General features: G+C 67.6%; 54 protein-coding genes (2 of these 54 only partly in view). 32 read left to right on the top strand and 22 right to left on the bottom strand.

The window, feature by feature from the left end:
- Positions 1–840, top strand: partial view of a 2-dehydropantoate 2-reductase gene (locus AC1RM6_RS01835; RefSeq protein ID WP_493097881.1) — the 3' portion only. It extends 42 nt beyond the left edge of the window; the window shows 840 of its 882 coding nt (coding positions 43–882); the start codon falls outside the window, past its left edge; it ends in the stop codon at positions 838–840.
- A gap of 61 nt (positions 841–901) precedes the next feature.
- Here AC1RM6_RS01835 and AC1RM6_RS01830 read toward each other — a convergent pair whose 3' ends face one another.
- Positions 902–1,648: a hypothetical protein gene (locus AC1RM6_RS01830; protein WP_493097880.1), complete on the bottom strand. Its 747-nt coding sequence runs from the start codon at positions 1,646–1,648 to the stop codon at positions 902–904.
- Between the two features lie 563 nt (positions 1,649–2,211).
- On the opposite strand from AC1RM6_RS01830, the gene AC1RM6_RS01825 reads away from it, so the two are divergent.
- The 4 genes from AC1RM6_RS01825 to AC1RM6_RS01810 all read left to right on the top strand — a co-directional run bounded on the left by AC1RM6_RS01825 (position 2,212) and on the right by AC1RM6_RS01810 (position 4,570).
- A complete protein-coding gene (locus tag AC1RM6_RS01825; RefSeq protein WP_493097879.1) occupies positions 2,212–3,321 on the top strand; it encodes an RNA ligase RtcB family protein in 1,110 nt (369 codons plus the stop codon).
- A complete protein-coding gene (gene prfH / locus AC1RM6_RS01820; RefSeq protein WP_493097878.1) occupies positions 3,318–3,935 on the top strand; it encodes a peptide chain release factor H in 618 nt (205 codons plus the stop codon). The genes AC1RM6_RS01825 and prfH overlap by 4 nt, the downstream gene beginning before the upstream one ends.
- A 106-nt stretch (positions 3,936–4,041) precedes the next feature.
- Entirely contained in the window at positions 4,042–4,287 is a 246-nt protein-coding gene (locus AC1RM6_RS01815; RefSeq protein ID WP_493097877.1) for a type II toxin-antitoxin system ParD family antitoxin, read from the top strand.
- Entirely contained in the window at positions 4,280–4,570 is a 291-nt protein-coding gene (locus AC1RM6_RS01810) for a type II toxin-antitoxin system RelE/ParE family toxin (protein WP_493097876.1), read from the top strand. Before AC1RM6_RS01815 ends, AC1RM6_RS01810 begins: the two co-directional genes overlap by 8 nt.
- A gap of 34 nt (positions 4,571–4,604) precedes the next feature.
- On the opposite strand, the gene glpK is transcribed toward AC1RM6_RS01810, so the two are convergent.
- Together glpK and glpD are read right to left on the bottom strand one after the other, a co-directional pair.
- Positions 4,605–6,089 (bottom strand): glycerol kinase GlpK, encoded by a 1,485-nt coding sequence (glpK, locus tag AC1RM6_RS01805; protein ID WP_493097875.1) that lies wholly within the window; start codon positions 6,087–6,089, stop codon positions 4,605–4,607.
- Positions 6,086–7,573 carry a glycerol-3-phosphate dehydrogenase gene (gene glpD, locus AC1RM6_RS01800; RefSeq protein ID WP_493097874.1) on the bottom strand — a complete coding sequence of 496 codons (1,488 nt, stop codon included), beginning with the start codon at positions 7,571–7,573 and terminating at the stop codon, positions 6,086–6,088. Before glpD ends, glpK begins: the two co-directional genes overlap by 4 nt.
- Before the next feature lie 104 nt (positions 7,574–7,677).
- Between glpD and AC1RM6_RS01795 the strand changes: the two genes are divergently transcribed.
- On the top strand, positions 7,678–9,090 hold the full coding sequence (locus AC1RM6_RS01795) for a pyridoxal phosphate-dependent decarboxylase family protein (protein WP_493097873.1): 1,413 nt from the start codon (positions 7,678–7,680) through the stop codon (positions 9,088–9,090).
- A gap of 89 nt (positions 9,091–9,179) precedes the next feature.
- Positions 9,180–9,923 (top strand): carboxymuconolactone decarboxylase family protein, encoded by a 744-nt coding sequence (locus AC1RM6_RS01790; protein WP_493097872.1) that lies wholly within the window; start codon positions 9,180–9,182, stop codon positions 9,921–9,923.
- 71 nt (positions 9,924–9,994) lie between these two features.
- On the opposite strand, the gene AC1RM6_RS01785 is transcribed toward AC1RM6_RS01790, so the two are convergent.
- The 8 genes from AC1RM6_RS01785 to AC1RM6_RS01750 form a co-directional block, all read right to left on the bottom strand.
- Positions 9,995–10,876: a DUF4253 domain-containing protein gene (locus tag AC1RM6_RS01785; RefSeq protein WP_493097871.1), complete on the bottom strand. Its 882-nt coding sequence runs from the start codon at positions 10,874–10,876 to the stop codon at positions 9,995–9,997.
- A 16-nt stretch (positions 10,877–10,892) separates the two neighbouring features.
- Positions 10,893–11,285: a DUF1801 domain-containing protein gene (locus AC1RM6_RS01780; RefSeq protein WP_493097870.1), complete on the bottom strand. Its 393-nt coding sequence runs from the start codon at positions 11,283–11,285 to the stop codon at positions 10,893–10,895.
- 22 nt (positions 11,286–11,307) lie between these two features.
- The gene (locus tag AC1RM6_RS01775) at positions 11,308–11,709 is read right to left on the bottom strand and encodes a DUF1801 domain-containing protein (protein WP_493097869.1); all 402 of its coding nucleotides are present in this window, start codon (positions 11,707–11,709) and stop codon (positions 11,308–11,310) included.
- Positions 11,706–11,927 (bottom strand): hypothetical protein, encoded by a 222-nt coding sequence (locus AC1RM6_RS01770; RefSeq protein ID WP_493097868.1) that lies wholly within the window; start codon positions 11,925–11,927, stop codon positions 11,706–11,708. Before AC1RM6_RS01770 ends, AC1RM6_RS01775 begins: the two co-directional genes overlap by 4 nt.
- Complete coding sequence (locus AC1RM6_RS01765; RefSeq protein WP_493097867.1) at positions 11,924–12,370, bottom strand: SRPBCC family protein; 447 nt, start codon at positions 12,368–12,370, stop codon at positions 11,924–11,926. Before AC1RM6_RS01765 ends, AC1RM6_RS01770 begins: the two co-directional genes overlap by 4 nt.
- The gene (locus tag AC1RM6_RS01760) at positions 12,367–12,690 is read right to left on the bottom strand and encodes an ArsR/SmtB family transcription factor (protein ID WP_493097866.1); all 324 of its coding nucleotides are present in this window, start codon (positions 12,688–12,690) and stop codon (positions 12,367–12,369) included. Before AC1RM6_RS01760 ends, AC1RM6_RS01765 begins: the two co-directional genes overlap by 4 nt.
- A 58-nt stretch (positions 12,691–12,748) precedes the next feature.
- Positions 12,749–14,413, bottom strand: a complete 1,665-nt coding sequence (locus tag AC1RM6_RS01755) for an ankyrin repeat domain-containing protein (protein ID WP_493097865.1) — start codon at positions 14,411–14,413, stop codon at positions 12,749–12,751.
- Positions 14,414–14,573: 160 nt separating this feature from the next.
- Positions 14,574–15,482, bottom strand: coding sequence for a LysR family transcriptional regulator (locus AC1RM6_RS01750; RefSeq protein WP_493097864.1), 909 nt, complete (start codon positions 15,480–15,482; stop codon positions 14,574–14,576).
- A gap of 96 nt (positions 15,483–15,578) precedes the next feature.
- Here AC1RM6_RS01750 and AC1RM6_RS01745 point away from each other — a divergent pair, with 96 nt between their 5' ends.
- The 3 genes from AC1RM6_RS01745 (at position 15,579) to AC1RM6_RS01735 (ending at position 19,307) form a co-directional block, all read left to right on the top strand.
- Positions 15,579–16,139, top strand: a complete 561-nt coding sequence (locus AC1RM6_RS01745) for a UGSC family (seleno)protein (RefSeq protein ID WP_493097863.1) — start codon at positions 15,579–15,581, stop codon at positions 16,137–16,139.
- On the top strand, positions 16,136–17,299 hold the full coding sequence (locus AC1RM6_RS01740) for a hypothetical protein (RefSeq protein ID WP_493097862.1): 1,164 nt from the start codon (positions 16,136–16,138) through the stop codon (positions 17,297–17,299). Before AC1RM6_RS01745 ends, AC1RM6_RS01740 begins: the two co-directional genes overlap by 4 nt.
- Positions 17,300–17,516: 217 nt before the next feature.
- Positions 17,517–19,307 (top strand): thiamine pyrophosphate-binding protein, encoded by a 1,791-nt coding sequence (locus AC1RM6_RS01735; protein ID WP_493097861.1) that lies wholly within the window; start codon positions 17,517–17,519, stop codon positions 19,305–19,307.
- Between the two features lie 127 nt (positions 19,308–19,434).
- Here the strand turns inward: AC1RM6_RS01735 and AC1RM6_RS01730 are convergent, their stop codons facing one another.
- Positions 19,435–20,238 (bottom strand): enoyl-CoA hydratase/isomerase family protein, encoded by an 804-nt coding sequence (locus AC1RM6_RS01730; protein ID WP_493097860.1) that lies wholly within the window; start codon positions 20,236–20,238, stop codon positions 19,435–19,437.
- A 378-nt stretch (positions 20,239–20,616) separates the two neighbouring features.
- On the opposite strand from AC1RM6_RS01730, the gene AC1RM6_RS01725 reads away from it, so the two are divergent.
- From AC1RM6_RS01725 to AC1RM6_RS01650, 16 genes are all read left to right on the top strand, one after another.
- Complete coding sequence (locus AC1RM6_RS01725) at positions 20,617–21,528, top strand: helix-turn-helix transcriptional regulator (protein WP_493097859.1); 912 nt, start codon at positions 20,617–20,619, stop codon at positions 21,526–21,528.
- Between the two features lie 77 nt (positions 21,529–21,605).
- Positions 21,606–22,604, top strand: a complete 999-nt coding sequence (locus AC1RM6_RS01720) for a thiamine pyrophosphate-dependent dehydrogenase E1 component subunit alpha (protein ID WP_493097858.1) — start codon at positions 21,606–21,608, stop codon at positions 22,602–22,604.
- The gene (locus tag AC1RM6_RS01715; protein WP_493097857.1) at positions 22,601–23,587 is read left to right on the top strand and encodes an alpha-ketoacid dehydrogenase subunit beta; all 987 of its coding nucleotides are present in this window, start codon (positions 22,601–22,603) and stop codon (positions 23,585–23,587) included. The genes AC1RM6_RS01720 and AC1RM6_RS01715 overlap by 4 nt, the downstream gene beginning before the upstream one ends.
- A gap of 163 nt (positions 23,588–23,750) precedes the next feature.
- Complete coding sequence (locus AC1RM6_RS01710) at positions 23,751–24,269, top strand: nuclear transport factor 2 family protein (RefSeq protein ID WP_493097856.1); 519 nt, start codon at positions 23,751–23,753, stop codon at positions 24,267–24,269.
- 166 nt (positions 24,270–24,435) lie between these two features.
- Positions 24,436–25,494: a nucleoside hydrolase gene (locus AC1RM6_RS01705; RefSeq protein ID WP_493097855.1), complete on the top strand. Its 1,059-nt coding sequence runs from the start codon at positions 24,436–24,438 to the stop codon at positions 25,492–25,494.
- A 259-nt stretch (positions 25,495–25,753) separates the two neighbouring features.
- Entirely contained in the window at positions 25,754–26,797 is a 1,044-nt protein-coding gene (locus AC1RM6_RS01700; protein ID WP_493097854.1) for an FAS1-like dehydratase domain-containing protein, read from the top strand.
- The gene (gene add, locus AC1RM6_RS01695) at positions 26,794–27,846 is read left to right on the top strand and encodes an adenosine deaminase (RefSeq protein ID WP_493097853.1); all 1,053 of its coding nucleotides are present in this window, start codon (positions 26,794–26,796) and stop codon (positions 27,844–27,846) included. Before AC1RM6_RS01700 ends, add begins: the two co-directional genes overlap by 4 nt.
- Positions 27,843–30,005 carry an acetate--CoA ligase family protein gene (locus tag AC1RM6_RS01690; protein WP_493097852.1) on the top strand — a complete coding sequence of 721 codons (2,163 nt, stop codon included), beginning with the start codon at positions 27,843–27,845 and terminating at the stop codon, positions 30,003–30,005. Before add ends, AC1RM6_RS01690 begins: the two co-directional genes overlap by 4 nt.
- Positions 30,002–30,835, top strand: a complete 834-nt coding sequence (locus tag AC1RM6_RS01685) for an enoyl-CoA hydratase/isomerase family protein (RefSeq protein ID WP_493097851.1) — start codon at positions 30,002–30,004, stop codon at positions 30,833–30,835. Before AC1RM6_RS01690 ends, AC1RM6_RS01685 begins: the two co-directional genes overlap by 4 nt.
- Positions 30,835–31,689, top strand: a complete 855-nt coding sequence (locus tag AC1RM6_RS01680; protein ID WP_493099504.1) for an ABC transporter permease — start codon at positions 30,835–30,837, stop codon at positions 31,687–31,689. Before AC1RM6_RS01685 ends, AC1RM6_RS01680 begins: the two co-directional genes overlap by 1 nt.
- 22 nt (positions 31,690–31,711) lie before the next feature.
- On the top strand, positions 31,712–32,845 hold the full coding sequence (locus AC1RM6_RS01675) for an ABC transporter substrate-binding protein (RefSeq protein ID WP_493097850.1): 1,134 nt from the start codon (positions 31,712–31,714) through the stop codon (positions 32,843–32,845).
- Entirely contained in the window at positions 32,842–33,639 is a 798-nt protein-coding gene (locus AC1RM6_RS01670; protein WP_493097849.1) for an ABC transporter ATP-binding protein, read from the top strand. The genes AC1RM6_RS01675 and AC1RM6_RS01670 overlap by 4 nt, the downstream gene beginning before the upstream one ends.
- Before the next feature lie 131 nt (positions 33,640–33,770).
- On the top strand, positions 33,771–36,812 hold the full coding sequence (locus AC1RM6_RS01665) for a TonB-dependent receptor plug domain-containing protein (protein ID WP_493097848.1): 3,042 nt from the start codon (positions 33,771–33,773) through the stop codon (positions 36,810–36,812).
- 89 nt (positions 36,813–36,901) lie between these two features.
- Positions 36,902–37,816, top strand: a complete 915-nt coding sequence (locus tag AC1RM6_RS01660; protein WP_493097847.1) for a LysR family transcriptional regulator — start codon at positions 36,902–36,904, stop codon at positions 37,814–37,816.
- 154 nt (positions 37,817–37,970) lie between these two features.
- Entirely contained in the window at positions 37,971–38,969 is a 999-nt protein-coding gene (locus tag AC1RM6_RS01655) for an NADPH:quinone oxidoreductase family protein (RefSeq protein WP_493099502.1), read from the top strand.
- On the top strand, positions 38,966–39,781 hold the full coding sequence (locus AC1RM6_RS01650; protein ID WP_493097846.1) for an acyl-CoA thioesterase: 816 nt from the start codon (positions 38,966–38,968) through the stop codon (positions 39,779–39,781). The genes AC1RM6_RS01655 and AC1RM6_RS01650 overlap by 4 nt, the downstream gene beginning before the upstream one ends.
- Here AC1RM6_RS01650 and AC1RM6_RS01645 read toward each other — a convergent pair.
- The 4 genes from AC1RM6_RS01645 to AC1RM6_RS01630 all read right to left on the bottom strand — a co-directional run bounded on the left by AC1RM6_RS01645 (position 39,762) and on the right by AC1RM6_RS01630 (position 46,145).
- Positions 39,762–40,919, bottom strand: a complete 1,158-nt coding sequence (locus tag AC1RM6_RS01645) for a LacI family DNA-binding transcriptional regulator (protein ID WP_493099500.1) — start codon at positions 40,917–40,919, stop codon at positions 39,762–39,764. The genes AC1RM6_RS01650 and AC1RM6_RS01645 overlap by 20 nt on opposite strands.
- A 28-nt stretch (positions 40,920–40,947) precedes the next feature.
- Entirely contained in the window at positions 40,948–42,021 is a 1,074-nt protein-coding gene (locus AC1RM6_RS01640; protein WP_493097845.1) for a glycoside hydrolase family 43 protein, read from the bottom strand.
- Between the two features lie 204 nt (positions 42,022–42,225).
- Positions 42,226–45,138, bottom strand: coding sequence for a TonB-dependent receptor domain-containing protein (locus tag AC1RM6_RS01635; RefSeq protein ID WP_493097844.1), 2,913 nt, complete (start codon positions 45,136–45,138; stop codon positions 42,226–42,228).
- Between the two features lie 290 nt (positions 45,139–45,428).
- Positions 45,429–46,145, bottom strand: coding sequence for a FadR/GntR family transcriptional regulator (locus AC1RM6_RS01630; RefSeq protein ID WP_493097843.1), 717 nt, complete (start codon positions 46,143–46,145; stop codon positions 45,429–45,431).
- A gap of 134 nt (positions 46,146–46,279) precedes the next feature.
- Between AC1RM6_RS01630 and AC1RM6_RS01625 the strand changes: the two genes are divergently transcribed.
- From AC1RM6_RS01625 to AC1RM6_RS01615, 3 genes are read left to right on the top strand one after another with little or no spacing between them, the layout of a single operon-like run.
- Complete coding sequence (locus AC1RM6_RS01625; protein WP_493097842.1) at positions 46,280–47,212, top strand: dihydrodipicolinate synthase family protein; 933 nt, start codon at positions 46,280–46,282, stop codon at positions 47,210–47,212.
- 45 nt (positions 47,213–47,257) lie between these two features.
- Positions 47,258–48,448: a mandelate racemase/muconate lactonizing enzyme family protein gene (locus tag AC1RM6_RS01620; protein WP_493097841.1), complete on the top strand. Its 1,191-nt coding sequence runs from the start codon at positions 47,258–47,260 to the stop codon at positions 48,446–48,448.
- Positions 48,448–49,797: an MFS transporter gene (locus AC1RM6_RS01615; protein ID WP_493097840.1), complete on the top strand. Its 1,350-nt coding sequence runs from the start codon at positions 48,448–48,450 to the stop codon at positions 49,795–49,797. The genes AC1RM6_RS01620 and AC1RM6_RS01615 overlap by 1 nt, the downstream gene beginning before the upstream one ends.
- Before the next feature lie 34 nt (positions 49,798–49,831).
- Here the strand turns inward: AC1RM6_RS01615 and AC1RM6_RS01610 are convergent, their stop codons facing one another.
- The 6 genes from AC1RM6_RS01610 to AC1RM6_RS01585 all read right to left on the bottom strand — a co-directional run bounded on the left by AC1RM6_RS01610 (position 49,832) and on the right by AC1RM6_RS01585 (position 54,807).
- A complete protein-coding gene (locus AC1RM6_RS01610) occupies positions 49,832–50,440 on the bottom strand; it encodes a hypothetical protein (RefSeq protein WP_493097839.1) in 609 nt (202 codons plus the stop codon).
- Positions 50,441–50,675: 235 nt separating this feature from the next.
- On the bottom strand, positions 50,676–51,842 hold the full coding sequence (locus tag AC1RM6_RS01605) for an FAS1-like dehydratase domain-containing protein (RefSeq protein WP_493097838.1): 1,167 nt from the start codon (positions 51,840–51,842) through the stop codon (positions 50,676–50,678).
- Between the two features lie 66 nt (positions 51,843–51,908).
- Entirely contained in the window at positions 51,909–52,193 is a 285-nt protein-coding gene (locus tag AC1RM6_RS01600) for an antibiotic biosynthesis monooxygenase family protein (RefSeq protein ID WP_493097837.1), read from the bottom strand.
- Positions 52,194–52,206: 13 nt separating this feature from the next.
- A complete protein-coding gene (locus tag AC1RM6_RS01595; RefSeq protein ID WP_493097836.1) occupies positions 52,207–52,572 on the bottom strand; it encodes a Rieske (2Fe-2S) protein in 366 nt (121 codons plus the stop codon).
- Between the two features lie 279 nt (positions 52,573–52,851).
- Positions 52,852–54,012 (bottom strand): acetyl-CoA C-acetyltransferase, encoded by a 1,161-nt coding sequence (locus tag AC1RM6_RS01590; protein WP_493097835.1) that lies wholly within the window; start codon positions 54,010–54,012, stop codon positions 52,852–52,854.
- Between the two features lie 3 nt (positions 54,013–54,015).
- Positions 54,016–54,807, bottom strand: a complete 792-nt coding sequence (locus AC1RM6_RS01585; RefSeq protein ID WP_493097834.1) for an enoyl-CoA hydratase/isomerase family protein — start codon at positions 54,805–54,807, stop codon at positions 54,016–54,018.
- Between the two features lie 243 nt (positions 54,808–55,050).
- Between AC1RM6_RS01585 and AC1RM6_RS01580 the strand changes: the two genes are divergently transcribed.
- The 3 genes from AC1RM6_RS01580 to AC1RM6_RS01570 all read left to right on the top strand — a co-directional run.
- A complete protein-coding gene (locus tag AC1RM6_RS01580; RefSeq protein WP_493097833.1) occupies positions 55,051–55,251 on the top strand; it encodes a hypothetical protein in 201 nt (66 codons plus the stop codon).
- Between the two features lie 131 nt (positions 55,252–55,382).
- Entirely contained in the window at positions 55,383–55,790 is a 408-nt protein-coding gene (locus AC1RM6_RS01575; RefSeq protein WP_493097832.1) for a GFA family protein, read from the top strand.
- 109 nt (positions 55,791–55,899) lie between these two features.
- Positions 55,900–56,129, top strand: the 5' portion of a protein-coding gene (locus AC1RM6_RS01570) for a metalloregulator ArsR/SmtB family transcription factor (RefSeq protein WP_493097831.1). The gene runs 97 nt beyond the window's last position; 230 of the gene's 327 nt are visible here — the first part of the coding sequence; the start codon lies at positions 55,900–55,902; its stop codon lies beyond the right edge, outside the window.

The raw sequence follows: 56,129 nt of genomic DNA, 5'->3' as shown, positions 1-56,129 counted from the left end.
ACGGTGGCGGCGTGGCTGATGCTATCGGGCGGGCATGAGGTCGAACTGTGCGTGCGCACGCCGGTCGCCGACCTCCATATCGACACCCCGTCGGGGCCGATCGCCGCCCGGCCGCTGATCCGCACCGATCCGGCCTCGGCGACCCCGGTCGACTGGGTGCTGGTCGTCACCAAGACCTATGATGCCGACGGCGTCGTGCGCTGGCTCGAACCGCTGGTCGGCCCCGTCACCCGGGTCGCGATCCTCCAGAACGGGGTCGAGCATCGCACCCGCTTCGCCGGGTGGATGCCCGACGACCGGATCGTGCCGGTGATCGTCGACATCCCTGCCGAGCGGACCGCACCCGGCCGGGTGCTCCAGCGCCGGATGGGATCGATGCTGGTGCCCGATGACGATGCCGGGCGCGCCTTCGTCGCGCTGATGGCGGCAACCCCGATCGAGGTCGCCGCGACCGGTGATTTCACCACCGCCGCCTGGCGCAAGCTCGCGGTCAACTGCGCCGGCGCGGTCAATGCGCTGGCGCTGCGCCCGGCCGGGATCGCCCGGATGCCCGAGGTCGCCGAGGTCATGCGCGGGCTGGTCGCCGAATGCCTCGCGGTCGGCCGCGCCGCCGGCGCGACGCTGCCCGACGACCTGCCTGATCTCGTCGTCGACGGCGCCCGCGCCGGATCGCCCGACGGGATCAACTCGCTCCACGCCGATCGCCTCGCCGGCCGGCCGATGGAATGGGACGCGCGCAACGGGGTGATCGTCCGGGCGGGCCGCGTCCACGGCATCGCGACCCCGCTCAACCATATGGCCGCCGCATTGCTCGAAGCGGCGGAGGACGATCAAGCCTGAACGCCTTTCGACGGCCGCGATCTCACGGTGTCAGGGATTTCCGCCGATGCCGGGTCGCGCGCTATTCGAAGTCGATTTCGAGCGAGAAGCCATATTGATGCGCGGCGAAGCTGCGCCCCAGCACGACGCGGCTGCCATCGCAGGACAGCTTGCCCCATGGCGACGTCGGCCCGCTGGTCGATCCGTTCATCGCCCCGCCCGACGAAGCGATCTGCACGGCATAGCCGCCGAGGTCGAGCGGTTGGGACGCCTTGATGGCGACGGTATTCTCGGCCTGGATATAGTGTTCGAACAGGCGCCCCGGCCCCGATCCGCCATGATCCTGCCCGGCTATGACCACATAACCGACCTTGTCCGGCGTCGCCGATTTGATCTCGAGCTGTTTCGTCACCAGCATGGCCGGCAATCGCGTTTCAGCCGAATCCTCGACCAGTTCGGCGGGCTGCGCCAGCACCGGGCTTTCCCGCTTTCCGCTCCAATAGCCGCGCGGGTTCATCACGCCGAAACGGCGATAGCCTCCATTCCCGTCGGGATCGAACAGGCATATCAAGCCGTCGGGCATCGCGTCGTTCGGAAAGGCACAGGGCACGATGCCGTCCTTCGTCCGCCACATCGTGATCGTCGCGGTCACCGGGAGACGGGAATCCGATATCGGTGCGAGCGAGATCTCGTTTTTCAGCCGATAGACTTTCGCCGCGTAGACAAAGGTCTGGCTGGCGAGGATCGTGCCCTTGGTCAGCGGGGTCCCAGCCGGAGCGAGCCAGGTTTCGACCGGCATCTGGCGGTTGAACACGCGTTCCATCTTCATGCGGCCGAGACGGCAGTCGCTCGCGTCCCGCGCCTGGGCGGATGCGCCCAACACCACCGCCGATATGATCGCCAAACCCGTTCGAACCATTGCCCCTATGCCCCCCCAACGCGGCCTTCACGCTTCTCCCTAGCAAGGAAGATGTCGGTGTTGAAAGTCCACATGATGAGCCAGCTCCCTCCCATATAGCCAAGTTGGTGGCGGTCGATCTTGCGGCTCCGTTAGATGATGTCACGCGCACGGCTTTCGGGCGGGCGATCTCGATATAGAAATGATGTTGATAATATCGATGAGCTGAGCTAATCGCGCCCCTCGATTGGCTCCTGCAGGGAAAGGACTGAACATGCAACATGCTTCCGCACATCGCACCGAGGTTCTATCCTTCCATGTTCAGGACCATATCGCATGGGCCATTTCCGCAGGGGCGACGCTGCTCGCCTGATCTTTCCGCGTAGCCGCGCGGCTACGATATCGATTTCATCCATAGCTCATCCATCACAGCGATCGGATCGCGCCATCCGGACGTGGCATGGCGCTCGTCCATCTGCCGGAAGGAGCGCCGCATGACCGCTGGCGCCACCATCCGCATCATCGCCTCGCCCGAAAGCTGGATCGACCAGACCGCGATCGACCAGCTTCGCCACAGCGCGACGCTCGAAGGCATCGACCGGGTCGTCGGCATGCCCGATCTCCACGCCGGCCGCGGCATCGCGGTCGGCGCGGCCTTCTGGTCGCGCAGCCATATCCACCCGCATCTGGTGGGCAGCGACATCGGTTGCGGCATGGCGCTGTGGCAGAGCGAGACGCCGCTGCGCAAATTCCGCCCCGACGCCGCCGACCGCAAACTGCGCGGACTCGAAGAGCCATGGCCGGGCGACCATGCCGCGCGGCTGGCCGAGGCAGGACTGCCGGCTACGCTGACCGGCGATGCGCTCGGCAGCATCGGCGGCGGCAACCATTTCGCCGAGATCCTCGCGGTCGACGGCATATTGGACCAGGCGCGCTTCGACGCGCTCGGGCTCGATGCCGGCCGCATCCTGCTGATGGTGCACAGCGGCTCGCGCGGGCTCGGCCATGCCATCATCGAGGACCATCTCGCCCGCCATGGCGCCGGCGCACTGGCGGCGGGAACCGCCGAAGCCGGCGCCTATCTGCACCGACATGACGAGGCGATGGGCTGGGCGGCGCTCAACCGCGCGATCATCGCCGAGCGCTTCCGTGACCGGCTCGGCATGACCGGGCGGCGATTGCTCGACATCGGCCATAACAGCGTCACCCCGCACCAGGGCGGCTGGCTGCACCGCAAGGGCGCGGCGCCCGCCGACAAGGGGCCGGTGGTCATCCCCGGATCGCGCGGCGACCTGAGCTATGTCGTCATGCCGCGCTCCGACCATGCCGACGCGGCACTCCATTCGCTCGCCCATGGCGCCGGGCGGAAATGGAGCCGCAGCGAAGCGCGCGGCAAGCTCGAGCGGCGCTTCACCATCGCCGACCTCGAACGCACCGCGATCGGCAGCCGGGTGATCTGCGAGGATCGCGACCTGATCTACGAGGAGGCGCCGCAGGCCTATAAGGATATCCACCGGGTGATCGCCGATCTTGCCGAGGCCGGACTGATCGATCCGATCGCGACGCTGCGCCCGCTGATCAGCTACAAGACGAGGCGGGCATGACCGAGACGCTGCTCCATATCTCGGCCGGCCAGGGCCCGCGCGAATGCGCGTGGGTGGTCGATCAGCTCGCCCGCGCCTTCTGCCGCGAGGCGGCGGCGGCGGGCATCGCCTGCGAACCGGTCGATCCGCTCGCCGGCCCGGTCGAGTCCGCGCTGCTGCGCCTGTCGGGCGACGGCAGCGACGGCTTCGTCGCCGCGCGCACCGGCACCGTCCGCTGGATCGGCACCAGCCCGTTCCGGCCGCTGCACAAAAGGCGCAACTGGTTCGTCGGGGTCCGGCCACTGTCCGCGGTCCCCGACATCCCCGATCTGCGCGAACGGGACATCGACTATCAGACGATGCGCGCCTCGGGACCCGGCGGCCAGCATGTCAACAAGACCGACAGCGCGGTGCGTGCGATCCACTTGCCCACCGGACTGACCGCGCTGTCGCAGGACCAGCGCTCGCAATTCGCCAACAAGAGGATCGCCCGGCTCAAACTGCTCCTGCTGCTCGAACAGCGACGCGATCGCGCCGCGGCGGAGGGCGAACACAGCCTGTGGCAGCAGCATCAGGCGCTCGAACGCGGCAATGCGGTGCGGAGCTATGAGGGGGTGCGGTTCAGGCTGGTGTGAAGGTGATCGAACCGCAATGCGCTCCACCGCGATTACAGTGGACATGCGCCAATTTGCACCAATAACATGATTCACTGTTCATCAAGACCTATAGGAGCGTCGGCAGATGGGAACCGTCCGCAAGACCATTACCCTTACCGATCAACAGGATGCCTGGATCGCTGCGCAGATCGAGGCCGGCGCCTATACCAATGACAGCGAAGCGATCCGCGACCTGATCCGGCGTGCACAGGAGCGCAGCTTCGAAATCGAGACTATCCGCCAGGCGCTGATCGAAGGCGAGCGGAGCGGCGAACCCGAGCCCTTCGACTTCGCTGCTTTCAAGCAGCGCAAATTAGCCCAGCATGGCTGAATATCGGCTCAGTCCAACGGCCCAGCGCGATCTCGACGGCGTTTTCGACTATACCGCTGCCCGTTGGGGCCTGCCGCAAGCACTGCTCTATATCGATCTCATCCAGGCGGCCTGCGCCGATCTCGCCAAAGCTCCGCAAAAGGCACAGGACTGTGCCTATGTTCGTGCGGGCTACCGACGCCGTAGTGTCGAACATCATATTATCTATTTTCAAATGACCAGCTACGGTATCGCCGTCGTGCGCATCTTGCACCAACGCATGGATGCCGCCCGCCACCTGTGACGGTGCAGCGACACCGAGGCAGGAATAGCGCCGCTCAGCCCGGCACCCGCTCCGCATCGAGCACCTGCCGCACCGCGCACCGCCAGCCGCGCAACGCCGACGCGCGATCGGCCTGCGCCATCGCCGGTACGAAGCGGCGGACGTCGCGGTCGAGCGACCGCAGCGCCGCGAGATCGGGCCACAGCCCGACGGTGAGCCCGGCGAGATAGGCGGCGCCCAGCGCGGTCGCCTCATGATTGCCCGGCCGCTCGACCGGCTGGCCCATCATGTCGGCGAGGAACTGCGCGAACCAGTCGTTTGTCGCCATGCCGCCGTCGATGCGGATCGTCGAGGGCGCCGGTATCCGGTCTCCTGCCATCGCGTCGATCAGGTCGCAGGTCTGGAAGGCGACCGCCTCGAGCGCGGCGCGGGCGATGGTCGCGGCATCGGTGTCGAGGGTCATTCCCATGATCGAGGCGCGGACGTCGGTGCGCCAGTGCGGCGCGCCAAGCCCGACGAACGCGGGCACCAGATGGACGCCATGATCGGCGGGCACCGAGGCGGCGAGCGCGGCGGTCTCCTCGGCGCTGGCGATCAGCCCCATCCGGTCGCGCAGCCATTTGATCGCGGCCCCGGCGATGAAGATCGATCCCTCCATCGCATAAGCGCGCTCCGCCCCGATCCGGTAGCCGATCGTGGTCAGCAATCGCTTGTCGGACAGGATCGGGGTGTCGCCGATATGGGCGAGCAGGAAGCAGCCGGTGCCATAGGTCGACTTGATCTCGCCCGGCGCGAAGCAGCGCTGGCCGATCAGCGCCGCCTGCTGATCGCCTGCCATCCCGGCGATCGGCACCGCTCGGCCAGCGATGCTGCTGTCGGTGGTGCCGAAGACATGGGCATTGCCGTGGACCTCGGGCAGCAGCCCTTCGGGAATGCCGAACAGGTCGAGCAGGTCGGGGTCCCAGGCCTCCGCGACGATGTCGTAGAGCGAGGTGCGCGAGGCGTTGGTGACGTCGGTGGCATGGATCCGCCCGCCGGTCAGCCGCCACAGCAGGAAGCTGTCGACCGTCCCTGCCGCCAGTTCACCGCGTCCGGCCCGCGCCCGCGCGCCCGGGACATGGTCGAGCAGCCAGCCGAGCTTGGTCGCCGAGAAATAGGGATCGAGCAGCAGCCCGGTGCGCGCGCGGACCATCGGCTCGATGCCATCGGCGAGCAGTTGCGCACATCGATCGGCGGTACGCCGGTCCTGCCAGACGATCGCATTGTGGAGCGGCGCGCCGGTCGCGCGGTCCCAGAGCAGGATCGTCTCGCGCTGGTTGGTGATGCCGATCGCGGCGACATCGTCGCTCAGCACCTCGCGCAGCACATCGCGGGCGTCGCGCCAGATCGTCTCGGGATCCTGCTCGACCCAGCCGGGATGCGGGTAGAGCTGCGGCAGTTCGCGCGCGGCGACCGCCTCGACCGCGCCGTCGGCGCCGATCCGCATCGCCCGGGTCGAGGTCGTGCCCTGGTCGATCGCGACGATGCTGCGCCGGGTCATTGCCCCATCTCCTGCAAAAGTCTCTCCTGCAGCCAGGCATCGAGCGCCGCCGCCTGTTCGGCCGACAGCCGATAGCCGAGCTTGGTCCGCCGCCATAGGATATCGTCGGCGCAGATCGCCCATTCGTGCCGGACCAGATAATCGACCTCGCGCGCCGACAGACCGGCGCCGAAATCGCGGCCGAGATCGTTCGCCGACGCCGCATCGCCGAGCAGATCGGCGATGCGGGTGCCATAGGCCCGCGCCATCCGGGTCGCGGTCGCTTCGTCGAGGAAGGGCCAGCGCCGGCGGACCCCGGCGAGGAAGTCCGCGAAATCGGCGACGTCGCCGCCGGGCAATGGCCGTTTCCGTGTATCGCCGCCGCGGATGCCGAGCTTGGCGAGTGCGACCGCGGCGAGGTGGCGCGCGGTGGTGATCTTGCCCCCGAACACGCTGAGCAGCTTGGGCCCGTCGGCGTCGAGTTCGAGCCGATAGTCGCGGGTGATCGCGCTGGGCTTGTCGGCGCCGTCGTCGAACAGCGGCCGGATCCCGGCATAGTCGCCGACGATATCGGCGAGGGTCAGCGGCGCGCGCAGATAGAGGTTCACCGCATCGAGCAGATAGTCGGTCTCCTCGATCGAAATCCGGCTCTCCTCGGGCGCCGCCACCGCGACATCGGTGGTACCTATCAGGGTGAGGTCGTCGAGATACGGGATCGCGAAGACGATCCGCCCGTCGGGCTGCTGCAGCAGCCAGGCGTGATCGCCATCGAACGCCCGGCGGACGACGATATGGCTGCCGCGCACCAGCCGGACATGGCGACGCCCACCAAAACCGAGCGGGCCATGGAGCAGCTCGTCGACCCAGGGGCCGGCGGCGTTGACGAGCATCCGCGCCGTCACCTGCCGCTCGCCGGTGGGGGTCGCGAGCCGCGCCTGCCAGACCTCGCCCTCGCGCCGCGCCGAGACCAGCGCGGTCCGGGTGCGGATCTCGGCCCCCGCCGCTTCGGCGTCGCGCGCGTTGAGCACGACCAGCCGGGCATCGTCGACCCAGGCGTCCCAATAGGAAAAGCCGCGGCCATGCGCGGTGCGGAACCGGTCGTCGTCGATCCGCAGCCCGCGCGAGCGCGGCAGGCCACCGCCGATCGAGAAGAGATCGTAGAGCCACAGCCCGAGCCGGACGACCGGCCAGGGCCGCATCGACGGCCGGTGCGGCAGCCGGAATTCGAGAGGGCGGACGAGATGCGGCGCGGTCCGCAGCATGATCGCGCGCTCCCTCAGCGCTTCGCGCACCAGTTTGAACTCGTAATATTCGAGATAGCGCAACCCGCCATGGATCAGCTTGGTCGAGGCGGACGACGTCCCGCCGGCCAGGTCGCCACGCTCGACCAGCAGCACCGACCTGCCCGCCACCGCCGCCGCCCGCGCGATCGCGGTGCCGTTGATCCCGCCGCCGACGACGAGCAGGTCGAAATTGTCGCTCATTACGACCGAACGGCTGGCCATGGCATCGCGATCCCTTCCCCACGCGCATCCGCAGCATGTGACCGCAAGAAGCAGGATTTGCTTTCGGCGCGCAATGTTAGGATGTCGCATCAACGGAGATTCCCATGACCAGCACCCCACCCGCCGACGATCCTTTTGCCGCGATGGCGCTCGCCGCACGCGGGGCGATCGCCTATCGGCGGGTGATCGCCGCGGCCGAACGCACCCCGACCGCGGGCTATGCCGAGATGATCGCGGCGTTCGACGCGCCGACGCCCGAGACCGGCGGCGATGCGGTGGCGATCCTCGAGGAGCTGATCGAGCGGGCGACGCCGGGCATCCGCGCGAGCACCGCCCCACGCTTCTATGGCTGGGTGATCGGCAATTCGCATCCGACCGGGGTCGCCGCCGACTGGCTGACCGCGGCGTGGGGGCAGAATGCCGGCAATCTGCTCGCGGCGCCCGCGGCCGCCGCGGTCGAGGCGGTGGCGGCGGGCTGGCTGCTCGACCTGCTCGGGCTGCCGGCGACCGCCTCGGTCGGCTATGTCACCGGCGCCACCATCGCCAATTTCGTCTGCCTTGCCGCCGCGCGCAGCGAGGTGCTGCGCCGGGTCGGCTGGGACGTCGAGGCCGACGGGCTGTTCGGGGCACCGCCGATCACCGTGCTGATCGGCGCCGACGCCCACGCCACGGTGTTTTCGGGGCTCAAATATCTCGGGCTCGGCGCGTCGCGGGTGCGGACGATCGCCAGCGACGCCGCCGGCCGGATGCTGGCGGGCGAACTCGAGGCGGCGCTGCGCGGCACCACCGGCCCGGCGATCGTCGTCGCCCAGGCCGGCCAGATCGCCACCGGCGCCTGCGACCCGTTCGCCGACATCGCGCCGATGGCGCGCGCGGCGGGCGCCTGGCTCCATGTCGACGGCGCCTTCGGGCTGTGGGCGCAGGCGAGCCCGGCTTTTGCCCATCTGACCGCCGGGGTCGAACAGGCCGACAGCTGGGGCACCGACGGCCATAAATGGCTGCAGACCCCCTATGATTGCGGCTATGCGATCGTCCGCGATGCCGAGGCGCACCGCCGCGCGATGGCGATCAGCGCCAGCTATCTGCCGCAGGCCGCCGATGCCGAGCGCGAACCCTCGGCCTATGTCCCCGAATTGTCGCGCCGCGCGCGCGGCTTCGCGACCTGGGCGATGATCCGCCAGTTCGGCCGCGACGGCATCGCCCGCATGGTCGAGAGCAATTGCCGGGTCGCGAGCCATATCGCCGACCGGCTCGCAGCCGAACCCGATATCGAACTGGTCTGCCAGGTTGAGCTCAACCAGTTGCTGGTTCGCTTCGGCAGCGGTGACGACGGCGACCGGCTGACGCTGGCGACGGTCGCGCAGATCCAGGCCGACGGAATCGCCTTCATCGGATCGGCGGCGTGGCGCGGCCGCATAGTGATGCGGGTGTCGGTGTCGTCGGTCGCGACGACGATGGCCGACGCCGATCTTACCGTCGCGGCGATCTTGTCGGCATGGGGCCGGGTCAAGGCCTAGAAAGCGCTTCCGGTCGGGAGCCGGACACGCCAGTCTCGCTCCGGACGATGACCCGGCCGGCAGGTGCCGGGCGTCGCGGGGAGAGGCCTATGCTCGGACGGAAAGACGGGATCAACAGCGGCGGCGAGCAGCCGGCACGGCGCGAGGTCGATCGCATCGACGTCGCGCGGCGCCACGCGCAGGTGCTCGGCGACGGACCGCGGATCGCGCCGCTCGAGGTCGACAGCCTGTCGCCCGCGCTCCAGGCGATCATCGCAAGGATGATCGACGTCAACGCCGCGCTCGGCACCTATGACCGCGGCCGGCTGCCCGAGGTCGCGAACCCGCCCGGCAAGGTGCTGCCGCCCGACGACCCCGCCCGGCTCGCGACCCTGCCCGAGATCATCCGGACGATGCTGCGCCATGCCGACCTGTTCGCCGCCCAGACCGATCTCGGCATCCAGCTGATCGCCCGCGGCGCCCTGTCGGCGCGCGACCGCGAACTCGCGGTGCTGCGGGTCGGCTGGTTATGCCAGGCGCCCTATGAATGGGGCGAGCATGTCCATGTCGCGAAGAAGGTTGGCATCGACGCCGACGAGATCGAGCGGGTGACGCAGGGGTCGGCCGCGCCGGGCTGGTCCGACGCCGACCGCGCGCTCCTGCGCGCGGTCGAGGAACTGCTCGCCGACGCGATGATCTCGGATGCGACCTGGGCGACGCTCGCCGAGCGGCTCGACGCGCGCCAGCTGATCGAGCTGCCGATCCTGGTCGGCCAATATCAGGCGGTCGCCTATTATCAGAATGCGCTACGGCTAAGGCTGCATCAGGGGAATGCGGGGCTGCTGGCGCGCTGAGGGTCCGAACTTTCACCAGCGGTCATTTACAGGTGACGGATCGCCGCTTGCAGTGAGAAATCACAAACATCTCAATCCCACCAAAGATACCACCATTCGGAAGCCATCAACGTTGCGGCGAGGGCCGAAATCGATCCTACCCCTTGATCGACGATATCCGGGCAATATCCATATTGTTCCCGGGCAAGCTTCATCGCCACATCGCGGGTTCGCGGACGATTTGCAGCCCGCAAATTCATCGTATCGCCGTTCATTCCGACCAGATCGACGGCAAAAGCATCATGCCATGTCCGGAGAGCGGCGACATGATATTCCGGAGGCGGACACGCATTCCAGTCGCCCCATCGCAGATAAGCCGGAACCTCCCAGCCGAATTTGGCTGGAACGAGCACGATATGCACCCGGTCGTGAAACTTGCCTGAAACGATGTCGGTAGCGACGCTGGGCCCCGGTGGCCCCACATCGATCTTTGACGGCCAATGCCCCTCAGGGGCTCGCAGATCCTCTGGCTGATAGCCGCCGGACCATTTTCGGAGATCAGCCGGAAATTCGAGCTTGTCCGCCGCAGCGAGAATAGCTTCGGGCGAGCGCAATTCCAGCCCCGGTATGGAAACACCGGACACTTGGGGATCGGCCAGGGTGAACTGCTCCATAATTCGCTCGAGATCATTGTCACCGCCAACGATGACGGGCCACCCGCGCCCTGCCCCCTTGAGCCGCTCCCACTCGGCAAGCGCATCCACGCCGGGAACGACAATCCGTTCATAGGTAAAGGCGGCCGTCATTCGGGCGTGCATCGCCTCATATCTGGCGCGCTGCTCGGGTGTCAGGTGGCTGAGATCGGGCGGCATTTGTTGAGCCTGCGACGACCTTGAGGCGATGGTCAAGCCAGCGGCGGTGAGGCCGCCCAACACCCAGCGCCTCGTCGGTTTCATCACCGTGGCATCGCCCATGCAAATAGCCGCTCGATCACCCCTTCCCACCCGAAGCATTCAACGCCGCCGCCGCGCGCAGCAGCGCCTTCAGCGCCGCCTCGTCGATCGCGTCGCCCTCGGCGAAATCGATCGCCCGGCGGACATTGCCGTCGAGGCTCGAGTTGAACAGCCCGGTCGGGTCGTCGAGCGAAGCCCCCTTGGCGAAGGTCATCTTGACGACCTTCTTGTAGGTCTCGCCGGTGCAGATCATGCCGTCCTGGTACCAGGTCGGCACCCCGCGCCATTTCCACGCCTCGACCATATCGGGCAGCGCCTCCTTCACCAGTGCGCGCAGCCGGGCGAGCGTCTCGCCGCGCCAGTCGCCGAGCTCGGCGATCCGCTGATCGATCAGTTGCGCCGGGGTCCTGGTGGTTTCGGTCTCGGTCATAATCTCTTTCTATCATATCTCGTCATGCCATCCAGCCGGGGATCCGCGATGCCTGCCCGATCCAGTCGGCCAGTCGCGCCTCGTCGAACGGATCGTCTTCGTGGATATCGCAATAGCGCGTGTCCGGGTCCTTCGATCCGCCGGGCGGGACCGGCGCCAGCACCGCGCCGCGGAAGAAAGCCAGCCTGACATAGCGCGTGAAACAGCGCAGGCTCAGGAACCAGCCCTGCCCCTCGACGCCGTAGAGCGGCGAGTTCCACCTGACAGCCTTGCGCACGTCGGGAACGGTGCCGACGATCAGCACATCGAGCCGGCGCCCGACATCGCTTTTCCAGCCCGGCATCGCGGCGATATAGGCCTGGACCGGCGCGTCGCCGTCGGCCTTGGCGATCTGCGGGTTGCCGCCGGCGAGCAGGACGGTCATGCGCGCTCCCGTCCGCCGCGACGGCGCCTGCCGAAATACGGCAGCGCGAACAGATAGAGCCCGCTGGCCAGCAGCAGGATCAGCGGGAACAGCGCCAGAAAGCCCACCCAGGCGGCGGGCTTTTCGCGCGCCATCACCGCGATATTGGCGATCACCGCCAGGGTGAAGGCGATCGACAGCCAGCGATGGAGCTGGCGGATGCGCCGATGGCCTTTCATCGGAACTCTCCTCGGTCTTCTCCATCGATCCGCGCCGCCACCTCGTCGAGCCTGGCGAAGAATTTCGGCCAGCCCACCCGCGCGCCATGATAGGCCTGTAGCTGGTCGGGCTTGAAGCCGGTCTGCTCCATCCGCAGCCGGGTGCCCGCACCGGTCGGGGTCAGCGTCCAGGTGACGATGCTTTCGAGCCCGTTGGCGTTCCAAGTATAGGACAGGCTGCGGTGCGGCTCGATCTCGAGGACTTCGCAGGCGACCGCGCCCCAGTCGGCGCTCAGCGCGAAGCGGTGGCCGACGCTGGCGACGAAGTCGTTCTTCATCAGCCACTCGGCGATCAGATGCGGCTGGGTCAGCGCGCGCCACAGCTTTTCGGGCGGCGCGCCGATCTCGCGCTCGACGGTGACGGTGCGGGTCTGGCGCACGGTTTCGGGCGCGGCGTCGCTCATTGGTCCATCCTCTTCAGCAGATCCTCGAGATCGTCGAACCGGCCCTCCCAGAAGCCGGCCATCTGGGTCGTCCAGTCGAGCAGCGGCGCGAGCGCGCGCGGCCGCGCGCTATAATGGGTCTGGCGCCCCGCCTGGCGGTCGTGGACCAGCCCGGCCTGTTTGAGGATGCCGAGATGCTTCGACACCGCCGGCTGCGATATTCCCGCCTGCGCGGTCAGCGCGCCGACGGTCTGCTCGCCGCCGCGGCACAGCCGTTCGAAGATCGCGCGGCGGGTCGGATCGCCAAGCGTCTTGAACAACATATTCTGAGCGTCGGGCATCGGGACTCATAACTCGCTGGCTATCGATCAAATTCATAGCCAGCGAGTTATGCGTGAGTCAATGCGCCGCCGCTTCCATCGCATCGGCGGCTTCGTCGAGATCCGCCTCGCGCGCCATCTCGATCGGGGTTCGGCCCCGGGCGTTGCGGTGCATCGGATCGGCGCCGTGCGCCAACAGGATGCGCGCGACCGCGGCCGCCGCCTCGGGATCATCGGGCAGGACGAACAGCGGGGTCGGCGCCGTCTCGTCGGGCAATGCGCGATTGGCCCGCTCCGGTTCGGCCCGGAGCACGGCCTCGAGCCGGTCGAGCCGGCCCAGCCAGCCGAGGGTGCGCACGTCGCGGCTGACCGGCGCCAGCCGTTCGGTGACCTGTGGCTGGCCGAGCACCGCCGACCAGCTGAGCGGGGTACCGTTCCAGCGCCGCTCCTCGAGGTCGATATCGGCACCGGCGGCGATCAGCAGGTCGACCGCCGCGAGCGAACCCGATTGCGCCGCCCGATGGAGCGGGCTGATGCCGTCCTTGTCGAGCCCGCGCGGCGACGCGCCGAGCGACAGCAGCAGCGCGACCGCCGGGGCATTGCCGAACTCGGCGGCGGCGAGCAACGGACCGCGACGCTCCGCGAGCCCCGGATCCTCGGCGAGCAGCGCGCGCGCCGTCGCCGCGTCGCCGCGCAGGCACGCTGCCTGGAAAGCCTGCACGCCCGCAAGTCGCGCCGGCCGGGCGCCATGGCGTTCGAGCAGCGCCGCCATGTCGAGAAAGCCCGAAAGCTGGGCCAGCGCGTGCACCGACTGCCCCCTATAGGCCTGGAGCGTATCGGGATCGGCACCATGCGCCAGCGCCCATTCGGCGCGCGCCAGATGATTTTGGCCGGCGGCGCTGCCGAGCAGGAAGTCGAGCGTGTCGATCTCCAGATTTCCGCCGGGCCGCCCGGCCGCCTTGTCGGCCCATTTGCCGGCGACGCCGCGCGCCTCGCAATGGCGCCACAGACATTCGTACCACATCGTCTCCTGGCCGACGCAGGCGATGTTGTAGAGCGCCTGGAGATCGAACGGATCGGCGCCGGCCGCGACCAGCAGGTCGACCAGTTCGCGCGCCCGAGCATGGCTGGGCCGTCCCTGCTCGCCGAGCCAGATCGCCCCGGCCAGCACGCTGAACGGGTTGCCCCAGCCATCGTCGAAGCGGAAATCCGGATCGGCGCCGGCGTCGAGCAGCATCCGAGCGATGGCGACGGCGTTGACCGTATCGAGCCGGCCATAAGCGACATAGGCGAGCGCGGTCCAGCCGAGCGAGCCGCCGGTCGCCCGCGCGTCCGCGGGGTTGCGGGCGAGCCGCCGCGCGACCTCGGCGAGGTCGCCGCAGATCGCCGCGGTGAACAGGCTGTCGCGGGCGATGGCGGGGTGGCGGTCGAGAACCCGCCGGGCGAGGCGGGTATCGCCGTCCCAGCCATGGCGCAGCAACTGGTCGAGGCGATCGCCATGGCTTTTGCCGGTGCGAGCGAGATCGTCGATCGTCGCCTTGAGCGCGGTCCAGCCTTCGCAGCCATATTCGCGCGCGATCGCGTGCTGGACATGGCGCAGGATCGGTTCGGCGGGCGCTGCAGGCCAAGCCGCGATCAGACGGGCACGCGCTGCGCCATCGCCTGCGCGCAACGCCTTGAGCCAGCGCTTGGCGTCTTTCCTGAGGGTGACGAGATTCGTGCGGGGCGTAAGGGGTCGGCTCATCGGACACCATCCTTCCAATCGCCTGGCGTCCGCTTACGAAAGGCCGGAAGAAGGGTTCGTAAGTCATCTTTCAACTGGATGGGAGCGATCTCCCTTGCCGCGGACAGGCGGCGCTCCAGCAGCGCACTGAGCGGAATGTTGGACAGGAGGCGTGGGGCTGTCAACCGGGCTTCGCCAGGCCGCCCCCCTGCCCCAGTTCGCGGATATGGTGCCGGAACGCCTGGCGGAACGCGCGCGCCGCCGGCGACGGCGACCGCCGGGCGAGCGTGTACATGCCGATCCGCACCTCGAGCGGGGGGACGTCGGCGGGGCGCGGCAGTTCGCACAGCCGGCCCGCCGCCAGTTCGCCGGTGACCGCATAGGTCGACGAGAACCAGATCGCATCAGTCGCCGCCGTCACCGCCGCGAGCGAACCGAAATCCTCGATGATATGCGCGGCGCCGCGCACCCGGCTGCGGATCTCGGGCGGCAGCGGCAGCCCGACCCAGCTCGACCGCACCATCGGGAATGTCACCCCCGGGCAGTCGCCGGCCAGCAGCGGATGCCCGGCGCGGACGATCAGGCTCAGCGGAAAATGGCCGAGCGTCTCGATCCGCGCCTGGGTGGCGTCGGCGAGCAGCCCTTCCTGGCTGACGAAGAATTCGACGTCGCCCGCCAGCAGCAGCGCCCACAGGCCGTCGACGTCGCGCACCACCACGTCGTTGGTCATGTCGGGCGCGTCGCGCAGCCGGTCGGCGAGCACCAGCGGCAGCAGCGCCCGCGCCGGCATCGGCCCGATCCCGAAACGGATCCGTCCCGCCGCGCCGAGCGCGTTCAGCCGGGCATGATGTTCGAAATCATCGGCATCGGCGAGCAACGTGCCGGCGCGCTCGACGACCTGCTCGCCCTGCGGGGTCAGGCTCACCCCGGCGCGATCGCGGTCGAACAATCGCATGCCGAGCTGCGCCTCGAGCGCCTGGATCGATCGGCTGAGCGCCGATTGCGAGATTCCCAGTTCCTCGGCGGCGCGGGCGAAATTGAGCCGCCGGGCAAGCATGACGAGATGGCGAAGGTTGCGCAGTTGAAGCATGATGCATGAAACTCATCAAATCCGACCATGAAATACATTGGACGCATTCAGTTCCGCCTGCAATTCTCCGCGCAACACATGGAGCAGGAGGCTGACATGGCACTCATCAAGGTTCTCGACCCCACCGCCAAACGGATGGACGACAATGCCAGCCCCGGCCCCGATGCCGGGCTGCTCGCAGGCAAGCGGATCGGCTTCCGCCTCGACCAGATCTGGCGCTGCTGGGACTGGATCAGCGAGAATTGGGAGCAGAAATTCCGCGATGCCGGCGCCGAGGTCTCTTATTGGCGCTCGACCAACCGCTCGGGCGAGGAAGGCGAAGAGCAGGCGCGCTCGCTCGACGCCTGGCTCAAGACGATCGACATCGCCGTCGTCGGCCTCGCCAATTGCGGCTCGTGCACCGGCTGGACGATCCGCGATGCGATCGCGGCGGCCAATGCCGGGGTCGCCACCACCGCGATCGCGACCAAGAATTTCGAGGATTTCGCGCATGAGCTGGCGGCGCGCGGCGGCCGTTCGGGCTTGCGCGTCCATGTCCTGCCCTATCCGCTCAACGAACTTGCCCGCGACGAGGTCGATCCGGTCGCCGAAGCTTATTATGAAGGGCTGCTCGGCGTCATGGGCGCGAGCCTCACCGCGCAGGAGAAGGCGGCGTGACCATCCACAGGATCAAGCCTTCGGTCCGCTCCAACGCGGTGGTCAAGCCGCTGGTCAGCCGCGATTGCGGCCCGGCGGGCTGCGAGGTCGACTGGCTGACCAGCCGCCGGCTCGAAACCTCGGACGATCTCGAGGCGTTCATCGACTTCTCGCTCGAACAGGGCTGGGGCGACGGACTGCCGGTGATCCCGCCGACCGACGCCCGCGTCCGCACCTTCCTGTCGGAGAATGACCGCTATCCCGACGAACTGATCGCGCGGATGCCCGACAGTTCGGAATGCACGGTCGAGAAGATCGTGATCAACGCGGTGATGGCCGGCGCGCCCGCGGACTCGCTCGAACTGATCATCGCCGCGATCCAGGCGATCGCCGAACCCGATTTCGAGCTATACGGAGTCAATGCGACCACCGCCCCGGTCTATCCCGGCTTCATCGTCAATGGACCGATCCGTGACGCGCTCAAGATCCCCTACAGCTATGGCTGCGCCGGCGGGGTCGCGACCCGCGCCAATGCGATCGGCCGCGCGATCCGGCTGATCATGCGCAATGTCGCGGGCCAGGTCGCCGGGGTCACCTCGCAGACCACCTTCGGCTCGCCGGGTCGGCTCGCGAGCATATTGATGGGCGAATGGGAGGAGAAATCCCCCTGGGCGCCGCTCGCCGAGCGCCGCGCCGGGGTCAAGGGCAATGCCGTCACCGCGTTCAGCACGATGGGGACGATGAACGTGCTCGACACCACCTCGACCGGCGCGATGGCGTTCCTCGAGATGATCGGCAAGTCGGTCTCCTATGCCGGGGCCAACTGCTATTCGCCGTCGATGGAATATTCGGAGATGACGATCGGCATCAACCCGATCTGCGCCGAGATCGTCGCGAAGGAAGTCCCGAATATCGAGGACGTCCAGGAGATCCTCTGGAAATATGCCAGCGCCTCGGCCGACTGGCTCGAACCGCATCACCGCGCCCAGCTCGAAGGCCAGGGCCGGGTCCGCGAGGACGGCCGCATCTATGCGACCCCCGAGCCCAAGGACATGGTGCTGTTCGTGTGCGGCGGCCTGGGCGGCCTCCACGCGCTGGGGCTCCACAGCTTCGGCAGTTCGCTGTCGCAGACGAAGCCGATCGCCGAGGCGGTCGCCGCCGAAGCGGTGGCGGCGGAGTAACGCAATGCGTCGCCCCGGCGGAGGCCGGGGCCGCCCAAGGCTCGAGCGAGTCCTGTTATCTTGGGCGGCCCCGGCCTCCGCCGGGGCGACGTGATCGGCTATCGCCATCGCGATATCCTGTTCAACCGATCGAAGCCGATCCGAACCCCGTGCATATGGCGCCGCGACCCGCCATAGGCACGGGGCATAAGACTTACGGAACCGCCGAGGGGTGACCATGATCAAGATCCACGAACGCATGCTCGATCTCATCCAGGCCGAGGGCGTCGACACGATCTTCGGCATCCCCGATCCCAGCTTCTTCGCGATGTTCATCGAGGCCGAGAAGCGCGGTCTCAGCATCGTCTCGCCGCACCATGAGCAGACCGCGGCGCTGATGGCCGATGGTCTCTACCGGGTGACCGGCAAGCCGGCGGTGCTGGGGATCAACAAGGGCCCCGGCGTCGCCAACATCGCCGCGGGCGTCGCCTATCTGATGAAGGAGAATGTGCCGGCGGTGTTCATCATGGCGCAGCGCCAGCGTTTCTACGAACAGCGCGTTCGCCGCGGCAAGATGCAGTATCTGAGCCAGCCGCCTCTGTTCGAAGGCATGATGAAATATGTCGGCGTCGTCGAATATCCCGAGCAGCTCGACGACGTCTTCCACGAGGCGTTCCGCCAGGCGCTGAACGGCGTACCCGGCCCGACGATGGTCGAGCTGCCGCTGAGCGTGATGCAGGCCCATTTCAACCTGCCCGCCGCCCCCGCCCCGCACCGTTACCGGCTGGTCGGCCAGGAGGCCGGCACCGGTGCGCTCGCCGAGGCGGTGAAGCTGCTGACCGAGGCCGAGGCGCCGATCATGCTGGTCGGCCAGGGTGCGTTCGTATCGCGCGCGCATGAGGCGCTGATCGCGCTGGCCGGCAAGCTCGGCTGCCCGGTGATCGCCACCCCGGCGGTCGAGGCGGTGCTGGCCGGTCTCGACGACCAGAGCTTCGCTTATGCCTCGGGCGGCGCGAACGCGGCGGTCGCCCGGGCCGATGTCGTCCTCGCGATCGGCACCGAGATCGGCGAGCAGCTCCATTATGGCCGCGGCCGCCACTGGGCGCAGGGCAATGTCGACCGCAAGTGGATCTATATCGAGCGCGACCCGACCGCGATCGGCGTCAACCGCCCGATCGACGTGCCGCTGGTCGGCTGCCTCAAGGCGATCGTCCCGCAGCTCACCACCGCGCTCGGCGACCTCAAGCGCGCGCTGCCCAACGAACTGCCCGAATGGAAGCGGATCAACGCCGCCGAGAAGCAGGCGCTGGTCGACAGCGTGCCCAAGGCGTCGACGCCGATCCACAGCGGCCTGCTGGCGATCGAGGCGACCAAGGTCCTGCCCGAAAGCACCGTGCTGGTACGCGACGGCGGCGCGTCGAGCATGTGGTTCTCGGGGCTGCTGTCCTACACCCCGCGCGACGCGATGTGGTGTTCCAACTATGGCGCGATCGGCCCGGGCCTGCCTTATGCGCTCGGCGCCCAGATCGGGGTCGGCGACAGCCGGCGGGTGGTGCTGGTGACCGGCGATTCGTCGATCCTGTTCCACATCTCCGAGCTCGAGACCGCGGTGCGCCGCAAGCTGCCGGTGATCTGCATCGTCGCGGTCGACCATGCCTGGGGGATCGAGGCGGCGTCCTATCGCGCCAATTTCGGCGCCGACACCCCGACCCCCGAGGCGCTGTGGAACCGCGCGGTGCGTCTCGACAAGACCGCCGAAAGCTTCGGCGCGCATGGCGAATTTGTCGAACGGGCCGAGGATATCGGCCCGGCAGTCGAGCGCGCGCTCGCCTCGGGCCTGCCCGCGCTGATCCATGTCGCGATCGACCGCGACGCGAACAGCAGTTTCGCCGGCATCCCCGGCTTCGCCGAATTCCGGACCTGGTTCGGCGAGGAAGGCGACAATCTGGGCGTGCTCGGCGGCGGTACCGCCCCGACTGCCGCCGCGAAGGCCGACGCCGCGCCGATGGAGCAAGGCAGCGGTTATTGATCGCTGCGCGATGCACTTGAAAGAAGGGCCGTCGGAGCGATCCGGCGGCCCTTTTGCATGCTCTAGATTGTCTTTGTTTTCCGCATTTTCCGAGCCGTCAGGTGATTCCACCTGACTTGAAAATGCTCTAGCACCCTCGAAACGACGGAGGGCGCTTCTCGGCAAAGGCGCGGGCGGCCTCGCGGAAGTCGTCGGTGACGAGGCCGGTGACCTGGACATGGTTTTCGAGCGCGACCGCGGCGTCGAGGCTGGCGGCTTCGAGATTGGCCCACATCAGGCTCTTGGTCGCCGTGACCGCATAAGGGCTGTTGGCGGCGATCAGGCGGGCGGTGGCTAGGGTTTCGTCGAACAGATGCGCGTCGTCGACGATCCGGCTGACGAGGCCGATCGCCGCGGCCTCGGCGGCGGCGACGGGGCGGCCGGTGAGCATGATCTCGAAGGCGCGGCCCGCACCGACCAGGCGGGGGAGATGGTAGCTGATCCCGCATTCGCCGGCGCTCAGGCCCAGCTTCACCGCGCCGACCGAGAAGGTGGCGCCGGTCGCGGCGATGCGGATATCGGCGGCGAGCGCGAGACCGAAGCCGAAGCCGATCGCGGCGCCCTGGACCGCGGCGATGATCGGCTGGGGCATGCGGCGCAGGCGGAGGATCGCGCCGGCGTACAACTCCTGCAGCGTCCTCCAGGCGAGCGCGCCGTCGGGGGCGTCGTCGTCCGCCATCGCCGCCTTGAGGTCGAGGCCCGCGCAGAAGGCGGCGCCCTCGCCGGCGAGCAGGACGACCCGGCAGGCGGGATCGGCGGCGACCCTATCGAGCGCGGTCATGAGATCGCGGACCATCGCCATCGTCATCGCGTTGCGGGCCTGAGGGCGGTCGAAGCGGATGGCGAGGATGCCGTCGGCGGCCGCGCTGCGGTCGATGGTGATATGGGCCATGGCGGGTCCTTGTGCTGCCGATACCTGTCGGATGCCCACATCACCTGTCTCGTCATCCTGATGAAAATCAGGATCCAGAAACGCGACGTCGAGGCATGAATCGCGGCGTTGCGTGTCTGGATCCCAAATCAAGTTTGGGATGACGAAGAAAGAAGTGGCGTCGTGTGAATCCGGTTCGGGAAATCGCATGAGGCGCGAAAGCGGTCGAGCTATGCTTATTGCCTGTCGCGGACATATCGCATTGCAGACAGGGTCATGCCGCCTTCGAGCGGCCGACCGCGCGGCGCGCTACCGGACGTGCGACGATGCTGGACAGCGGCTGCCCGAACGCGGCACTGTCGGGACAGCCACGACAGACGGCGACGAGAGGAACAGGCCATGCGAAGCGCCATCGCTCCACTGGAGGCGATCGAACCGGTGCGCGATCTCGACGGGTCGCGATCGACCCTGCGCGGGCGGATCGATTTCGACGGCGGCGATGTCGAGATCCGCGAGTTCGAGTGGGATGCGGCGGGCTGGGTAATGCCCGACAGCGACCATTTCTACATCTCGCGGCTGATGGTGCCGCTCAAGGGCGACCAGACGATCCGCTGGCACCATCCCGGGCATGAGCGGCCGCTGACGGTGGCGCAATTCGGGGTCAACGATCCGTCGACGCCGATGATGATCGCGCACGGCCCGGGCAATGCCTGTTTCCTGATCTGCCGGATCGCGATCGCACGGTTCCGGGCGATGACCGGGTCCGAGGCCTGGCCGAGCGAATGGGCGATGCGCGGACTGGGCAGCGAGGGGCCGTTCTTCAAGGCGCTGCTCGACCGGCTGACCGGCGAGGTGCTGCGCCCCTCCCCCGACAGCCCGGCGTTCGTCGAGGCGCTGCTCACCGCCTTCGCGATCGAGCTCTATCGCGAGGTGCGGCGCGAGGCGCGCGCGGTCGAGCAGGGCGGGCTCGCCGACTGGCAGCTCAACCGCATCCGCGGCCTGGTCGAAACGGGGGGATCGCGGCTGACCAGCGCCGAGATCGCGCGCCGCTGCGGGGTGAGCGTGCGCCATCTGGCCCGCGCCTTCCGCAGTTCGCAGGGGATGACGCTGCACGATTATATCGCGCAGGTGCGGCTGGCGAAGGCGCGGACGATGCTGACCGAGAGCGAGAAGCCGCTGAAGGTTGTCGCCGCCGAGGCCGGGTTCGCGAGCGCGAGCCATTTCTCCGCGAGCTTCCGCAGCGCGATCGGCTGTTCGCCATCCGAATATCGCACCCATGTCCGTCTCGCGACAGAGACGCCGCGAAACTGAAGCGATAGCGCGGGAAGCGAGCGGCTCGCATGGTAGGGGGATCGAGGAACAGAACCGACCAGCCGACAGGAGAGACGATGCAGGCCGAACGCGCCAATCGGGTGACCGCCGATGCCGAGACCCGGGTCGACATCTATCGCCGCATGGCGCGGATCGAGCGCAACGACGATGCGATCCGCAAGGCGATCCGCACCGGGCGACTGCAGATGCCTTATTATTCGGGGCGCGGGCAGGAGGTGATCCCGGCGTCGATCTCGGCGTTGCTGAACCCCGACGACACGATCTGCACCATCTATCGCGGCATCCACGACATGGTCGCCAAGGACATGCCGCTGCGCCCGCTCTGGGCCGAGATCGCCGGCCGGGTCGACGGCACCTGCAAGGGCAAGGGCGGTCCGATGCACCTGACCCACCCGGCGAGCGGGGTGATGGTGACCACCGGCATCGTCGGATCGTCGATGCCGATCGCCAACGGGCTCGCCTGGGCGGCCAAGCTCGACGGCAGCCGGCGGGTCGCGGTCGCCTATTTCGGCGACGGTGCGTCGAACATCGGCGCGTTCCACGAGAGCCTCAACCTCGCCTCGCTGTGGAAGCTGCCGGTACTGTTCGTGTGCCAGAACAACGGCTTCGCCGAACATACGCGCTATGAGAACGGCACCGCGGTCGACCGGATCGCCAAGCGCGCGATCGGCTACGACATGCCGGGCTTCACCGTCGACGGCAACGACCCGGCCGAGATGTATGCGGTCGCGCATGAAGCGGTCGAGCGGGCGCGAAACGGCGAGGGGCCGACCCTGATCGAGGCGGTCACCTTCCGCTTCATGGGCCATGTGTTCGGCGACGACGACAAATATATGACCAAGGAGGAGAAGGCCGAAGCGATGGCGAAGGACCCCCTGCCCGCTTTTCGCGCGCAGCTGATCGCCGAAGGCGCCGCGACCGAGGACCGGCTTGCCGGGATCGAGGCGGCGATCGCCGCCGAGGTCGAGGACGCGACCGCGTTCGCGCTCGCCAGCGATTTTCCCTCGGTGGACGAACTGCGCCGCGATGTCTTCGCGACGGAGATCGCCCGATGAGCGGCACCACCAAGCTCAACCCGATCGGCGCGATGAACGCCGCGATCGCGGTCGCGATGGCCAAGGACCCCAAGGTCGTGGTGATCGGCGAGGATGTCGCCGACCGCGAGGGCGGCGGCGTCGTCGGCACCACCCGCGGGCTGTCGACCCGGTTCGGCGACGACCGGGTCAAGTCGACCCCGATCTCCGAACAGGCGATCATCGGCGCGGCGATCGGCGCGGCGATCGGCGGCTACAAGCCGATCGCCGAGATCATGCTGATGAACTTCACCACGGTGGCGATGGACATGATCTTCAACCATGCCGCCAAGCTGCGTTTCATGTCGGGCGGGCAGACCAGCGTGCCGATCACGATCCAGACGCTGACCGGCGCGGGCTTTTCGACCGCGGGCCAGCATGCCGACCATCTCGAGGCATGGTTTGCGCATGCCGCCGGGATCAAGGTCGTCGCCCCGTGCAGTGCCAGCGACTACAAGGGGCTGATGCTGTCCTGCATCGACGATCCCGATCCCTGCCTGATCATCATCAGCGCCGGGACGCTCGGCCAGGTCGAGGACGTTCCCGACGATCTCGAACCGATCCCACTCGGGGTCGCCAAGCTGGTGCGCGAAGGCAGCGACGTGACGATCGTCAGCTACTCGTCGGCGGTGGTGACCGCGACCAAGGCCGCCGAGACGCTGGCCGCCGAAGGCATCTCGGTCGAACTGATCGACCTGCGGACGGTGGCGCCCTGGGACCGCGAGGCGGTGTTCGCGTCGGTGCGCAAGACCGGCCGCGCGGTGGTGGTGCACGAGGCGTTGCGCGCGCACGGCGTCGGCGCCGAGATAGCGGCGTCGATCCAGGAGGAATGCTGGGACGCGCTCAAGGCGCCGGTGCGCCGGCTGGGCGCGCCCTATTCGCCGGTGCCGTTCTCGAAGCCGCTGGAAAATGCGTTTCTGGTGCAGCCGGAGGCGGTGGTCGAGGCGGTGAAGTCGATCATCTGAGATCCTCCCCATCGCAGATGGGGAGGTGGCGCCGAAGGCGACGGAGGGGTGGCGCAGAACGTCGACGAACGCGCTGCGTTCACCGGCGAAAAACCCCTCCACCGGCTTCGCTGGTCCCCCTCCCCGAAGCTGCGCTTCAGGGAGGATCTAAGAAGGAACTCGCATGGCGCAGGACGATGTCGGGTCGATCATCCAGCTGATCAATCTCTATGCCTTCGCGGTCGATACCCAGCGCTGGGATCTGTTCGACCGGATCTTCATGGCCGATGTCGACGCCGATTTCAGCGCGACCGCGCACTGGCGCGACCTCGCAAGCTTCAAGGCCGATTTCGCGGCGTTCCATGCGCCGTTCGACAGCACCCAGCATGTGATGGCGAACCATCTGGTCGAGGTCCGCGGCGATCGCGCGCACGCCTTCGTCTATGGCAGCTGGCGGCTGGTCCGCCGGGCGGTCGAGGGCGCGCCGCTGTGGGACGGCACCGGCTGGTATGACGATGATCTGGTCCGCACCGCCGACGGCTGGCGGATCGCGCGGCGGACGTGCCGGGTGGTGTGGTGGACCGGCAATCCGGCGGTCAACGAGACGATCGCAGGGGTGAAGTTCGAGACCGATACGATCGTGCTGCGCGAGGAGGCCGCGCGTGGCGCGGTCGGGTATCTGGAGGCGATCGGGCGAGGATAAAGCGGGAGCGCACCCGAAGTCCATCGCCCGACGGGTTCAGGACAGCGACGCTCACGCGGAAATCCGCGTCGCGCTGCACATTGCGTGCAGGGCATTGAAACGCAACTCCATCACATATAATTCATTTAATGAATGAATTTCCCAATCGAATCACAACGAGAATTCCATGACATATGATCGCAGGCGATTTCTCTTGGGGGCGACAGCGGCGACGCTTGCATCGTCGGTGCCGGCCGCTCCCATGCGGATCGAAGGCGCCACACCGGAGGCGCCTCCATCCACGCCATATGCACCGCCGGCGGGGCCGCGGTCGCGATCGATCTTCGTGAACGATCTCAGCGGCGACATCGATGGTCTGTTCGCGGCCGTCCACGCCATTTTGTCGCCCACATCCCAGTTGCGTGCGATCGTCGGGACGGGAACGGGGCGCCCGGGCGAAACGGCCAAACAATCTGCGGCGCTCGCGCGCGAGATGCTCGGGTTGATGAAGATCAGCTCGGTTTCGGTCCATGAGGGTTCTCCGGCCAAGCTTGCCGACAGCCATGTCCCGATCCGTTCGCCGGGCACACAGGCCATCATCGACGAGGCGCTTCGCACCGACACCAAGCTGCCCTTGTTCGTCGCGGTCGGCGGCGGACTGACCGAAGTTGCCAGTGCGTTGATGCTGGAGCCGGCCATCGCGGATCGCCTCACCCTGGTGTGGATCGGCGGCGACGCCTATCCGGCCGGCGGCACCGGCGAGACCAACTTCAACATCGACCGGCTGGCCGCCCAATTCATCTTCAACGAAACCAGTCTGCGCATCTGGCAGATACCGAGGGCGGTCTATGCCACCTGCCTCGTCTCCGATACCGAACTACAGGCCTATGTGGCACCCTATGGCGCCATCGGGGCGTGGCTCTACGGCAAGATATTCGAAGCGGCTGGCCGGTTCGGCGGCGCGATCAACGTCGGCGAAACCTGGTCGCTGGGCGACAGCCCCCTCGTTATGCTCACCGCATTGGCCGACTGGGGTCCCAGCATATACCGCCCCGATTTCCGCTATGAGCGATACGGCTCGAGCGCGTTCGACGACGTGGTCGCCCCCTTTCTCAACGCCGATGGGACCTTCGCGACGCGAGCCGACGGGCGAAAAATCCGCATCTACAAGACCATCGATACCCGCATGATGCTCGGCGATTTCTTCGCGAAAATGCGCGTCAATTATAAAGGCCGATCGATCTGAGCCGGCCCGCGGCGCGCGGTCGGTTTCGCGGCATATGGCAATCGGGCGGGTGCCTTGTGGCACGGTGTTGGTGGACCGACAATCCGTCGGTGAACGACACGATCGCAGGGAGTGAAACTACAGCCAGCCGACAGCCCAAGAAGGGGCTGTACTGATTTTCAGTACAGCAGGGTGCATAATCTGATATGGAATGCACCACGCGACGATGATCTTATCGGGATGTCGCGATCGCCATGATCGCCCGCCAGAAAGTGAATTCGTGCCCCCCAGCTCCGTGAACATCGATCGTTTCCGCGACCATATCGGCCAGGACTATCCCCAGCCCGAGCAATATCTCTACGACGTGACGCGCGACGGCATCCGCAATTTCGCCTACGCCGTGCCCGATCCCAACGCGCTGTATCTCGACCCCGAATATGCGCGGACGACGCGCTGGGGCGGGCCGATCGCCCCGCCGGGCTATCTCTACGCGCATGGTTCGCCGGCCTGGCTGTCGAGACTCGAGGGGATCGTCGATGCCGACGGCAAGGAGCTCGGCAGCGCCGACAACGCCACCGAGCAATGGGATTTCTATCGGCCGGTCCGGCCGGGCGACACGATCCTGTCGCACGGCAAGGTCGCCGATGCGGTCATCAAGACGTCGCGCAAGCTCGGTGCCGCCGTCCTCGTCAACGAGACGATGCGCTATACCAACCAGCGCGGCGAATGCGTCGCGCAGCTGAGTTCGTTCAGCTTCCGCTTCAACAACCAGAAGGCGGCGACCGGCGGCGAGCTGGCGGGCCATTACCCGCCGATGCCCACAGGCCAACACACCCGCAACACCGCTACCGGACCGCGGCTGCCCGGCACCTTCGTGGTGCCCGAGCGGCGCTACGACACACCGCGCTTCTTCGACGATGTCGCGATCGGCGAGCGGCTGCCCGAATGGACGCTGCCGCCGCTCAAGGTCGCCGATATCGCGCTGTTCAACGCCGCGACCGCCGGCTGCGGCTATGACCGCATCGGCCGCACCGGACATATTCCCGACGCCTTCGCGCCCGGGGTGCTGCGGATCCAGTGGTTCGGGTCGCTGGTGCTGCGCTGGGCGGGGCCCGATGCGTTCGTCACCCATATCAACCAGCGCAACGAAGACTGGGTGCTGGTCGGCTACGGCCTGGCGATGCGCGGCACGGTGACCGGCAAGGCGATCGTCGACGGGCGCGGCATCGTCGAGATCGCGGTCGAGTGCCACAGCGAACTGGGCTTCCGCACCAATGCCGGCGTCGTGCGGGTCGAAATGCCGTTGCGTGGGGCGAAGGCATGAACATGATGCCGTCGCTGCAGCCAACGCCCGCCCTGGCCATCGAGCACGCCCCGAAGGCCGAGCTCCATCTGCATATCGAGGGATCGATCGAACCCGAGACGATGTTCGTGCTCGCCGAGCGCAACGGGATCGCCCTTCCGCATGCCTCCCCCGCGGCCCTGGCCGAGACCTTCCGCTTCACCGACCTCGCCAGCTTCGGCGCCGCCTATCAGCTCGGCGTCAGCCTGCTGCAGACCGCGCAGGATTATCGCGACATCACCTATGCCTATATGCGCTCGGCGCATGACGACCATGTCGTCCATGCCGAAATCGCGGTGGCGCCGCACAATCACCTCGCCCGCGGCATCGCCCTCGAGACGGTGCTCGAAGGGGTATTCGCCGGCCTCGACGAGGCGACGCGCGATTTCGGGATGAGCGCGGGCGCGATCCTGGGATTGCAGCGCCAGCGCGGCCCGCAGGCGGCGATGGACCTGCTCGACCGGATCGCGCCGTGGCGCGACCGGTTCTGCGCGCTCGGGCTCGCGGGCCTCGAGCTGCCCCACCCGCCCGCACCCTATCGTGGCGCGTTCGATCGCGTGCGCGACTGGGGCTGGAAGACGGTGGCGCATGCCGGCGAGGAAGGGCCGCCCGCCTATGTCGCCGACACGGTCGACCTGCTCGGGGTCGACCGCATCGACCATGGCGTCCGCGCCTGGGAGGACCCGGCCCTGGTCGCCCGGCTCGCCGACCGTCAGATCCCGCTGACCGTGTGCCCGCTGTCCAACGTCGCGCTGCGCGTCTTCGATCGCATGGAAGACCATGTCATCGCCGAGATGCTGCGCGCCGGGCTGTGCGTGACGATCAATTCGGACGATCCGCCCTTTTTCGGCGGCGGCATCAACGCCAACTACCGCGCGGTCGTCGACGCGCTCGACCTCAGCCTCGACGAACAGTTCCGTATCGCGCGCAATTCGCTCGTGGCGGCCTTCATCCCCGACGAGCTGCGCCGGGGCTATCTCGCCGATCTCGACGCGGCCCATGCCCGCGCGACGGCGGAGGTCGACGCATGAGCATCGCATCGCTCCAGCCGACGATCCCGGCGTTGACCGCCGAAGGCTGGCAGGCCTTCACCAATCCGCGCAGCATCGCGCTGGTCGGCGCCAGCGGGCGGGTCAGTGCGGTCGGCTTCACCGCCACCTTCCTCAAGGCCAATCGCGATCTCGGCTATGCCGGGCGCATCCTGCCGGTCAATCCGACCCGCGACGAGGTGTTCGGCGAGCGCTGCTGGCGCAGCCTGGCCGACCTGCCCGAGCCGGCCGAACTGGTGATCATCGCGCTGCCGGACGAAAAGGTGCTCGACGCGGTCCGCGATGCGATCGCGCATGGCGCCAAGGCGCTGGTGATCCATTCGGGCGGTTTCGGCGAGCGCGGCGAGGAAGGCGCGGCGCGCGAGCGCGAACTGCAGCGCTTGTGCGCCGCCGCAGGCGTGCCCGCGATGGGTCCGAACTGCCTCGGCATATTGAGCTACGCCAACCGCGTCTCGGCCTCGAGCTTCCGCGCGTCACCCGGCTGGAAGCCGGGACCGGTCGCGGCGATCAGCCAGAGCGGGTCGGTCGCGGGCATCCTGCTCGCCGCCGGCTTCCGCCACGGCCTGTCGTTCCTGGCGTCGACCGGCAACGAGGCGGTGACGACCACCGAGGACCTGATCTCCTTCGCGATCGACGATCCGGGGACGCGGGTGATCACCGCCTTCATCGAGGCGCTGCGCCGGCCGCGCGACCTGTTCGCGCTCGCCGACCGCGCCCATGCCGCCGGCAAACCGATCATCGTCATGAAGGTCGGCCTCACCGACCATGGCGCCGAGGTGTCGCGCGGCCATACCGGCGCGCTGGCCGGGTCGGGCGAGGTCAATCGCCAGGCGTTCCGCCAGGCCGGGATCATGCTGGTCGAAGATTTCGACGAGCTCGTCCAGACCGTCGAGCTCGTCACCGCGCTCAAGGCGCCGCCGAAGCGGATGCAGCTCGCCATCCTGTCGACCTCGGGCGGCGAACTCGGCGCGATCACCGACCAGTGCGTCGAGCAGGGCGTCGCCCTGCCCGCGCTCGGCGAAGGCACGATCCGCGCACTGCAGGACGTGCTGGTGCTGCCCGACGATGTCGGGGTCCGCAATCCGGTCGATGTCGGTACCGGCTTCCGTAATCCCGGCAGCTATCACGACCGGATGCGCGCCTGTATCCGCGCGATCGCCCGCGACGACGAAGTCGACATGGTCGCGGTGATGGCGAGCTTCGGCCGCGCCGACCATCCGCGCGAGATGCTCGCCGCCGCCGCCGCCGAGGCATCGACCTTGGGCAAGCCGGTGATGGTGTTCTCGGCGCGCAGCGAGCCGCCGAGCGAGGAGACGCTGACCGAAGTGCGCGAGGCGGGGATCGCCGCGACCCAGGGCGCCCGCGAGACGCTGCGTGCGATCGGCCATCTCGCGCGCCATCGCGACCCGGCGCGGCCGCGCGGACTGAGCGCGACCGTCCCCGCCCCGATCGATTATCGAGGCCCGGTCTTTCCCGGCGGGCTGGTACCGCAGACCGCCCTGTTCCCGCTGCTGGCGGCACAGGGGCTTGCCGTCACCCGTTCGATGGCGGCGCGCTCCGCCGAGGAGGCGCAGGCCGCCGCGACGGCGCTCGGCGGCGGCATCGTCATGAAGATCGATACCGCCAGGGTGATCCACAAGAGCGATATCGGCGGGGTCGCGCTCGGCGTCGCCCCCGTCGACGCGGCCAGGCGCTACGGCGATATCGTCGCCGTGCTCGATCCGCCGGTCGGCGACGAACCCGGCGAGGCGGTGTTCATCGCCGAGATGCTGGGCGGCGGCGTCGAATTCTACATCGGCGCCAAATATGACGAGGCGTTCGGCGCGATCCTGCTGTGCGGGCCGGGCGGGCGGATGGTCGAGCTGCTCGGGCGCACCGCGATGCTGATCGCGCCGTTCACGCCGGAGCTGGCGCGCGACGCGATCGTGCGCAGCGGCGCGCTGCCGCTGCTCGGCGGGTTCCGGGGCGGCCCCGTCGCCGATCTCGACCGGCTGGCGGAGCTGATGGTCAGGGTCGGCGACTTCGCCGCCGCGCTCGGCCCCCGGCTCGACATCCTCGACCTCAACCCGGTGATCATCAACGCCGGCCATCCGGGCGGCTGCATCGCCGATGCCCGCCTCATCCTGAAGGACCCCGCATGACCATCGAGCTTACCCAGATCGGCTATGAGCGCGGCGATGGCGTCGCCACGATCACCCTGCGCCGGCCCGAGCGGCTCAACGCGCTCACCGACACGATCAACCGCGAAATCCATGCGGTGCTCGACGAGATCGCGGTCGACGACAGCATCAAGATCGTGGTGCTGACCGGCGAGGGCCGCGCGTTCAGCGCTGGCTATGATCTCGGCTTCACCCCCGACATACCCGAGCGCGACGCGGCCTGGTGGCGCGAGCATTTCCGGCTGGCGTTCCGGACCCTGCGGCGGATGTGGACGCTGCCGCAGCCGGTGATCGCCAAGGTGCGCGGCGCCTGCGTCGGCGGCGGCTTCGCGCTCAGCCTGATGTGCGATCTCTGCTATGCGAGCGACGACGCGATGTTCGGCGAGCCCGAAGTCAAGTTCGGCGGCGGGACGATGTCGCCGATCCTGTGCTGGGCGCTGCCGATCCGGGTGTTCAACGAACTGCTGCTCACCGGCCGCACCCTGTCGGCGCGCCGCGCCGAGGCGCTGGGGCTGATCAACGAGGTGTTCGCGCCCGACGAGCTCGACGACCGCGTCGACCGGATCACGCGGCACATGCAACTGTTTCCGCCCGAAACGCTGACCCGCAACAAGCGGATCAACCATGAATTCTACGATTTCTTCGGCCAGGAGCGGCTCGCGCTGTTCATGGAACGGTCGACGATCGCCAGCGCGTCGGGGCGGCCCGAGCGCGAGGAGGACGAGTTCACCCGCCGCACCAAGGCCGAGGGGCTGAGCGCGGCGCTGCGCTGGCAGAAAAGCCAGTTCAGCGACATCGGCGCCTTCGCGTGATGGACATGACGCCGCTGCCGCCCCCCGACCGGCGCGATACCGCCGCGCGGCGGCAGCATCGCGGCCGCCGGCTGCTGGCGCGCCGCATCGGCGACCAGGCGCTGTGGCTGGCGAGTGCGGTGCTGCTGGTGCTGTTCTGGCACTGGTATGTCACCGCCCATCATGTCTCGCCGTCGATCTTTCCCGCCCCGGTCGCGGTCTGGAACGCCTTCTGGCAGAATCTGATCGACGGCACCTTCATCGGCGACCTGAGGGTGACGATGGCCGAGATCATCGTCGGCTTCGTCGCCGGCAGCATCATCGGGATGGCGATCGCGCTGCTGACATCCGAGTTCCGGATCGTCCGCACCATCCTCTACCCCTATGTGATCGCCTTCCAGTCGATGCCGAAGACCGCGCTGGCGCCGATGTTCCTGATCTGGTTCGGCTTCGGCATCCAGTCGAAGATCGCCCAGGTCGTGCTCGCGTCCTTCTTCCCGGTGTTCGTCAACATGCTCTCGGGCCTGTCGCGGATCGATCCCGACCAGCTCGACATGATGCGCGCCTTTTGCGGCAAGCGCTGGAAGGTGTTCGCCGCGGTCAAGCTGCCGAGCGCGCTGCCGTCGCTGTTCGCCGGGCTCGAACTCGCGATCGTGTTCTCGCTGCTCTCGGCGGTGGTCGCCGAATATCTCGGATCGACCGCGGGCCTGGGCCACCGCATCCTCCAGCTCAACACCAACCTGGAGATGGCGGCCGAGTTCGCCGCGCTGATCCTGCTGTCGATCGTCGGCTTCGTGCTCCACGCGATCATCCGCGCCTGCGGCAATTATATCATCTTCTGGGGCAAGCGCCGCAACGACGGGGTGGCGATATGAACCGCGTGCGAGGAACCGCCTGATGCCGCCCCGTTCCCTCTATGGCCTGCTCGCGATGCTGGCGGTGTCGGTCCTCGCCGCGGTCCTGCTGTGGCCTCGCGACGAGGCGGCGACCGGCACGGCCGCGCATCGCACCCATGTCACCTATGCGATCGCGACCGCCGACATGAATGTCGGCTATCCCTTCGCCACCCTGCCCGGCGCGCTCGGCTATTTTCGCGACGAGGGCCTCGACGTCGAGGTGGTGCCGGGCCAGTCGACCTCGGCGGTGATCCAGCTGCTGCTGTCCGGCCGCGCCGATATCGGCGTCGCGGTGCCGGAATCGGTGATGGTCCAGCGCGCGACGACCGGCGCGCCGCTGGTCTCGGTCTACACCGCGTCGCGGGTCAGCGGCGGTGGCATGGTGGTGCGCGAGGACAGCGCGATCCGCACGCTGGCCGATCTGCGCGGGCGGCGCATCGGCACGCCCGACTATGGCAGCGGCGGCTATTTCGCGATGCGCCGCAGCCTGACCGCCGCGGGCATCGACGAAAGCCAGGTCAAGCTGATCGCCACCGGCTATGGTACCCCGGCCTATGAGGCGCTGCAGCGCGGCGACGTCGATGCCACCGCGACCCATGGCGCCGGGCTCGCCCGGGCGCTGATCGCCGGCTATCGCTTCCGCCTGCTGCCGCGTCCCGAGGACGAGTTCAACCGCTACAGCTTCAACCTCTATGCGCGCGACGACTATGTTGCCGCCCATCCGCAGGTGATCGCCGCGATCGGGCGCGCCACCGCCAAGGCGACGCTGTTCCTCAAGACCAACCCGGAGGCGGCTGTCCGCATCTTCTGGGACCAATATCCCGATCGCGCGCCGAAGGACCGCAACGACCCGGCGGCGTTCCGCAACGATCTTGCGATCCTGAAAGCCCAGATGGTCGACCTCCAGACGAGCCTTCCCGCGGACTTCGCCTGGGGCAGCCATGACCCGGCGGTGTTCCAGCGGATCCAGGCCGGGCTGCTGCAATACGGCCAGATCAGGCAGCCGGTTGCGGTCGACGCCTATTTCACCAACCGTTTCGTTCCGGAGTACGACCGGTTCGATCATGCGGCGATCGTCGCTGCGGCCCGGTCCTGGACGCCGTCGTCGCCACCAACCCAAGGGGCCACCAAATGAGCGAAGCGTCCAAGGGCATCTCCTTCCAGGGAGTCGGCAAGGAATATGTCGGCAGCGCGGGCGAGCCGCTGCTGGCGCTCGACACCGTCGATCTCGACATCGCCGCCGGATCGTTCGTCTCGGTGCTCGGGCCCAGCGGCTGCGGCAAGACCACCTTGATGCGGATGGTCGCGGGGTTGCTGACGCCGAGCTGGGGCACCGTGCGCGTCTCCGACGAGGCGGTCGCGCGGCCGCGGCCCGACATCGGCGTGGTGTTCCAGCAGCCGCTGCTGCTGCCGTGGCTCGGCGTGCTCGACAATGTCCTGGTGCCGGTGACGGTGCAGGGGCGCCGGCGTCGCGACTATCTCGATCGCGCGCATCAGCTGATCGCCATGGTCGGGCTCGCGGGGTTCGAGAAGCGCCTGCCGGCCGAGCTGTCGGGGGGCATGCAGCAACGCGTCGCGCTGGCGAGGGCGCTGGTCCACGATCCGGCGGTGCTGCTGATGGACGAGCCGTTCGCGGCGCTCGACGCGATGACCCGCGAGACGATGAACCACGAACTGCAGCGGATCTGGCTCGAGCAGCGCAAGACGGTGTTGTTCATCACCCATGGGATCAGTGAGGCGGTGTTCCTCGGCGACCGGGTGGTGGTGATGACGAGCCGGCCCGGCAAGGTCTCCGCGGTGATCGACATCCCCTTCGCCCGCCCGCGCGATTCGGCGCTGCTGGTGTCGCCGGATTTCGCCCGCTGCGTCGAAGATATCCGGGCGATCTTCAATCATGCCCACCAGGGAGGAGAGGCCGTCACCGCATGATCGCCACCTCGTTCGAAAAATCAGTACGGCACGAACCATAAACAGCGCTGGAACACAGCCACTCTTGTTTCAAATATTACCAAAATAGATTGCGGGAGCGGAGTTCATCTTGCTTCTAAGGGGGAAAAACTGTGTCCATCGAACATAACAACATCATCAACGACGTCGCAATCGATACCGGATCGGCTAGCCGACACGACGGATATCCGGCGCTGCTCAAGACCGGGTCGGCGATCGTCGCCGCCCTCTGCGCGCTCGGCGCAGTCCCGGCCGCCGCGCAGCAGGCCGCGATTCCGGCAGCGGATTCTGAGATCGCTTCGGGCAGGGCGTCGGCCGATGCCAGCGACATCGTCGTGACCGGCTCGCGCATCCGCAATCCCGACAACAGCAGCATCAGCCCGATCAACACGGTCTCGGGCGAGGATCTGACGCTGCGCGGATCGACCCGGGTCGAAGAGCTGATCAACACCCTGCCCCAGGCCTTTGCCGACCAGGGCGGCAGCAACCGCGGCGGCGGCACCGGGGCGAGCGGCACGGCGACGATCAACCTGCGCAATCTCGGCAACCAGCGCACGCTGGTGCTGATCGACGGCCGCCGGCTGATGCCGGGCGACCCCGACCGGGTCTCGGCGCAGGCCCCCGACATCAACAATGTGCCGGCGACCCTGGTCCAGCGGATCGACGTCGTCACCGGCGGCGCATCGGCGGTCTACGGATCGGATGCGATCGCGGGCGTCGTCAACTTCATCCTCAAGCGCGACTTCGAGGGCGTGCAGCTCGATGCCCAGTCGGGGCTGTTCGTGCACGAGAACGACAATCCGATCAGCAGCGTCGCCGCCGCCGCGCGATCGCCGTCGCCGACCGGATCGACCGCCGATGGCGGCCAGACCAGCCTGTCGCTGACGCTGGGCCATAATTTCGACGACGGCCGCGGCAATGTGACGGTCTATGGCAGCTATCGGTCGATCCGCGGCGTCGGCACCTCGGCCCGCGACTATACGATCTGCGGCCTCACCGCCGGGGTATCCGCCTATAGCTGCGCGCTGTCGGGATCGACCAGCCCGGCCCAGTTCCAGCTGCGCACCCAGGCCGGGATCGGCCGCGGCAACTATATCGTCGACGGCGCGACCGGAAACACGCTGCGGACCTACCAGACCGCGGACGGTTACAATATCGGCCCGACCTACGACCTGCAGGCGCCCGACGAGCGGATCAACGCGGGCGTCATGGCCCATTACAAGTTCAGCGACGCGGCCGAGGCCTATGGGCAGTTCATGTTCATGAACGACGAGGCCGATATCCGCATCTCGCCGACCGCGACCTTCTCGACCGTGTTCCCGATCAACTGCGACAATCCGCTGATGTCGGCGCAGGAACGCAACCTGATCTGCACCGCAGCCGGGCTGACCGGGGGCGCCAACGCCAATGTCGGGTTGGGGCAGCGCAATGTCGAGGGCGGTTCGCGCTACGACTATGTCCGGCATCGCGCCTATCGCGGGGTGATCGGCGCGCGCGGCGCGATCGCCTCCAACTGGACCTATGACGTCTATGGCCAATATGGCCGCACCGACTATCGCTCGCATTATATCAACGACTATTCGCTCGCGCGCATCCGCAACGCGCTGCAGGTGGTCACCGGCGCCAATGGCCAGCCGGTCTGCAAATCGGCGCTGAACGGCACCGACCCGGCCTGCGTGCCGTTCAACATCTTCGCGATCGGCGGCGTCACCCCGGCGGCGCTGGCCTATATCCAGGTTCCCGCCGACGAGACCGGCTTCACCCGCGAGATCGTCGGCAGCGCCTCGGTCAGCGGCGATCTCGGCTTCGCCAGCCCGTTCGCGGCATCGAATGTCGGCGTGGCGTTCGGGGTCGAATATCGCGAGGAGGCGCTCGGCCTCTCGCCCGACGCGACCTGGCAGTCGGGCAATCTGTCGGCGGCCGGCCGCAAGGTGCCGATCTCGGGCCGTTACGACGTCAAGGAGATATTCGGCGAGATCCGCGTGCCGCTGGTCGAGAACCGTCCTTTCCTGCGCACGCTCGCGTTCGAAGGCGGCGTGCGCTATTCGGACTATACCAATTCGGGCGGAAACACCTCGTTCAAGCTCGGCGGCGAATGGTCCCCGGTGGCGGGGCTGCGGCTGCGCGGCGGCTATCAGCGCGCGGTGCGCGCGCCCAACCTGGTCGAGCTGTTCGCGCCGCAGCGCCAGTCGATCTTCACCACGCTCGATCCCTGCGAAGGCGCCACCCCGGTCAACACGCTCGCGGCGTGCCAGCGCACCGGCCTGACCGCCGCGCAATATGGGACGCTGCCCCCGACCAACGGGCAGGCGCTGGGCACGCTGATCGGCGGCAACCCCAACCTCAAGCCCGAGTCGTCGCAGACACGGTCGGTCGGGCTGCAGCTGACCCCGGCGATGCTGCCGCGGCTGTCGATCTCGGTCGACTATTACGACATCAAGGTGAAGGACCTGATCGGGACGATCCCGATCAACCTGTCGCTCGCGCAGTGCATCGCGACCGGCGACGCCTATTTCTGCGGACTGATCCACCGCGATCCGGCCTCGGGATCGCTGCTGCAGGCGCCCGGCGTCTATGTTTCGAGCACCAGCCTCAACACCGGCTCGCTGGCGACCTCGGGGATCGACGTCTCGGTCAACTATCGCCAGGAGCTCGGCGACATCTTCGGCGGCGATCCGGGCCATGTCGATCTCGCCTTCTCCGGCACCTATACCGAGAAATACCGCGTCCAGAGCCTGCCGGGGCTCGGCTCCTACGACTGCGCCGGCTATTTCGGATCGACCTGCGGCCAGCCCATCCCCGAGTGGCGCCACCGCGCACGGCTGAGCTGGACCTCGCCGTCCGACCTGTCGCTGTCGGCGACATGGCGCTATATCGGCTCGACCGCCAACGACAAGTCGAGCAGCAGCCCGTTCCTGGCGGCGACCTATCGGAGCTTCGACAGCAAGCTCAAGGCCACCAGCTATATCGACGTCGCGGCGAGCGTCACGATCGACAAGCGCTTCACCCTGCGCGCCGGCGTCAACAATCTGTTCGACATCGATCCGCCGCTGACCGCCAGCCTGGGCGGGCAGACCTCGAACGGCAGCTTCTTCGCCGGTATGTACGACCCGCTCGGCCGCTATGCGTTCGTCGGCGCCACCGCGAAGTTCTGAGCGCGTGCAACGATGGCTTGTCGATGCTGCGTTGCAGCGCTTACCCCTGTCCTCGCGTCCGATAGTCGATCGGGCGCGAGGAGGTGATCATGTTCTCGCGCTTCACGCGGTATTTCGACGAGGTGGCGCGGTGCGGCTCGATCCGCCGCGCGTCCGAACGGCTGCATATCGCGCCGTCGGCGATCGACCGGCAGATCCTCAACATGGAGGAAGAGCTCGGCGTCCCGCTGTTCGAGCGGCTACCGCACGGGTTGCGGCTGACCGCAGCCGGCGAGGTGCTGGTCGACGCCGTCCGCCGCTGGCAGCGCGACCTGAAGAATGTCCGCGCCCAGATCGACGATCTCCAGGGGTTGAAGCGCGGCGAGGTCTCGATCGCGCTGGCCGAGAGCAGCACCGACTTTCTCGCGCTCAGCCTCAAGTCGTTCAAGGCGCTCTATCCGGGAATATCGTTCGGGATGCGTGTGCTGGCGTCGAGTTCGATCGTCGACATGGTGATCAGCGGCGAAGCCGATATCGGGCTGACGTTCAGCGCGCCGAACTCGCACGCGCTGCGCGTCGAGCGCACCCTGCTCTATCAGATCGGCGCGGCGGTATCGGCCGGCCATCCGCTCGCGGACCGCACCGAAATCGCCCTGCTCGACTGCGCGCACTATCCGCTGGTCATTCCGACCGACGCGTTCCAGCTGCGCACGATCTTCAACCAGGCGTGGGCGCGCACCGTCGGCGGCAGGGAAGAATTCTCGATATCGGTCAACAATATCGGGCTGATGAAGCAGCTGATCGAGGACGATCACAGCATCGCGATGCTGACCCGGATCGACGTGGTCAAGGAGATGAAGGCCGGCACGATCCGTTTCATACCGCTGACCGGTTTCAAGATCCCGCTGTCGATCTTCTCGCTGATCACCGCCACCGGGCGCACCCTGCCCGCACCGGCCAAGCTGCTGGTCGAGCATCTCGGCCGCGCGATGGAGCAGCAGGATGCACCGATGATCCACGGCTGAGCCCGACGACGTCCAACGTCGAACGGAAAGAAGGGTCGGGCATTTCGACCGTCGCCATGCGCCGAGCGGCGGTATCGACGGTCGCGCCCGCGCGCACGCCTCCGGCCATGCCGGCCCGCTTATATCATTTCCCAAGGAGAGCGTTTTGAAAGCCGTGATCAGCCGGACAGCGGGCCCCGTCGCCAGCCTCGAATATGGCGAACTGCCGGTCCCCATGCCGGGGCCGGGCCAGGTGCAGGTGCGGGTGGTGCGCTGCTCGATCAACTATCCCGATGTCCTGACGATCCAGGACCTCTATCAGGTGAAGCCGCCGCGCCCGTTCGCACCGGGAAGCGAGATTTCAGGGATCGTCAGCGCGGTCGGCCCCGATGTCGCGGGCTTCGCGATCGGCGACCGGGTGTTCGGGGCGATCGGCCATGGCGGGCTCGCCGAATATGCGCTGGCGCCGGCGACCGCGCTCCATGCGATGGGACCGGTCGCCGATTTCGATGCGGCGGCGACGCTGGTGATGACCTATGCCACCGCCTATCACGGGCTCAAGGATCGCGGCCGCCTGGCGCGCGGCGAACGGCTGCTGGTGCTGGGCGCCTCGGGCGGCTGCGGGCGGGCGGCGGTCGAGCTCGGCAAGGCGATGGGCGCGACGGTGGTCGCCGCGGCGTCGTCGCCCGAAAAGCTGGCGGCGGCCGAGGCGGCGGGCGCCGACGAAAGCTTCGTCTATCCCGCGGGCCCGTTCGACGATGACGGCCGCCGCGCGCTGGCAAAGCTGATCAAGGACCAGGCCGGCGCGCAGGGCTTCGAAATGGTCTTCGACCCGGTCGGCGGCGATTATGCGGAGGCCGCGCTGCGCGCGCTCAATCCCGGCGGACGGCTGCTCGTCGTCGGCTTCCCGGCTGGCATTCCCAGGATTCCGCTCAACCTCGCGCTGCTCAAATCCTGCGACATCGTCGGCGTGTTCATGGGATCGTTCAGCAAGCATGATCCGGCCGGCCATGCCGCCAATATCGCCGCGCTGCGGACGATGCTGGCCGAGGGCGCGATCCGCCCCGAGATCGGCGGGCATCTGCCGCTCGCCCGCGGTGGCGAGGCAATCGCGGCGCTGGCCGGGCGGACGGCGATCGGCAAGCTGCTCGTCGCGGTCGGCGAGGCCGAATGAACATGGCCGACGCGGCGATGATCGATACCGACCGGCTGGCGAAGGTGCTGCGGGTCGTGCGCCGGTCGGCATCGAACGCGCCCGCGCGTTTCACCGGCAGCCCGGCGAGCGAACCGGGAAGCGTGCGGGTGTTCGGCGGCCAGCTCGTCGCCCAGGCGATGCTCGCCGCCTATGCCACCGTCGCCGATCGCCGTATCCATGCGCTGCATACGCATTTCCTGCGGCCGGCCGGGCTCGACCATGACATTGACTATGACGTCGAGGAGACACGCAGCGGAAGATCGTTCGCGGTGCGGCAGGTGCGCGCCAGCCAGCAGGGCCGCCTGCTGGTGATCCTGTCGGCCTCGTTCCATGGCCGCGAAGACGGGGTGGAGCATCAGGAAGGCGGGCCCGTTCCGACGCCACCCGCGGACCGGGCCGCGGTGACGCGATGGCAAGGCGTCGCGACCGTGCCAAGCGGCCGGCAAGGCGGTGCCGACGGGCTGCGCGACTTCTGGATGCGCTTTCCGGGCGCGATCGGGGACGATCCGGCCGTCGCGGACGCGGCGATCGCCTATGCCTCCGACATTCTGACGGGGTCGACGCCGTTGCTGCGCCACGACCAGCGCTGGGACGCTGTGCGCAATGCGAGCCTCGACCACAGCCTCTGGTTCCATCGTCCGTCGGACCCGCGCGACTGGCACCATGTGTCGCTGCGCAGCCCGGTCGCGATCGGCGCACGCGGCCTGACCCAGGGTCGGATCCTCGACCGCGAAGGCCTGCTGGTCGCCTCGCTCAGCCAGGAATCGCTGATCAGGCGCCACCCGGGCTAGGTTGCGCCCGGAATTCGGCCCCCTGCCCGCGACGGTCGCCGGGGGCCGCCGTCGACTGGCGCAGCACCAGCCGATAGTCGAGCAGCCGTTCCTCCGGCACTTCGCGAGCCTCGGGTCCCGCGCGGAGCATGTCGGCGAGCATGTCGATCGCGGCTTCCGCCATCGCGTCGAGCGGCTGGTGGATCGTCGTCAGTTCGGGCCAGATCGTCGTCGCGATCGGGGTGTCGTCGAACCCGGATATGCTGATGTCGTCGGGCACCCGCAGGCCGCGCTGGTGGGCGAAGGCGATTGCGGCGGCGGCCATGTCGTCGTTGCTGGCGAAGATCGCCGAGGGCGGATGCGGCAGGTCGATCAGCCGCTGCGCGGCCTCGAGGCCCGACCGGTAGGTGAACCGGCCCTGGGTGACGAGCGCCGGGTCGACGGCGATGCCGGCCTGCGCCAGCGCCTCGGCATAGCCTTCGAAGCGCCGATCGCTCGCGCTGTGATCGGGATCGCCGCGGATGAAGCCGATCCGCCCATGGCCGAGATCGACGAGATGGCGGGTCATCTCGAACGCGGCGCGTCGATCGTCGATGCCGACCGACGCGAAGGGCCGGCCATGGCCGCCATTGGTGATCGCGACCACCGCGATGCCGGTCGCCGCAAGCCGTTCGATCAGCGCGCCGGCGTCGGCGAGCGCCGCGGTCAGGATCACCCCCTCGACCCGGCCCTTCACCAGCTTGGCGACCAGTTCCTTCGCGGCGAGATCCTGCCCTGCCGGATCCTGCCCGGACGGCCCGCGGTCATATTGTTCGATGACGAACTGGACCTGCGCCCGGCGGCACTGGTGAAGCGCGCCGACCAGCAATTCGCTGAGATAGATTTGCGACGGGCCGCTGTAGATCAGCGCGATCCGGTCCTCGCGCGCGCCGGCGAGCCGCTGCGCCGCCTCGCTCGGTGCGAAATCGAGCGCCTCGATCGAACGGCGGACCGCGGCGATCGTCGCCGGCCGGACCCCGGCATAGCCGTTGATCACCCGCGACACCGTCATCGGCGAGAAGCCCGAATGGCGCGCGACATCCTCGATCCGCGCCAGCTTCGCACCGCGCCGGCCCCGGCGATGCTCGGCCACGGCCCCCTCTGCATTGCCCTGCTCCATCGCGGTCAGCCCGCCGCCCGCATCGCCGTCATTCGACGAACGGATCGATGGTGGCGATGTCGCCATTCGCGTCGTGATGAAGCTCGGTCATCTTGACGTTGCGCAGGCCGGTGTCGTTCGACAACTGGCTGTCGGCATAGAAGAGCCACCATCTGCCCTCGGCCTCGACGATCGAATGATGGGTGGTCCAGCCCTGCACCGGTTTGAGGACATGCCCCTTGTAGACGAACGGGCCGTAGGGCGAGGCGCCGACCGCATAAGCGATGAAATGCGTCGCCCCGGTCGAATAGCTCAGATAATATCGGCCGCGATATTTGTGCATCCACGCCGCCTCGAAGAAGGTGCGGTCGGCGTCGCGGGTCAGCAGCGGTCTGCCCTCGGCATCGACGATGCTGACCGGGCGCGGCGGCTCGGCATAGCCGAGCATGTCGGGCGTCATCCTGGCGATCATCGGCGCGAAGGCCGGCTCGTCGGGCCCGCGGGTGGTGGTCGCCGGGCCGTTCGGATCATAGACGCCGTCGACCACCTTCTGGAGCTGGCCGCCCGACAGTCCGCCGAAAAGCATATAGGCCTGGCCGTCATCGTCGGCGAACAGCGCCGGGTCGATCGAGAAGCTGCCGGCGATCGGCCGGGGCTGCGCCTTGAACGGGCCGGTCGGCGACCGCGAGGTCGCGACGCCGATGCGGAACGCGCCCGCATGGTCCTTGGCCGGGAAGTAGAGATAATAGATGCCGTTCCTGAACGCGGCATCGGGCGCCCAGAGCTGTCGTGCAGCCCAGGGGACATCGGCGAGATCGAGCGCGACCGGATGGACGCGCACCTTGCCGCCGATCCGGTCCATGCTGAGCACGCGATAGTCGCGCATCCGGAAGCGGTTGCCCTGGCTGCCGGTGAACGGGGCGATATCGGGCAGCGGCGGCCCGGCGATGTCGTGGCTGGGATAGATGTAGATGCGGCCGCCGAAGACATGCGCCGACGGATCGGCGGTGTAGATCGAGCTCACCAGCGGCTGCGACAGATAGCGCCGTCCCGCGGGATCGCGCGGTTCGGCGGCAGGCGCCGACGCCGCGGCGGCGATGGACAGCAACAGTGCGAGAGTCATGCCCGGTCTCCGATCGATGGGGCTTTGCCCGACCTCTCAAGCAGGGATCCAGCGTCTTCTTGCCTCTCTCCCGTTTTTCGCGGGAGAGGTTGGATGAGGGCCTTCTTCTTCCATTTTTGCTTGGGGCAAGAAGAGGAGGGAGAAGAAGAAGACCCTCATCCAAACCTTCTCCCGCAAGCGGGAGAAGGCCTAGGAGAAAACGCGTCAGAAGCGCAGGCGGACGCCGGTGGTGATGTAGCGGCCGGTCACGTCGTAGATCGAGCGGAAGGTCGACACCGCCAGGCCGGGGTTCGACCCGATCGCGGTGATCGGGTAGCCGCGATCGAACAGGTTGTTGATCGTCGTGAACAGCTGGAAGGTGCCGTAGGACGACTTGATGTCGTAGCTGATGTTCAGATCGACATAGGCGACCGCGCCGACATGGTTCTGCTTGTAGACGAACAGGTCGGACCGCTTGTAGCCGCCGATATAGCGCGCCTGGCCGCTCACGGTCAGCCCGCCCTGCGCATAGCTCAGGTCGAGATTGCCGCGCCATTTGGGCATCGGGAAGGGCTGGTTGCCGCTGTCGGCGAAGTCGGCATTGCCGGCATATTCGACCGCCGCGGCGGTGGCGGAGCCGCGGGTGGTGTAGCTGATCAGCCGGGTCGCGAGCAGCCGGGTCGACAGGGTGCCGTCGAACAGGGGCGTGCGGTACGACGCCTCGAGATCGAGCCCCTCGGTCCGGGTGCTGGCCACGTTCGCCTGGAAGATGTTGACCTGGCTCGGGAAGTTCGCGGTCGAGGTGTTGGTCGGCCCGAGCGGACGGATCACCTGACTGCAGATCGGGCTGGTATAGTTGCTGAGCGCGCACAGATCGAGCACCTGGACGCTGGTATACTGGCTGGCGATCGCGTCGCGGATCCTGATCCGGTAATAATCGGCCGAGATTGCGAAGCCGGGCAGGAAGCGCGGCTGGAACACGAGGCCGGCGGTCAGGGTCGATCCGATCTCGGGCTTCAGATTGGTATTGCCCTGGTTGACCTCGTTATACTGGGCGAGCTGGTTGGTCAGCTTGTCCGAGTAGGACTGCACCCGCAGCGACGGCCCCGCATAGAGTTCGTACAGGGTGGGTGCCCGGATATCGCGCGACACGGTGACGCGCGCCTTGAGGCCGGCGCCAGGTTCGTAGGTGCCGCCGAGCTTCCAGGTCTGCACCGATCCCGAGGTTGAATAATCGGTGTAGCGGAAGGCGCCGTTGAGTTCGAGCGACTCGCCGATCACCGAATCCTTGGCCAGCGGCACGACGACCTCGCCGAACGCTTCCTTGATCGAATAGCTGCCGCTGGCGAAGCTGACATTGGTGAACGAATAGGCGCCGGTGTTGGTCGGCACCCCGCGAATGCCGGTGAAGCTGGGCGGGGTCGCGGGATTGCTGTTACTGGTCTGGTCGAGCGACTGGTGGCGATAGCCACCGCCGACCACCAGCGACACCGGCCCGGCCCAGGTCGAGAAGGGCTCGCCCGAAATGCTGCCCTCGACATCGTGCATCTTGTTGATCGCGCGCCATTTGCTGACGCCCATCACATAGTCGATCCCCGCCTGCGAGGCATTGCCGGCGCCAAGGATGTTGAGCGGAACGCAGCCGTCCTGCAGCCCGGGGTTGGTGACCGTGATCCGGCAGACGATCTGGCCCGCCGGGTTACGCACCGCGTCGACCGCCGCGTAGAAGCGCGACATGTCGAGATCGAGCGCCGAGGAGTCGAGCCGGGTCCGGCCATAGGTGTAGTTGACGTCCCATTTGAAGCCACTGCTGCCGATCTCGCCCTTCACGCCGCTGTTGACGATCGTCGCGCGGGTCTCCTGCTTGGCCGAATAGAAGGGGAAGTCGGAGAAGAAGCGGGTGAGGCCGAAGCTGGGGGTCGAACCAAGCAGGGCGCGATCGGCGGGGTTGAGATAGGCATTTTCGGCGAAGATCCGCACCCCGGTGGTCGAGGCGCTGCGCGTCACCGGCTGCGGGCTGTCCGAATTGACCGCATGATTATAGCTGCCCTGGACATAGGCCGAGATGCCGCCGCCGAAATCATAGGAGATCCGGCCAAGAAACTGCTCGGTGGTCGCCGCCGCGCTCAGCGTGCTCTTCGACGCGGGGAACACCGCGCCCTCGCCACCGAAAGCGAGGCCCGCGCGTCCGGTCGGGGTGCCGGCATTGAAGGCGCCGACCCGGCCGTTGGCGAGGAATTGCTGGCCGCGCAGCGGCCCGTCGAGGATGTAGCCGCCTTCGGTGACCGTCGAGAAGCGGACGTTCGAGGCGTTGACGAACGGATCGGCGGCGGTGCCCGATCCGATCACCGCATAATTTTCGTTCACGCCCGCGCGCGACGACTTCAGGCGGATGCCGTCCGAATGATAGCGTTCGGCGCTGGCGATGACGTGGAGGCGGTCGTCGAGGAAGCTTTCGCCATAGGCGGCGCCGATGCGGGTCGAACCGCTGTCGCCGCGATCGGAAATACCCGCCTGCGCCAGCAGCTTGACCCCGGTGAACTTCTTGTCGAGCACGAAATTGACCACGCCCGACACCGCGTCGGAGCCATAGGCCGCCGAGGCGCCGCCGGTGACGACGTCGACCCGCTCGATCAGCAGCTGGGGGATCATGTTGGCGTCGGTGCCGCCGGCGTTGCCGGTCGGCGGCAGCCGCAGCCCGTCCTGGAGGACGAGCACGCGTTGCGAGCCCAGCGAGCGCAGATTCAGATAATTGCCGGTGCGCACCCGGCCGGCGTTGGTGCCGCGGTCCTGGCCGTTGCTGATCGAACCGGTGAACACGGGAAGCTGGTTGAGCGCGTCGGACAGGTTGCTCGGCGCCTTGGCGGCGAGGCTTTCGGTCTGCAGCATGGTGACCGGGGTCGGCGCCGAATAGCCGGCGCGGGCGACGCGCGAGCCGGTTACGACGATATCCTCGACCGCGCCCTCGGCGGCGCCATCGGTGGCGGCAGCGGCCGCCGTATCGTCCTGCACGGGATCGGCAGCGGCCGCCGGCTGCACCACGGGGGCTGCGGCGCTCACGGCCTGCGCCTGTGCGGCGCCGAACACCGGCACCAGGGCACTGCCGGCCAGCAGCGTCGCGACAAATTTCGTCTTCATGGAATTTTCCTTCCCCATTCCCCCGGCTTGGTCGACCGGCTTTGTTACGCGCTGCGCATCGACGGCACGCCTGATGACGCGCCGCCTTCCGGCGGCGCACCTGATGACGTGCCGCCTTCCGGCGGCACAGGGCCGCCGCCTCCAGGCGATGGCCCGCGGGCACCGCTTGTCGGGGCAGTTTCAGCTACGGGTTGCGATCATCTTGCCGCCGATCCGGACAGGATCAGGCAGATGCACCACACGTGGCAACATGTAAAATGACCTAACAGGTTCAGGACGTCAACAGACTTCTACTGATCGCGTTTGCCATCGGTCACGCGCTGCCGGACGCGGTCGAGATGATAGCGCATCGCCAGTTCGGCGCCCTGCCCGTCGCGCCGCGCGATCGCGTCGTAGATCGCGCGATGCTCGTCGAGCACGCGCTGGGCGCGTTCGGGGCTGCGCTCCCTGGTCAGCCCGAGCGCGATCACCATCCCGCGGCGAATCGCCTCGTCGAGCGACTGCAGCACCTGTTCGAACAATATGTTGCCGCTCGCCGCGGCGATCGACTGGTGGAAGGCGAAGTCGGCGGCAGCGAGCACCCCGCCCTCGCGCATCTGTTCCTCGAGAGTCTCGAGCGCGCGGGCGATCCGGCGCAGCTCGGGCGCGGTGTGGCGCAGCGCCGCCCAAGCCGCCGCCTGCCCCTCGACCGCGAGGCGAAGCTCGAGGCAGCGCAACATATGCGCGACGTCGCCGGGCTGCGAGAAACGGGTGAGCCCCTCGGGCGGGCTGGCCTGGACGATCGTTCCCAGCCCCTTGCGGGTCGCGACCAGGCCGTCGGCCTGCAGCCGTACCAACGCCTGGCGGACGACCGGGCGCGAGACCGCGAACAGCCGGCACAGTTCGTTTTCGGACGGCAGCTTGTCGCCCGGGCGCAGCGTGCCCGAAGCGATCTGTTCGAGGATCTGGCCGTAGAGCCGGTCGCCCAGCCGCTCCTTTTTTTCGGGCACCAGGATCAGATTGGTCAATGACGGTCCTTCTGCAGCAAATCGGCCTCGACGCCTCGCCGGTGGAAAATAGCATGATCGGCCGCGGTTGACAGTGCACGTCAACCTGTAAATATAACTAACAAGATTGATCCCACCCAATGACGGAGAGACGAATGGCGAGCAAGCCGAACGATCGGCTTAGGACCGCACTGCGCGGCGTGTCGGGAATCCTGGTGACGCCGTTCGACACCGACGACCGGATCGCGCCCGCGCGGCTGGCGCCGGTGGTCGACCGCGCGGTCGGTGCCGGGGTCTCGGTGCTCGTCGCCAATGGCAACACCGGCGAGTTCTATGCGCTGACCACCGCCGAGGCCGAGGCGATGGTCCATGCCGCCGCCGAGCTGGTCGGCGGCCGGGTACCGCTGATCGGCGGGGTCGGCCGCGGCATCGGCGACGCGCTCGCCCTCACCCGCGCCTCGCGCGCGGCGGGCGCCGAGGCGCTGATGATCCATCAGCCGCCCGATCCGTTCGTCGCCCCGCGCGGGGTGGTCGCCTATGTCTCGCGGATCGCCGAGGAGGCCCAGGGGTTGCCGGTGCTGCTCTATCTGCGCGACGACGGCATCGGCCTCGACGCGATCGCCGAACTGTGCGCGATCCCGGGCGTGGTCGGGGTCAAATGGGCGTGCCCGACCCCGCTGCGGCTCGCCGAAGCGATCAAGGCCGGCGACCCGTCGCTGGTGTGGAGCGGCGGCCTGGCCGAAACCTGGGCACCGGCCTTCTATGCGGTCGGCGCGCGCGGCTTCACCTCGGGGCTGATCAACATCTGGCCCGAGCGTTCGGTCGCGATCAGCCAGGCGCTGGAGACCGGCGACTATGCCGCCGCGCGCATGCTGATCGACGGCATCGCCAGCTTCGAGGCGCTGCGATCGGAAGAGCGCAACGGCGCCAACGTCTCGGTGGTCAAGGCCGCGCTGCAGCTGATCGGCGAGGATTGCGGCCCGCCGCGGGTGCCCGCCGCCTGGCCGCTGTCCGACCGCAACCGCGAGATGCTGATGGACCTGCTGCGCGATATGCGGGCAGGAACGACGCAGCCGGCGGCGGCCTGACCGCCCGCCCGGCATGATACAGGATATGAGGATGGGGAAGCCCCGATGAAGATAGACCGGCTCCGCGCCTTCATGACCCGCGATGGCGGGCGGCCACGGGTGATCGTCGCGATCGACACCGATGCCGGGATCACCGGCTGGGGCGAATGCTATAATCACGGGCCCGACCGCGCGCTGATCCCGATCCTCGACTATCTCGCCGAGTTCATCGCCGGCGAGGACCCGCGCCGGATCGAGCATCTGCTGCAGCTGCTGCTCCAGCAGGGACGCTTCCCCCCGGGCGCGCTCGGGCTGGCGGCGATCTCGGCGATCGACCATTGCCTGTGGGACATATCGGCCAAGGCGCTGAACGTGCCGGTCTATATGCTGCTCGGCGGTCACGCCCGCGACCGGGTCCGGGTCTATGCCGGCATCTACACCGCCCCCGACCACCAGGCGGCGTCGGACGCGATGGCGATGCTCAACGAGGATTGGGGCTTTTCGGCGTTCAAGCTGAGCCCCTATCGCATCGACATCCACGCCAACCGCTGGGGCGAGGTCGTGCGCACCAGCGCCGAGTATTTCCGCGGCCTGCGCGAGCGGGTCGACCCGAGCTTCGAGATCGCGTTCGACGCGCATGCCAAGATCTTCGAGCCGCGCCATGCGATCCAGCTCGGCAATGCGCTCGCGCCTTATGATCCGCTGTTCTTCGAGGAACCGATCCGGCCCGAGAATTTCGAAAGCTGGGGGCTGATCAACCGCGCGCTCGACTGCACGCTGGCGACCGGGGAATCGCTCTACAGCCGTTACGAGTTCCTGCGCCTGCTCCAGGTCGGCGGTTGCGACATCATCCAGCCCGACATCTGCGTGGTCGGCGGGCTGCTCGAGATGCGCAAGATCGCGGCGCTCGCCGAGGCGCATTATGTCACGGTCGCGCCGCACAACCCGATGGGGCCGCTGGCGACCGCGGTGAACCTGCATTTCTGCGCCGCCCAGCCCAACTTCAAGATCCTCGAATATCGGCTGCCCAATCCGCAGGCGCTGCCGCCCGGGCGCGAGGGCATGGCCGGCGAGGTGGTCGGCGACGCGCATTATGTGATCGATCCCTATCTGCCGCGCGACGGCCATCTCGAGCTGCGCCCCGATCGCGCCGGCTGGGGGGTCGAGATCGACGAGGCCTATCTGGCGACCGACAATTATGTCCGCTGGGAACGGCGGGTGCCGCGCCGGCCCGACGGCTCGATCGCGTTCGCCTGATGGACGATGTCGCAGCGGTCGTGCCCGTCGCCCGGGGCCGCCGGCGCCGCTTTTTGGTGCTGGCGCTGATCACCGCGGTTCTGGCGGTGAGCACCGGCGACCGGGCGACCCTGTCGGTCGCAGCCCCCGGGCTGTCGCGCGACCTCGGCATCGATCCGATCCAGATGGGCTGGCTGTTTTCGGCCTTTTCGTGGAGCTATTTTCTCGCCCAGGTGCCCGCCGGCTATCTCGTCGACCGTATCGGCGCGCGGGTCGCGATCTTCTTTGCGGTGATCGGCTGGTCGACCGCGACCCTGCTCACCGCCGGGGCCGGCTGGATCGCGACCCCGGTGCTCGCGCTCTATGCGCTGCGGATGCTGCTCGGCGTGCTCGAATCGCCGGTCACCCCGGGCTGCGCGCGGGTGATCGCCGCCTGGTTCCCGCCCGACGAACGCGGGGTCGCCGGGGCGATCTTCAATTCGGCGCAATATCTGTCGCTGGCGGTGTTCACCCCGCTGATGGGCTTCCTGTTCCATTATGCCGGCTGGCCGCACATCTTCACGGTGATGGGGGCGATCGGCATCGGTCTCGCGCTGCTGTGGTTCTTTCAATATCAGTCGCCCGACCGCGACCGGCGGCTGTCGCGCGAGGAATATGACGATATCGGCGCGCGCGGCGCGCTGACCCGCCTCGCCGAGAGCGGGCCGCCTGCCGGGGCGGTGCGCGATGCGGCCACCCCGGCCAAAGGCGGCGGTACGACGATCCTGCGGCTGCTGTCGAACCGGATGCTGGTCGGCATCTTCATCGCCCAATATTGCGTCGCCTCGCTGTCGACCTTCTTCATCTCGTGGTTCCCGAGCTATCTGGTCGAGGCGCGCCATTTCTCGATGCTCGAGGCCGGGTTCGTGGCGGCGCTGCCGGCGATCTGCGGCTGCGTCGGCGGAGTGTCGGCGGGCTTCTTCTCCGACTGGCTGCTGCGCCGCACCGGGTCGCTCGATATCGCGCGCAAGCTGCCGATCACGATCGGCCTCGGGCTCAGCGCGACGATCATCCTGTGCAACTATACCGCGGCGAACGCGGTGGTCGTGGCGATCATGTGCGCGGCCTTTTTCGGCAAGGGCTTCGGTGCGCTCGGCTGGACGGTGATCGCCGACACCGCGCCCAAAGAGGCGATCGGGCTGACCGGCGCGCTGTTCAACGCGGCGGGCAGCGTCGGCGGCATCCTCACCCCGATCGCGATCGGGATGATCGTCAGCCGCACCGGATCCTATGACGGGGCGCTGGTCTATGTCGGCGTCCATGTCCTGGCGGCGGTGGCGGCCTATTGGTTGCTGGTCGGGAAGATCGAGCGCTACGTGATCGAGGATTGAACGGCGTGGTTGATGGCAGGACCTTGGGCAGCTTTCAAAATTCCGCTGTTGCGCCCTCGCATATGAAGCGGGTCTGGCCGATCTGAACGAACAGCCCACGGGCCGCGATCCGTTCGCTCCGCAGGACGTTATGGCGCACGTTCTGACGCTGTAATTCGGCCGATATGATATGATGAAGATGCTCGGGCACCTGCGCCACGAGAAATGAACGAGATTGCGTCAGCTCGCAAAAGCGCGCGAGCGAGCCTTCCGGGATGTTGAGATATTCTCGGGCGGAGTGCAGCGCACCAACGTCCCAGAGATAGTCTTCAACGGCGACATAAAGCGTCATCGGTTCCGGCAGAGGCGCTGAGCAATATATCCCATATGATGTGCTGCCGGCCGCCCAGCTTTCGTCGGACAGCGACGATACCCGGAAGATGTCGAGCGCCTCGCTCCCATCCATGTCCAGGAGCGTCTCGACCTCGATCTGCCCTTCGCCGATGCCCTCGAACGAAAGCTCGATCCGCCCTTCGTTCATATCTTGCTCGGCTTGCCACCATGGATAACCGGAAAGGCTTATTCGAAGCTGACGATGACCGATTTCAACCGCAGTGATCCTCGTCGGGTGGGCGATCTCCCGTTGCCGAAGCAGTTCGAGCAAGTCAGTTCTCATGCGCTCCAATTGGCCATGGCCAGCAGATGAACGCAACCGAGCGGCCGTCATCGAGTCGCGCTTTTCCACCCTCCCCGGTCCGGCGATGGCCGCGTGAAGACAGGACTTGCGCGAACCTGGGGCAGCTCCGGGCGATGCCCGTCTTCGGACGGGGCAAAGGTCCGCCCCGGGGGCCGGAGCGACGTTGACGGGGGCGGCCACCACATGGCGGCCGCCCCATCCTTCAGCCCTTGGTCGGCAGTTCGATCTCGGCCTTGGCGGTCGCCATGGTGGTGCCGAGCTGGTTGACCATCTTCACGTCGACCTGGACGACATTGCGGCCGTCGGCGTCGACGAGCTTGTCGATGACCTCGGCGGTCATGATGGTGATGTCGCCGCCAAGCGCCGGGCCGCGATAGGAGGCCTTTGAGTGGACGACCTGGCCCCACTCGCCCGCCCAGCCGGCCATGTAATCGGTGATCCACGACCCCATCGAGGCGCCATAGCCATAAGAGCGCGGCATGCCGATGGTGCGCGCCCAGGCCGGGAAGAGATGGCCGCGCGACGGGCCGTAATAGGCGCCGTCGGTGAGTTCGGGGTTGATCAGCTGCATCGCCGGATCATTCTCGTAGCCGGCCATTTCGCGGGTGAAGCCGAGCGCCTCGAGATCGTTGACGCGCAGGTCCATCGTACCCCAGGTATTGACCAGATAGGCGCGCCATTCGGTGGTGAAGCTGGCGATGGTGTGCGGGCCGAACACCCGCTCGGGCAGCTTGTCGCCGACCGCGACATCGTCCCAGTAGCGTTTGCCGTGGCCGAGGTCGTGGAGCATCTTGATCCAGCTGAACTTGCGCTCCTCGAGCGCCTCGAGCTCGTCCTTGGTCCAGACCGGATCCTCGGTGTCGCCCGGCGCGGTGTTCGCGGCGCCGGCCTCGGCGAGGTAGCGGATCGCGGTCGAGCGCTGCTTGGCGATCGGGTCGCCATGCTGGTTGTAATAATTATTGTCGCCGCGCTGGAAGCAGGTCGGGCCGGCGAAGCCGGTTTCCTTGACGACATAGTCGAACGGGATGCGCTCGTTGCGCAGCGTGTCGCCGGCCGAGACTTCCTTGCCGTAGAACCACCATTCGTCGCCGCCGAACAGCAGGTGCGAATTGGGGATGCAGCCGACGCAGGCGGGCGCGGCGCCATGGCCGTCGTCGGTCGCGATCGCGAAGCTCTGCGGCGCCACCAGCTTGCCGAAGCGGCTCGCCGCCGAGAAAGCGGGGTCGTAGTGGAGCAGGTTGGGATAGTGCATCGCGTGCACCCAGCGGCGGATGTCGTTGTTGCCGATCGTCTCGCGCAGCGGCGAGAAATCCATCACCTTGCCGAGATATTGATCGATGTCGGAGCAATCGAGGGTCTTGTCGGTCATGTTCTGTCTCTGATCTGAAAGGCCTGGTGGCCGGATAGGAAGGTGCAGTGCGGGCCCGACGGCGCCTCACTCCATCGCGAAATGCTCCATCGCGCCGCCGATGCTGTAGGGGCCGAAGATCTGGGTGAAGGGTCCGTAGACGTCGGACTGTTTGAAGGCGGCGTGCGCGTCCATCGAGTCCCACTCGACCAGCAGCAGATATTTGTTGGGATTTTCGACGCCGCGGCCGATCCGCGCCGACTGGACGCCGTCGAAGCCGGTGAGGATCGGCAGGCCGCGGTCGCGCATTGCGGCGGCGAATTCCTCCTCTAGGCCCTCGCGGATCGTGAGTTCGGCGCGTTCGGTGATCATCGATATATCTCCATCAAAGCTCGACGAAGACGCGGCCGCCTTCCTCATGGGTGGCGAAGGTGCGGATCGCGCTCGGCTTCTTGCCGAAAGCGATCAGCCCGCGGCTCCAGTCGGGGACCTTCAGGCCCGCGACCGAGCTGATCCAGTCGAGATTCTCGCCGGTGCAGGCATCGAAGGTCGAGCCGTGCCAGGGGCAATGGATCACCGCGCCGTCGACCTTGCCGCGGGTCATCGACAGGCCGAGATGCGGGCATTTGTTCTCGATCGCATGGACCTTGCCGTCGACCCGGGTGAGCAGAAGGCGGATGCCGTCGGCCTTGGCCGCGAGCGACGCATTTTCCCTGACCTCGGCCGAACCGGCTACGTCCTGAGATGCCATGGCCCGCCTCCCGTGCCCCTTGCTTCGACCGGCGCGATTTTCGGTACGCTCCGTTCCGCAAAAGGCTATCGTGAGCCGGCCGGCTTGTCATCCCGGAGCGGGGATCGCCCCCGCTCCATCACCGGGGCGATCAAAGGGCTTCTGGAAAATGCGCGAAAGAGCGCATTTCAAGGCGGCACCAGCCCACTCCCCACCCGACCTCCCACAGTGTATCCTGAATGGGAGGTCAGGTGGGGGAGCGGGCTGGTGCCGTATGCGCCGAAGGCGCATTCCAAAACTCTACAATCGTTCGATGATCGTCACATTGGCGATGCCACCGCCCTCGCACATCGTCTGGAGGCCGTAGCGGCCGCCGCGCGCCTTGAGCGCGTGGATCAGGGTCGACATCAGCTTGGTGCCCGAGGCGCCGAGCGGATGGCCGAGCGCGATCGCGCCGCCATTGACGTTGAGCTTCGCCGGATCGGCGCCGAGCGCCTTGAGCCAGGCCATCGGGATCGAGGCGAAGGCCTCGTTGACCTCGAACAGGTCGATATCGTCGAGCGACATGCCGGCGCGGGCGAGCGCCTTGCGGGTCGCCGGGATCGGTTCCTCGAGCATGATCACCGGATCGCCGGCGCTGACCGTCAGGTTGACGATCCGCGCGAGCGGGGTGAGGTTGAAGCGCTTGAGTGCGGCTTCGCTCGCGACCAGCACGCCCGAGGCCCCGTCGGTCATCTGGCTGGCATTGGCGGCGGTGATGGTGCCGCCCTCGGCGATCGTCTTGACCGCGGCGAGCGCCTCCATCGAGCTGTTGAAGCGGACGCCCTCATCCTGGTCGAAGGTGCCGGCGATCGTCTCGAACGGGACGATCTCCGCCTTGAACGCGCCCGATGCGATCGCGGCGGCGGCCTTCTGGTGGCTGGCGAGCGCGAAGGCGTCCATATCCTCGCGGCTGAAGCCATATTTGTCGGCGATCGCCTGGGCGCCGTAGAACTGGCTGAATTCGGCGATGCCGTAGCGGTTGAGGATCGCCTTCGACCAGGGGCCGGTGCCGATCCCGGCCTGGGCATGGAGGGTGTGGTTCGAGTTCATCGGCACCCGGGTCATGCTCTCGGCGCCCGCGGCGATGACGAGATCCTGGGTGCCCGACATGATCGCCTGCGCGGCGAAGTGGACCGCCTGCTGCGACGATCCGCACTGGCGGTCGATCGTCACCGCGGGAACGCTGTCGGGCAGCTTCGAGGCGAGGACGAGGTTGCGGCCGAAGGCGAAGGCCTGTTCGCCGGCCTGGGTGACGCAGCCGACGATGACGTCCTCGATCGCCGCCGGATCGACCCCGGTGCGGTCGACCAGCGCGTCGAGGACGGCACCGCCGAGATCGGCGGGGTGGACATCGGCGAGCGCGCCCTTGCGGCGCCCGCCGGCGGTGCGGACCGCTTCGACGATATAGGCTTCGGCCATGACTTATGCTCCGGGTTTGTCGGTGAAATTAGGGACACGCTTCTCGACGAAGGCGGCGACACCCTCGCGGCCCTGCCAGGTGCGGGCGAGCGACGCGATGCCGCGCGCCTCGGCCTCGAGATGGGTTTCGAGCGAGGCGGTCGCGCCGTCGAGCAGCAGCCGGCGGGTGACACCGAGCGCGGGGGTGGCGGCGCTCGCCAGTTCGTGCGCGACGGCGGTCGCCTCGGCGAGCAGATCCCCGTCGACGACGCGGGTGATCATGCCGATCGTAGCGGCCTCGGCGGCGGGGACGCGCTTGTTGCGCAGGCAGAGTTCCTGCGCCTGGCGCAGCCCGACGAGCCGCGGCAGCAGCCAGGTGGTACCACCGTCGGGCGAGAGGCCGAGCCCGGTATAAGCGAGCGCGAACTGCGCCTTCGGCGCCGCCAGCGCGATGTCGCCGAGCAGCGCCAAGCCGACCCCGGCCCCCGCGGCGGCGCCGTTGATCGCGGTGACGACCGGCTTGTCCATCCGCATCAGCCGGGTGATCGCGGCATGGACATAAGCGGTGATCTCCTTGAGGAAGGCTGGCAGGCTGTCCCCAGCCCCCGCAAAGGCGGCGACGTCGCCGCCCGCGCAGAACAGCTTGCCGGCGCCGGTGAGCAGCACGCAGCCTATGCCGTCATCCTCGTCGCAGGCGATCGCCGCCTCGAGCAGCGCGCGGCACATCGGGATATCGAGCGCATTGCCGACATCGGGGCGGTTGAGGGTGATGCGGGCGACCGCGCCGTCGCGTTCGAACAGGATCGAGTCGGTCATGGTCAGCACCTCGCACGCGAGCGGAGCCTGAAGGCCGTTTTCCACTGCATCCGACCACCTCCGCCCATATGATTATTACCTATCGGAATATGACCTACTGATAAGTACGCATCGCTGCAACGGTGTCAAGCGAGGGCGTTTCGCGACTGGTCTTTTGGCGAGCCTAGGGCGCGCCTTGCATCCCCATCGAAGCGTGGCGTATCGAACTCGAAATCCGCATCAGCTCTCAAAAGGAGTGCCCGCGTGAAGACCTACAGCATTTTTCCTGCCGATCGTCCGTCGTGCACGATCGACACATCCTCATTGGACCGCCTTCAGAAGCTGAGCGAAGCATTATGCGAGGCGATAGAAATCGGTTGGGCGCAAGTGGAAGCCGGCAGGTTCATCGACGTCCCGGTCGAAGATCTCGAACGCTATATAGGAACGATGGGTGCCGATGGCTGACCTAAGGTCGAGGCAAACACCCCCTGCTCAAGGTTGCGCTGGCCAGCATCGGCCATGTTCTTTTACTCCCATTATCCTTTCGGGACTGCCAACCGACAAACCAGTGCTGATAACCGATGAGAGAAAACACCATGTCCGAAACCCATGACGGCGGATGCCTGTGCGGCCGGGTCACGTTCCGGATATCGGGCGCGTTCGAGAGTTTTTTCCTGTGCCATTGCTCGCGCTGCCGCAAAGGCAGTGGATCGGCGCACGGGGCCAATCTCTTCTCGTCGAAGGCGAGCATCGCCTGGCTTTCGGGCCGCGAGAATGTGGCGACGTTCCGCGTTCCCGGGACACGGCACGAACGCAGTTTCTGCACCGCGTGCGGATCGGCGCTGCCCGGCGTGCATGCCGAGGGCGGCCTGCTGGTCGTTCCGGCCGGCAGCATCGACAGCGCGATCGCCATCCGGCCGATGGCGCATATCTGCTGTGCGAGCAGGGCGTCGTGGGACGACCAACTGGAGCAGGTCCCGCGGCTGGACGCGCTGCCCGGCTGAGCGCCGCCCCCAAGCCCTGCGCGATCCCGAGATGCGACGAATGCGGGTTCGGCCCCTTGTGGATCGCAATCAGATTAGCTATTTAGCGTATTAGCCAATAGGTGATCGCATGAACGAGGTTTTCGACGCGCTCGCGCATCCGACGCGGCGGCAGGTGCTGGAGCTTCTGAAGGGCGGCGGGATGACCGCCGGCGCGCTGGCCGACGCCTTTCCGGTGTCGAAGCCGACGATGTCGGCGCATTTCGCCAAGCTGAAGGCGGCGGGGTTGATCCAGGCCGAAAGCAAGGCGGGCAGCATCACCTACACGCTCAACCTGTCGGTGGTCGAGGAAGTGGTGAT

The organism is Rhizorhabdus sp. GW822-FHT03C02 (assembly GCF_058801765.1).
Note: the sequence above shows the minus strand (reverse complement) of the source record. Positions and strands in the feature narration are given on the sequence as shown.

Coding starts and splice junctions, on each gene's coding strand:
- AC1RM6_RS01830 (WP_493097880.1), bottom strand. CDS start 1,648: ATGAAGATGGAACGCGTGTTCAACCGCCAGATGCCGGTCGAAACCTGG.
- AC1RM6_RS01825 (WP_493097879.1), top strand. CDS start 2,212: ATGACCGCTGGCGCCACCATCCGCATCATCGCCTCGCCCGAAAGCTGG.
- prfH (WP_493097878.1), top strand. CDS start 3,318: ATGACCGAGACGCTGCTCCATATCTCGGCCGGCCAGGGCCCGCGCGAA.
- AC1RM6_RS01815 (WP_493097877.1), top strand. CDS start 4,042: ATGGGAACCGTCCGCAAGACCATTACCCTTACCGATCAACAGGATGCC.
- AC1RM6_RS01810 (WP_493097876.1), top strand. CDS start 4,280: ATGGCTGAATATCGGCTCAGTCCAACGGCCCAGCGCGATCTCGACGGC.
- glpK (WP_493097875.1), bottom strand. CDS start 6,089: ATGACCCGGCGCAGCATCGTCGCGATCGACCAGGGCACGACCTCGACC.
- glpD (WP_493097874.1), bottom strand. CDS start 7,573: ATGGCCAGCCGTTCGGTCGTAATGAGCGACAATTTCGACCTGCTCGTC.
- AC1RM6_RS01795 (WP_493097873.1), top strand. CDS start 7,678: ATGACCAGCACCCCACCCGCCGACGATCCTTTTGCCGCGATGGCGCTC.
- AC1RM6_RS01790 (WP_493097872.1), top strand. CDS start 9,180: ATGCTCGGACGGAAAGACGGGATCAACAGCGGCGGCGAGCAGCCGGCA.
- AC1RM6_RS01785 (WP_493097871.1), bottom strand. CDS start 10,876: ATGGGCGATGCCACGGTGATGAAACCGACGAGGCGCTGGGTGTTGGGC.
- AC1RM6_RS01780 (WP_493097870.1), bottom strand. CDS start 11,285: ATGACCGAGACCGAAACCACCAGGACCCCGGCGCAACTGATCGATCAG.
- AC1RM6_RS01775 (WP_493097869.1), bottom strand. CDS start 11,709: ATGACCGTCCTGCTCGCCGGCGGCAACCCGCAGATCGCCAAGGCCGAC.
- AC1RM6_RS01770 (WP_493097868.1), bottom strand. CDS start 11,927: ATGAAAGGCCATCGGCGCATCCGCCAGCTCCATCGCTGGCTGTCGATC.
- AC1RM6_RS01765 (WP_493097867.1), bottom strand. CDS start 12,370: ATGAGCGACGCCGCGCCCGAAACCGTGCGCCAGACCCGCACCGTCACC.
- AC1RM6_RS01760 (WP_493097866.1), bottom strand. CDS start 12,690: ATGCCCGACGCTCAGAATATGTTGTTCAAGACGCTTGGCGATCCGACC.
- AC1RM6_RS01755 (WP_493097865.1), bottom strand. CDS start 14,413: ATGAGCCGACCCCTTACGCCCCGCACGAATCTCGTCACCCTCAGGAAA.
- AC1RM6_RS01750 (WP_493097864.1), bottom strand. CDS start 15,482: ATGCTTCAACTGCGCAACCTTCGCCATCTCGTCATGCTTGCCCGGCGG.
- AC1RM6_RS01745 (WP_493097863.1), top strand. CDS start 15,579: ATGGCACTCATCAAGGTTCTCGACCCCACCGCCAAACGGATGGACGAC.
- AC1RM6_RS01735 (WP_493097861.1), top strand. CDS start 17,517: ATGATCAAGATCCACGAACGCATGCTCGATCTCATCCAGGCCGAGGGC.
- AC1RM6_RS01730 (WP_493097860.1), bottom strand. CDS start 20,238: ATGGCCCATATCACCATCGACCGCAGCGCGGCCGCCGACGGCATCCTC.
- AC1RM6_RS01725 (WP_493097859.1), top strand. CDS start 20,617: ATGCGAAGCGCCATCGCTCCACTGGAGGCGATCGAACCGGTGCGCGAT.
- AC1RM6_RS01720 (WP_493097858.1), top strand. CDS start 21,606: ATGCAGGCCGAACGCGCCAATCGGGTGACCGCCGATGCCGAGACCCGG.
- AC1RM6_RS01715 (WP_493097857.1), top strand. CDS start 22,601: ATGAGCGGCACCACCAAGCTCAACCCGATCGGCGCGATGAACGCCGCG.
- AC1RM6_RS01710 (WP_493097856.1), top strand. CDS start 23,751: ATGGCGCAGGACGATGTCGGGTCGATCATCCAGCTGATCAATCTCTAT.
- AC1RM6_RS01705 (WP_493097855.1), top strand. CDS start 24,436: ATGACATATGATCGCAGGCGATTTCTCTTGGGGGCGACAGCGGCGACG.
- add (WP_493097853.1), top strand. CDS start 26,794: ATGAACATGATGCCGTCGCTGCAGCCAACGCCCGCCCTGGCCATCGAG.
- AC1RM6_RS01690 (WP_493097852.1), top strand. CDS start 27,843: ATGAGCATCGCATCGCTCCAGCCGACGATCCCGGCGTTGACCGCCGAA.
- AC1RM6_RS01685 (WP_493097851.1), top strand. CDS start 30,002: ATGACCATCGAGCTTACCCAGATCGGCTATGAGCGCGGCGATGGCGTC.
- AC1RM6_RS01680 (WP_493099504.1), top strand. CDS start 30,835: ATGGACATGACGCCGCTGCCGCCCCCCGACCGGCGCGATACCGCCGCG.
- AC1RM6_RS01675 (WP_493097850.1), top strand. CDS start 31,712: ATGCCGCCCCGTTCCCTCTATGGCCTGCTCGCGATGCTGGCGGTGTCG.
- AC1RM6_RS01670 (WP_493097849.1), top strand. CDS start 32,842: ATGAGCGAAGCGTCCAAGGGCATCTCCTTCCAGGGAGTCGGCAAGGAA.
- AC1RM6_RS01660 (WP_493097847.1), top strand. CDS start 36,902: ATGTTCTCGCGCTTCACGCGGTATTTCGACGAGGTGGCGCGGTGCGGC.
- AC1RM6_RS01650 (WP_493097846.1), top strand. CDS start 38,966: ATGAACATGGCCGACGCGGCGATGATCGATACCGACCGGCTGGCGAAG.
- AC1RM6_RS01645 (WP_493099500.1), bottom strand. CDS start 40,919: ATGGAGCAGGGCAATGCAGAGGGGGCCGTGGCCGAGCATCGCCGGGGC.
- AC1RM6_RS01640 (WP_493097845.1), bottom strand. CDS start 42,021: ATGACTCTCGCACTGTTGCTGTCCATCGCCGCCGCGGCGTCGGCGCCT.
- AC1RM6_RS01635 (WP_493097844.1), bottom strand. CDS start 45,138: ATGAAGACGAAATTTGTCGCGACGCTGCTGGCCGGCAGTGCCCTGGTG.
- AC1RM6_RS01625 (WP_493097842.1), top strand. CDS start 46,280: ATGGCGAGCAAGCCGAACGATCGGCTTAGGACCGCACTGCGCGGCGTG.
- AC1RM6_RS01620 (WP_493097841.1), top strand. CDS start 47,258: ATGAAGATAGACCGGCTCCGCGCCTTCATGACCCGCGATGGCGGGCGG.
- AC1RM6_RS01615 (WP_493097840.1), top strand. CDS start 48,448: ATGGACGATGTCGCAGCGGTCGTGCCCGTCGCCCGGGGCCGCCGGCGC.
- AC1RM6_RS01605 (WP_493097838.1), bottom strand. CDS start 51,842: ATGACCGACAAGACCCTCGATTGCTCCGACATCGATCAATATCTCGGC.
- AC1RM6_RS01600 (WP_493097837.1), bottom strand. CDS start 52,193: ATGATCACCGAACGCGCCGAACTCACGATCCGCGAGGGCCTAGAGGAG.
- AC1RM6_RS01595 (WP_493097836.1), bottom strand. CDS start 52,572: ATGGCATCTCAGGACGTAGCCGGTTCGGCCGAGGTCAGGGAAAATGCG.
- AC1RM6_RS01590 (WP_493097835.1), bottom strand. CDS start 54,012: ATGGCCGAAGCCTATATCGTCGAAGCGGTCCGCACCGCCGGCGGGCGC.
- AC1RM6_RS01585 (WP_493097834.1), bottom strand. CDS start 54,807: ATGACCGACTCGATCCTGTTCGAACGCGACGGCGCGGTCGCCCGCATC.
- AC1RM6_RS01575 (WP_493097832.1), top strand. CDS start 55,383: ATGTCCGAAACCCATGACGGCGGATGCCTGTGCGGCCGGGTCACGTTC.